General features: G+C 70.7%; 54 protein-coding genes (2 of these 54 cut by a window edge). 3 read left to right on the plus strand and 51 right to left on the minus strand.

Annotation, left to right across the window (positions count from 1 at the left end):
* The 46 genes from gltB to AC3ANN_RS08360 form a co-directional block, all read right to left on the minus strand.
* Positions 1-1,637, minus strand: the start of a protein-coding gene (gene gltB, locus AC3ANN_RS08135) for a glutamate synthase large subunit (RefSeq protein WP_488340476.1). The gene continues 2,971 nt to the left of window position 1, outside the view; 1,637 of the gene's 4,608 nt are visible here — the first part of the coding sequence; the start codon lies at positions 1,635-1,637; its stop codon lies beyond the left edge, outside the window.
* 74 nt (positions 1,638-1,711) lie between these two features.
* Positions 1,712-2,683, minus strand: coding sequence for a prolipoprotein diacylglyceryl transferase (gene lgt / locus AC3ANN_RS08140; protein WP_488340477.1), 972 nt, complete (start codon positions 2,681-2,683; stop codon positions 1,712-1,714).
* Between the two features lie 53 nt (positions 2,684-2,736).
* On the minus strand, positions 2,737-3,531 hold the full coding sequence (gene trpA / locus AC3ANN_RS08145; RefSeq protein WP_488340478.1) for a tryptophan synthase subunit alpha: 795 nt from the start codon (positions 3,529-3,531) through the stop codon (positions 2,737-2,739).
* On the minus strand, positions 3,528-4,784 hold the full coding sequence (trpB, locus tag AC3ANN_RS08150; protein ID WP_488340479.1) for a tryptophan synthase subunit beta: 1,257 nt from the start codon (positions 4,782-4,784) through the stop codon (positions 3,528-3,530). The genes trpA and trpB overlap by 4 nt, the downstream gene beginning before the upstream one ends.
* Entirely contained in the window at positions 4,781-5,557 is a 777-nt protein-coding gene (trpC, locus tag AC3ANN_RS08155) for an indole-3-glycerol phosphate synthase TrpC (protein WP_488340480.1), read from the minus strand. Before trpC ends, trpB begins: the two co-directional genes overlap by 4 nt.
* A gap of 1 nt (position 5,558) precedes the next feature.
* Complete coding sequence (locus AC3ANN_RS08160; RefSeq protein WP_488340481.1) at positions 5,559-5,789, minus strand: DUF6704 family protein; 231 nt, start codon at positions 5,787-5,789, stop codon at positions 5,559-5,561.
* Positions 5,790-5,853: 64 nt separating this feature from the next.
* Positions 5,854-6,447: a Trp biosynthesis-associated membrane protein gene (locus AC3ANN_RS08165; protein WP_488340803.1), complete on the minus strand. Its 594-nt coding sequence runs from the start codon at positions 6,445-6,447 to the stop codon at positions 5,854-5,856.
* Positions 6,447-6,812, minus strand: a complete 366-nt coding sequence (gene hisI, locus AC3ANN_RS08170) for a phosphoribosyl-AMP cyclohydrolase (protein ID WP_488340482.1) — start codon at positions 6,810-6,812, stop codon at positions 6,447-6,449. The genes AC3ANN_RS08165 and hisI overlap by 1 nt, the downstream gene beginning before the upstream one ends.
* The gene (gene hisF, locus AC3ANN_RS08175; RefSeq protein WP_488340483.1) at positions 6,809-7,585 is read right to left on the minus strand and encodes an imidazole glycerol phosphate synthase subunit HisF; all 777 of its coding nucleotides are present in this window, start codon (positions 7,583-7,585) and stop codon (positions 6,809-6,811) included. The genes hisI and hisF overlap by 4 nt, the downstream gene beginning before the upstream one ends.
* A gap of 16 nt (positions 7,586-7,601) precedes the next feature.
* Positions 7,602-8,444 (minus strand): ATP phosphoribosyltransferase, encoded by an 843-nt coding sequence (gene hisG / locus AC3ANN_RS08180; RefSeq protein ID WP_488340484.1) that lies wholly within the window; start codon positions 8,442-8,444, stop codon positions 7,602-7,604.
* Positions 8,445-8,487: 43 nt separating this feature from the next.
* Entirely contained in the window at positions 8,488-8,751 is a 264-nt protein-coding gene (locus AC3ANN_RS08185) for a phosphoribosyl-ATP diphosphatase (RefSeq protein ID WP_127819928.1), read from the minus strand.
* A gap of 46 nt (positions 8,752-8,797) precedes the next feature.
* A complete protein-coding gene (locus AC3ANN_RS08190) occupies positions 8,798-9,307 on the minus strand; it encodes a hypothetical protein (RefSeq protein WP_488340485.1) in 510 nt (169 codons plus the stop codon).
* A complete protein-coding gene (rpe, locus tag AC3ANN_RS08195) occupies positions 9,304-9,996 on the minus strand; it encodes a ribulose-phosphate 3-epimerase (RefSeq protein WP_488340486.1) in 693 nt (230 codons plus the stop codon). Before rpe ends, AC3ANN_RS08190 begins: the two co-directional genes overlap by 4 nt.
* Before the next feature lie 49 nt (positions 9,997-10,045).
* Positions 10,046-11,413, minus strand: a complete 1,368-nt coding sequence (locus tag AC3ANN_RS08200; protein ID WP_488340487.1) for an RsmB/NOP family class I SAM-dependent RNA methyltransferase — start codon at positions 11,411-11,413, stop codon at positions 10,046-10,048.
* Positions 11,410-12,333: a methionyl-tRNA formyltransferase gene (gene fmt, locus AC3ANN_RS08205; RefSeq protein WP_488340488.1), complete on the minus strand. Its 924-nt coding sequence runs from the start codon at positions 12,331-12,333 to the stop codon at positions 11,410-11,412. The genes AC3ANN_RS08200 and fmt overlap by 4 nt, the downstream gene beginning before the upstream one ends.
* A gap of 23 nt (positions 12,334-12,356) precedes the next feature.
* Complete coding sequence (locus AC3ANN_RS08210; protein ID WP_488340489.1) at positions 12,357-14,333, minus strand: primosomal protein N' family DNA-binding protein; 1,977 nt, start codon at positions 14,331-14,333, stop codon at positions 12,357-12,359.
* A gap of 54 nt (positions 14,334-14,387) precedes the next feature.
* Positions 14,388-15,581 (minus strand): methionine adenosyltransferase, encoded by a 1,194-nt coding sequence (gene metK / locus AC3ANN_RS08215; protein WP_488340490.1) that lies wholly within the window; start codon positions 15,579-15,581, stop codon positions 14,388-14,390.
* A gap of 86 nt (positions 15,582-15,667) precedes the next feature.
* Positions 15,668-15,922 carry a DNA-directed RNA polymerase subunit omega gene (rpoZ, locus tag AC3ANN_RS08220; protein ID WP_127820216.1) on the minus strand — a complete coding sequence of 85 codons (255 nt, stop codon included), beginning with the start codon at positions 15,920-15,922 and terminating at the stop codon, positions 15,668-15,670.
* A 102-nt stretch (positions 15,923-16,024) separates the two neighbouring features.
* Entirely contained in the window at positions 16,025-16,933 is a 909-nt protein-coding gene (gene gmk, locus AC3ANN_RS08225) for a guanylate kinase (protein ID WP_488340491.1), read from the minus strand.
* A complete protein-coding gene (pyrF, locus tag AC3ANN_RS08230; RefSeq protein WP_488340492.1) occupies positions 16,926-17,789 on the minus strand; it encodes an orotidine-5'-phosphate decarboxylase in 864 nt (287 codons plus the stop codon). The genes gmk and pyrF overlap by 8 nt, the downstream gene beginning before the upstream one ends.
* Entirely contained in the window at positions 17,786-21,073 is a 3,288-nt protein-coding gene (gene carB / locus AC3ANN_RS08235) for a carbamoyl-phosphate synthase large subunit (RefSeq protein ID WP_488340493.1), read from the minus strand. Before carB ends, pyrF begins: the two co-directional genes overlap by 4 nt.
* A complete protein-coding gene (gene carA / locus AC3ANN_RS08240) occupies positions 21,073-22,230 on the minus strand; it encodes a glutamine-hydrolyzing carbamoyl-phosphate synthase small subunit (RefSeq protein ID WP_488340494.1) in 1,158 nt (385 codons plus the stop codon). Before carA ends, carB begins: the two co-directional genes overlap by 1 nt.
* Positions 22,227-22,736 carry a PH-like domain-containing protein gene (locus AC3ANN_RS08245; protein WP_488340495.1) on the minus strand — a complete coding sequence of 170 codons (510 nt, stop codon included), beginning with the start codon at positions 22,734-22,736 and terminating at the stop codon, positions 22,227-22,229. The genes carA and AC3ANN_RS08245 overlap by 4 nt, the downstream gene beginning before the upstream one ends.
* The gene (locus tag AC3ANN_RS08250) at positions 22,733-24,046 is read right to left on the minus strand and encodes a dihydroorotase (protein ID WP_488340496.1); all 1,314 of its coding nucleotides are present in this window, start codon (positions 24,044-24,046) and stop codon (positions 22,733-22,735) included. The genes AC3ANN_RS08245 and AC3ANN_RS08250 overlap by 4 nt, the downstream gene beginning before the upstream one ends.
* Positions 24,043-25,026 (minus strand): aspartate carbamoyltransferase catalytic subunit, encoded by a 984-nt coding sequence (locus AC3ANN_RS08255; protein WP_488340497.1) that lies wholly within the window; start codon positions 25,024-25,026, stop codon positions 24,043-24,045. Before AC3ANN_RS08255 ends, AC3ANN_RS08250 begins: the two co-directional genes overlap by 4 nt.
* On the minus strand, positions 25,023-25,553 hold the full coding sequence (gene pyrR / locus AC3ANN_RS08260) for a bifunctional pyr operon transcriptional regulator/uracil phosphoribosyltransferase PyrR (protein WP_488340498.1): 531 nt from the start codon (positions 25,551-25,553) through the stop codon (positions 25,023-25,025). Before pyrR ends, AC3ANN_RS08255 begins: the two co-directional genes overlap by 4 nt.
* Positions 25,554-25,672: 119 nt before the next feature.
* The gene (locus AC3ANN_RS08265; protein ID WP_488340499.1) at positions 25,673-26,209 is read right to left on the minus strand and encodes a DoxX family membrane protein; all 537 of its coding nucleotides are present in this window, start codon (positions 26,207-26,209) and stop codon (positions 25,673-25,675) included.
* A gap of 177 nt (positions 26,210-26,386) precedes the next feature.
* On the minus strand, positions 26,387-27,961 hold the full coding sequence (locus AC3ANN_RS08270) for a Rieske 2Fe-2S domain-containing protein (protein WP_488340500.1): 1,575 nt from the start codon (positions 27,959-27,961) through the stop codon (positions 26,387-26,389).
* Between the two features lie 69 nt (positions 27,962-28,030).
* Entirely contained in the window at positions 28,031-31,285 is a 3,255-nt protein-coding gene (locus AC3ANN_RS08275; protein WP_488340501.1) for a DEAD/DEAH box helicase, read from the minus strand.
* 43 nt (positions 31,286-31,328) lie between these two features.
* Complete coding sequence (nusB, locus tag AC3ANN_RS08280) at positions 31,329-31,739, minus strand: transcription antitermination factor NusB (RefSeq protein WP_488340502.1); 411 nt, start codon at positions 31,737-31,739, stop codon at positions 31,329-31,331.
* Positions 31,740-31,757: 18 nt separating this feature from the next.
* The gene (efp, locus tag AC3ANN_RS08285; RefSeq protein ID WP_488340503.1) at positions 31,758-32,318 is read right to left on the minus strand and encodes an elongation factor P; all 561 of its coding nucleotides are present in this window, start codon (positions 32,316-32,318) and stop codon (positions 31,758-31,760) included.
* A 128-nt stretch (positions 32,319-32,446) separates the two neighbouring features.
* Positions 32,447-32,905 (minus strand): type II 3-dehydroquinate dehydratase, encoded by a 459-nt coding sequence (locus AC3ANN_RS08290; RefSeq protein ID WP_488340504.1) that lies wholly within the window; start codon positions 32,903-32,905, stop codon positions 32,447-32,449.
* 46 nt (positions 32,906-32,951) lie between these two features.
* Positions 32,952-34,550 carry an MFS transporter gene (locus AC3ANN_RS08295; RefSeq protein WP_488340505.1) on the minus strand — a complete coding sequence of 533 codons (1,599 nt, stop codon included), beginning with the start codon at positions 34,548-34,550 and terminating at the stop codon, positions 32,952-32,954.
* A 108-nt stretch (positions 34,551-34,658) separates the two neighbouring features.
* Positions 34,659-35,735 carry a 3-dehydroquinate synthase gene (gene aroB / locus AC3ANN_RS08300; RefSeq protein ID WP_488340506.1) on the minus strand — a complete coding sequence of 359 codons (1,077 nt, stop codon included), beginning with the start codon at positions 35,733-35,735 and terminating at the stop codon, positions 34,659-34,661.
* The gene (locus AC3ANN_RS08305; RefSeq protein WP_488340507.1) at positions 35,732-36,274 is read right to left on the minus strand and encodes a shikimate kinase; all 543 of its coding nucleotides are present in this window, start codon (positions 36,272-36,274) and stop codon (positions 35,732-35,734) included. The genes aroB and AC3ANN_RS08305 overlap by 4 nt, the downstream gene beginning before the upstream one ends.
* On the minus strand, positions 36,258-37,487 hold the full coding sequence (gene aroC / locus AC3ANN_RS08310) for a chorismate synthase (protein WP_488340508.1): 1,230 nt from the start codon (positions 37,485-37,487) through the stop codon (positions 36,258-36,260). Before aroC ends, AC3ANN_RS08305 begins: the two co-directional genes overlap by 17 nt.
* A 30-nt stretch (positions 37,488-37,517) precedes the next feature.
* A complete protein-coding gene (locus AC3ANN_RS08315) occupies positions 37,518-38,393 on the minus strand; it encodes a shikimate dehydrogenase (RefSeq protein ID WP_488340509.1) in 876 nt (291 codons plus the stop codon).
* A complete protein-coding gene (gene mltG / locus AC3ANN_RS08320) occupies positions 38,360-40,054 on the minus strand; it encodes an endolytic transglycosylase MltG (protein ID WP_488340510.1) in 1,695 nt (564 codons plus the stop codon). Before mltG ends, AC3ANN_RS08315 begins: the two co-directional genes overlap by 34 nt.
* A gap of 1 nt (position 40,055) precedes the next feature.
* The gene (ruvX, locus tag AC3ANN_RS08325) at positions 40,056-40,523 is read right to left on the minus strand and encodes a Holliday junction resolvase RuvX (protein WP_488340511.1); all 468 of its coding nucleotides are present in this window, start codon (positions 40,521-40,523) and stop codon (positions 40,056-40,058) included.
* A gap of 13 nt (positions 40,524-40,536) precedes the next feature.
* Positions 40,537-43,194 carry an alanine--tRNA ligase gene (alaS, locus tag AC3ANN_RS08330; protein WP_488340512.1) on the minus strand — a complete coding sequence of 886 codons (2,658 nt, stop codon included), beginning with the start codon at positions 43,192-43,194 and terminating at the stop codon, positions 40,537-40,539.
* Between the two features lie 63 nt (positions 43,195-43,257).
* Positions 43,258-43,542, minus strand: coding sequence for an ATPase (locus AC3ANN_RS08335; protein ID WP_488340513.1), 285 nt, complete (start codon positions 43,540-43,542; stop codon positions 43,258-43,260).
* Positions 43,543-43,752: 210 nt separating this feature from the next.
* Positions 43,753-44,382: a 30S ribosomal protein S4 gene (rpsD, locus tag AC3ANN_RS08340; protein ID WP_488340514.1), complete on the minus strand. Its 630-nt coding sequence runs from the start codon at positions 44,380-44,382 to the stop codon at positions 43,753-43,755.
* 179 nt (positions 44,383-44,561) lie between these two features.
* Positions 44,562-44,948, minus strand: a complete 387-nt coding sequence (locus AC3ANN_RS08345; RefSeq protein ID WP_488340515.1) for a hypothetical protein — start codon at positions 44,946-44,948, stop codon at positions 44,562-44,564.
* On the minus strand, positions 44,945-45,484 hold the full coding sequence (locus AC3ANN_RS08350; RefSeq protein WP_488340516.1) for a PadR family transcriptional regulator: 540 nt from the start codon (positions 45,482-45,484) through the stop codon (positions 44,945-44,947). The genes AC3ANN_RS08345 and AC3ANN_RS08350 overlap by 4 nt, the downstream gene beginning before the upstream one ends.
* Positions 45,485-45,533: 49 nt before the next feature.
* Positions 45,534-46,406, minus strand: coding sequence for a 2-dehydropantoate 2-reductase (locus AC3ANN_RS08355; protein ID WP_488340517.1), 873 nt, complete (start codon positions 46,404-46,406; stop codon positions 45,534-45,536).
* Between the two features lie 12 nt (positions 46,407-46,418).
* Positions 46,419-47,717, minus strand: coding sequence for a replication-associated recombination protein A (locus AC3ANN_RS08360; RefSeq protein ID WP_488340804.1), 1,299 nt, complete (start codon positions 47,715-47,717; stop codon positions 46,419-46,421).
* Positions 47,718-47,879: 162 nt separating this feature from the next.
* On the opposite strand from AC3ANN_RS08360, the gene AC3ANN_RS08365 reads away from it, so the two are divergent.
* The 3 genes from AC3ANN_RS08365 (at position 47,880) to AC3ANN_RS08375 (ending at position 50,678) form a co-directional block, all read left to right on the plus strand.
* A complete protein-coding gene (locus tag AC3ANN_RS08365; protein WP_488340518.1) occupies positions 47,880-48,194 on the plus strand; it encodes a dioxygenase in 315 nt (104 codons plus the stop codon).
* A gap of 99 nt (positions 48,195-48,293) precedes the next feature.
* A complete protein-coding gene (locus tag AC3ANN_RS08370; RefSeq protein ID WP_488340519.1) occupies positions 48,294-50,009 on the plus strand; it encodes a DUF349 domain-containing protein in 1,716 nt (571 codons plus the stop codon).
* 99 nt (positions 50,010-50,108) lie between these two features.
* Positions 50,109-50,678 (plus strand): hypothetical protein, encoded by a 570-nt coding sequence (locus tag AC3ANN_RS08375; RefSeq protein ID WP_488340520.1) that lies wholly within the window; start codon positions 50,109-50,111, stop codon positions 50,676-50,678.
* Here AC3ANN_RS08375 and AC3ANN_RS08380 read toward each other — a convergent pair.
* The 5 genes from AC3ANN_RS08380 to ruvB form a co-directional block, all read right to left on the minus strand.
* The gene (locus AC3ANN_RS08380) at positions 50,648-52,897 is read right to left on the minus strand and encodes a RelA/SpoT family protein (protein WP_488340521.1); all 2,250 of its coding nucleotides are present in this window, start codon (positions 52,895-52,897) and stop codon (positions 50,648-50,650) included. The two genes, AC3ANN_RS08375 and AC3ANN_RS08380, sit on opposite strands and share 31 nt — an antisense overlap.
* A gap of 70 nt (positions 52,898-52,967) precedes the next feature.
* Positions 52,968-53,957, minus strand: a complete 990-nt coding sequence (secF, locus tag AC3ANN_RS08385; protein WP_488340522.1) for a protein translocase subunit SecF — start codon at positions 53,955-53,957, stop codon at positions 52,968-52,970.
* Positions 53,957-55,714: a protein translocase subunit SecD gene (gene secD / locus AC3ANN_RS08390; protein ID WP_488340523.1), complete on the minus strand. Its 1,758-nt coding sequence runs from the start codon at positions 55,712-55,714 to the stop codon at positions 53,957-53,959. The genes secF and secD overlap by 1 nt, the downstream gene beginning before the upstream one ends.
* A gap of 45 nt (positions 55,715-55,759) precedes the next feature.
* On the minus strand, positions 55,760-56,218 hold the full coding sequence (locus tag AC3ANN_RS08395) for a preprotein translocase subunit YajC (protein WP_488340524.1): 459 nt from the start codon (positions 56,216-56,218) through the stop codon (positions 55,760-55,762).
* Positions 56,219-56,301: 83 nt separating this feature from the next.
* On the minus strand, positions 56,302-57,070 hold the 3' portion of the coding sequence (gene ruvB / locus AC3ANN_RS08400; protein WP_488340525.1) for a Holliday junction branch migration DNA helicase RuvB. The gene runs 260 nt beyond the window's last position; the window shows 769 of its 1,029 coding nt (coding positions 261-1,029); the start codon falls outside the window, past its right edge — the gene reads right to left on this strand; its stop codon occupies positions 56,302-56,304.

Below are 57,070 nucleotides of genomic sequence, written 5' to 3' on the forward strand. Positions count from 1 at the left end.
TCGCGGATCGAGTCGAGCGGCGGGTTCGTGACCTGGGCGAACTGCTGCGTGAAGTAGTCGAACAGCAGGCGCGGACGTTCGCTGAGGACGGCGACCGGCGTATCGGAGCCCATCGCACCGAGGGGCTCGGCTCCGGTCTGCCCCATCGGGGTGAGGAGGATCCGCACCTCCTCCTCGGTGTAGCCGAAAGTCCGCTGGCGACGGGTGATCGACGCGATCGGGTGGACGATGTGCTCGCGCTCGGGCAGCTCGGCCAGTCGCACGCGACCCGCGTCGAGCCACTCCTGCCACGGCGCGAGGTCGGCCAGCTGCGCCTTGATCTCGTCGTCCTCGACGATGCGCCGCTGCGCGGTGTCGACGAGGAACATGCGGCCGGGACGCAGTCGTCCCCTGCGCTTGATGCGCTCCGGCTCGAAGTCCAGCACGCCGGTCTCGCTGCCGATGACGATGAGGCCGTCGGTCGTCTCGGTCCAGCGGCCGGGCCGCAGCCCATTCCGGTCGAGCGTGGCGCCGACGAGGGTCCCGTCGGTGAAGATGAGGGCTGCCGGACCGTCCCAGGGCTCCATCTGCATGGAGTGGAACTCGTAGAACGCCCGCAGCTTGGGGTCGATGTCGGCCTGCTTCTCGTAGGCCTCCGGGACCATCATCATGATCGCGTGCGGAAGGCTGCGCCCCGTGAGCGTGAGCAGCTCGAGCACTTCGTCGAAGGACGCCGAGTCGCTCGCGCCGGGGGTGCAGATCGGAAGCAGCGGATCGATGTCGCCGAGAAGATCCGACTCGAGCTGCGACTGGCGCGCGCGCATCCAGTTGCGGTTGCCGTTGACGGTGTTGATCTCGCCGTTGTGCGCGAGCATGCGCAGGGGCTGCGCGAGCGGCCAGGACGGGAACGTGTTGGTCGAGTAGCGCGAGTGCACCACCGCGAGCTCGGACGCGAAGCGCTCGTCCTGCAGATCGGGGTAGAACGGCTCGAGCTGGAGCGTCGTCACCATGCCCTTGTAGCCGAGCGTGCGTGCCGACAGCGACACGAAGTAGGCGTCGAGCTCGGTGCGGGCGCGCTTGCGCAGGCGGAAGGTGCGCCGGTCGAGGGCGATGCCCGACAGTGCCGGCTCGTCGCCCACGGACGGGCGTGAGACGAAGAGCTGCTCGAACGCCGGCCGGGCCTCGAACGCGAGCTTGCCGAGGTGCTCCTCGGCGACGGGAACCTCCCGCCATCCGAGGACCGTGAGGTTCTCGGACGCCGCGATGCGCTCGATGCCGGCCTTCTGAGCCGCACGCGCCTCGTCGTCACGAGGCAGGAACACCATCCCCGCCGCATACTCCCCCACCGGAGGCAGGTCGAAGTCCACGACGGCGCGCAGGAATGCGTCCGGCATCTGCGTCAGGATGCCGGCGCCGTCGCCCGTGCCCGCGTCGGAGCCGATGGCTCCGCGGTGCTCGAGATTGCGCAGCGCGGTGAGCGCCAGGTCGATGATGTCGTGGCCTGCCTCGCCGCGCAGGGTCGCGACCATCGCCAGGCCGCACGCGTCCTTCTCGAACGCGGGGTTGTACATGCCCTGCTTCGCGGGCAGTCCTGCAAGACCGGACGCTGCCGGGGCGACCGCCTCCGCAGAGGCGACGTGACGGGGGCTCGAAGCCATACCTACCGTCCTCACGTTGATGCTCAAGTTGGGACGACGTCGGCCCTGATGCCGCTGTTCCGGGGGGAAGAGCGCTAGTTCGTGGCGGAAGTGCTTGTGGCGCTGGCCTCGTCGACTTCGGACGCCGGGGGTTCGCTGACGTCGACGAAGTCGTCGGTGTCCTGCGATTGTACAGCCCCTTCGGGCGTCCACTCGCGCCCGGGGACATACGGCGACGGCTCGAAGCCCGGGTGCCGGCGCCTCTGCACGAAGAAGATCACGAGGCCGATCACGACGCCGATGATCGCGGCCCACACGTTGGTGCGGATGCCGAGGATGATCTCGCTGGGATCGATGCGGATCGACTCCCACACGATGCGGCCCGCGCTGTACCAGACCAGGTACAGCCCGAACAGGCGTCCCCACTGCAGCCGGAAGCGACGGCCCGCCCACACCAGCACGATGACGCCGAGGACGTTCCAGATCACCTCGTACAGGAAGGTGGGGTGGAAGAGCGTCCCCTCGGGCAGCCCGATCGGCCACGCCGGGTTCGGGTAGTCGATCTCGAGGCCCCACGGCACATCGGTCGGCAGGCCGTACAGCTCCTGGTTGAACCAGTTGCCGAAGCGGCCGATCGCCTGGGCGAGCAGCAGGCCCGGTGCCAGCGCGTCCGCGAAGGTCCAGAACCGGATGCCGGTCCACCGGCATCCGAGCCATGCGCCGACCGCGCCGCCGATGAGGGCGCCGTAGATCGCGATGCCGCCCTCCCAGATGTACAGCGCGGTCAGGGGGTTCGCGCCCTCGCCGAAGTAGAAGTCCCAATGGGTCAGCACGTGGTAGATGCGCGCGCAGATGATCGCGAGCGGAACGGCGAGCAGGGCGATGTCGATGACGACCCACGGCTCGGCGCCACGCTTGGTGAGGCGGCGGTTCGTCCAGAGGACGGCGACGATGATGCCCGTGATGATGCAGAGCGCGTAGATGTGGATGCGCAGGGGGCCGATGTCGAAGTAGCTGATCGACGGGCTCGGGATGCTGGCGACGACGCTCGCGGCGGCGTTGATCATGGGAGAACCGTGTCCTTGGCTGTTGGGAGGCCGGATGGGCCGACCTGAGAAGTCTAGTTCGCGACCCGCGCGGTGCCCGCGGCGAGGGCCCTGGCGGTCTCGGCGAGCCCGTCGAGGCCGCCGTCGCGGAGTGCTCGCACCAGCGCCGTGCCGACGATCGCGCCGTCGGCGTAGTCGAGGACGCCGGAGACCTGCTCGGCGTTGGAGATGCCGATGCCGACGCACGCGTGATCGGCCCCTCGCGCGCGAAGCCTCGCGACCAGCGTGCGGGCTGCAGCATCCAGCTGCGCCCGCTCCCCGGTGATGCCCATGGTCGACACCGTGTACACGAAGCCGGTCGAGTTCTGCACGATGAGGTCGAGGCGCTCGTCGGTGGAGGTCGGCGCGGCGAGGAACACCCGGTCGAGGCCGGTCCGCTCGCTGGCGGCGATCCACTCGGATGCCGCCTCCGGCGTGATGTCGGGCGTGATGAGGCCCGCGCCGCCCGCGGCGAGCAGATCGTCGGCATAGCGGTCGACGCCGTACTGCAGCACGGGGTTCCAGTACGTCATGACGAGCACCGGCGTCTCGACGCGACGCGTGATCTCGCGGACGGCCGTGAACGTGTCGCGCATGCGGAATCCGCCGGCGAGTGCGGCCTGCGTGGCCTCCTGGATGACCGTGCCGTCCATGACCGGGTCGGAGTAGGGCGGACCCAGCTCAAGGACGTCCGCACCGCTCTCGGCGAGGACGACTGCGGCGTCGATGCTGGTCTGCAGGTCGGGGAAGCCGAGCGGAAGGTACCCCACGAACGCCCCGCGCCCGTCGGCGTGGGCGGCGTCGATCGCGGCGGCGACGCGGGACGTCATAGCTTGGTGCCCTCTCCCTTGGCCGCTTCGGCGGGAGCGGACGCGGCGACGACCGCGCCGCCGTCGTAGAGCCCGAAGTAGCGCGCGGCGGTGTCCATGTCCTTGTCGCCGCGGCCCGAGAGACAGACGGCGAGGATCGCGTCCGGACCCAGGTCGCGGCCGATGCGGAGCGCTCCCGCCAGTGCGTGGGCCGACTCGATCGCCGGGATGATCCCCTCGGTCTCGGACAGCAGCCGGAAGGCCTGCATCGCCTCGTCATCGGTCGCCGGGATGTACTCGGCCCGGCCGATCGATGCGAGCCACGAATGCTCGGGGCCGACGCCGGGATAGTCCAGGCCCGCGGAGATCGAGTGGGACTCGATCGTCTGGCCGTCCTCGTCCTGCAGCACGAAGGTCTTCGCTCCGTGCAGGACGCCGGGCCGGCCGCGCTCGATCGACGCCGCGTGGCGCTCGGTGTCGACGCCGTCGCCGGCCGCCTCGACGCCGTAGAGGGCGACGCCCTCGTCGTCGAGGAATGCGTCGAACATGCCGATCGCGTTCGAGCCGCCGCCGACGCAGGCGATGACGGCATCCGGCAGCCGCCCCGCCTCGTCGAGCAGCTGCGCGCGCGCCTCCTCGGAGATGACCTTCTGGAAGTCGCGCACCATCGCCGGGAACGGGTGCGGCCCGGCCGCGGTGCCGAAGATGTAGTTCGTCGTCTCGACGCTGGCCACCCAGTCCCGGTACGCGTCGTTGATGGCGTCCTTGAGCGTGCGCGAACCGGTCTTGACCGGTACGACCTCGGCGCCGAGCAGCCGCATGCGCGCGACGTTGAGGGCCTGTCGCTCGGTGTCGACCTCGCCCATGTAGATCGTGCAGTCGAAGCCGAACAGCGCTGCGGCGGTCGCGGTGGCCACCCCGTGCTGGCCGGCGCCGGTCTCGGCGATGACGCGGGTCTTGCCCAGGCGCTGGGTGAGCAGCGCCTGTCCGAGGACGTTGTTGATCTTGTGCGAGCCGGTGTGGTTGAGGTCCTCGCGCTTGAGGAACACCCGTGCTCCCCCGGCGTGCTCGGCGAAGCGCGGCACCTCGGTGATCGGCGACGGGCGGCCTGCGTACGAGTGGAGCAGCCGCACGAACTCGGCCTGGAACGCCGGATCGGCCTTCGCCGCCTCGTACTCGGCCGTGAGCTCGTCGATCGCCGCGATGAGCGACTCGGGCATGAACCGGCCGCCGAAGTCGCCGAAGAAGGGACCGGGTGCCTCGCGAAGACTCATGCTCCGGCCTCCAGGAAAGCGCGCAGGGTGGACACCGGATCGTTCGTCACGAGCGCCTCGCCGACGAGGACGACGTCGGCGCCTGCCGACCGGTAGTGGGCGACGTCTGCCGGCTCGAGCACCGCCGACTCGGCGATCTTGATCGCACCGGCCGGGATGCGATCGGCGAGACGCCCGAACAGGTCCCGGTCGAGCTCGAACGTCGACAGGTCGCGGGCGTTGATGCCGATGAGGCTCGCCCCGAGGTCGGCGGCGCGATCGACCTCCGCGGCCGAGTGCGCCTCGACGAGAGGGGTCATGCCCAGTTCGAGCGACAGCGCGTGCAGGCGCGCGAGCGCGTCCTGCTCGAGCGCCGCCACGATCAGCAGGATCAGATCCGCTCCGGCGGCGCGTGCCTCGAGCACCTGGTACTCGGTCGCGATGAAGTCCTTGCGCAGCACCGGAAGCCGCACGGCGTCCTTCACGGCCTCGAGGTCGGCGAGGCTGCCCTTGAAGCGCCGTCCCTCCGTGAGGACCGAGATCGCGGACGCCCCGCCCTCCTCATAGCGGCGGGCCTGGAGCGCGGGGTCGGGGATGGCGGCGAGATCACCGCGCGACGGGCTCGCACGCTTCACCTCCGCGATGATCTTCACGCGGTCGGCGGGGGCGAGAGCCGAGAGGACGTCGAGCGCCGGCGACTGCGCCGCGGCTGCGGCCTCGACATCCGCAAGGGGCTTCGCCGCGGCTCGCGCTTCGGCATCCTCAACCGCGCCGGCCGTGAGGTCGGCGAGCATCTCAGTGCTCTTTCGCGGCGTACTTCGAGCCGTTCGCGCCGTAGCCGGCCCGCGCGAGCGCCCAGCCGACGATCAGACCGACGACGAGGAGCGCCGCGGACGCCCAGACCAGGATGGGCATGTCGAGGAAGAAGAACAGCGTGCCGAGCGACACAGCCACGAGCATGATCACGACGGCCGTCCAGGCTGCGGGCGAGTGTCCGTGGCCGGGGTCGCCGATGTTGTTGCTCATGGTGTCTCCTCGTAGCCTCAGGTCTCGTAGGCGTAGAACGCGCGGGATGTCGCCAGTCTAGCGGTCAGGTGGTGGGGTCCTCGCCACGCGACAGGTCGTCCCAGTCGTCGATCGCGTCGTGCGGGCGCGACCCCGCAGCGGCGGCGGAGTGCGCGGTATCGCCGGTGCGGTACCGTCGACCGCTGCCTGCCCACGTGCGGGCTGTGGCGAGGGTGAACGCTCCCGTGACGACCAGCACCACCCACGCGACGAGGGCCACGATCGGCCACGCGCTCGGCGAGATGGATGCGACGAGGTCCGCCACCGACGACTCGCCGGCGATGCCGGTGGCCTCCGTCACGACGGACGCGACCGCGCCGACCGGGTGCTCGAACGCCACGCGCGCCGTCTGCCACGCGAGCACCGCACCGATCAGCACGGACAGCGCGCCGAACACGTATCGCAGCACGGGACCGACGATCGACAGCGCCGCGCCGAGCGCCATCACCGCCAGGCTCAGCGGCGTGAGCACCGGGACGGCCGATGCCCCCGGCACCTCGAGCACGCTGCCGGCGCCGTCGTCGAGGGTGACGGTGAGCCATATCTGGGTCGACGAGATGACCCCGATCGCGCCGCACGCGACCGTGACGACGACGGCGAGGAGCCGGGCGCGTCGCATCACTCCGGCCGCTCCGGGCCGGCGACGGCCTCGAGATCGTCGGCGTCGAAGCAGGTCCGCGTACCGGTGTGGCACGCGGGCCCGACCTGCTCCACCGTGACGAGGACGGCGTCGCCGTCGCAGTCGAGGCGGGCCCCCCGCACGAGCTGGATGTGTCCCGACGTGTCGCCCTTCCGCCAGTACTCCTGGCGCGAGCGCGACCAGAAGGTGACGCGCCCCTCGGTGAGGGTGCGGCGCAGCGCCTCGGCATCCATCCATCCGAGCATCAGCACCTCGCGCGTGTCCCACTGCTGGATGATCGCGGCGACGAGCCCGTCGTCGTTGAAGGCGACCCGGGCGATGCGCTCCTCCACCGTCTCGGTCATGCGGTCACGACCTCCCGCACGGCGATCCCCGCCGCAGTCAGCGCGGACTTGACGTCGCCGACTGTGAGCTGGCCGGTGTGGAAGACGGATGCCGCGAGCACCGCGTCGGCGCCTGCGGCGATCGCCGGGGCGAAGTCGGCCGCCGTGCCGGCCCCGCCCGACGCGATCACGGGCACGCTGGCCACCTCGCGCATGAGCGACACCAGCTCCAGATCGAAGCCCTGCTTCGTGCCGTCCGCATCGATCGAGTTGACCAGCAGCTCTCCCGCGCCACGGTCGATCGCCTCGCGCGCCCACTCCAGGGCGTCGAGGTCGGTCTCGGTGCGCCCGCCGTGCGTCGTGACGACGAAGCCGGAGTCGGTGCGCGGCGACCGCTTGACATCGAGCGAGAGGACGAGCACCTGCGCCCCGAAGCGGTCCGCGATCTCGTCGAGCAGCGGCGGCCGGGCGATCGCCGCGGAGTTGACGCCGATCTTGTCGGCGCCCACGGACAGCAGTCGGGCGACATCGTCGGCGGAGCGCACGCCGCCGCCCACCGTGAGCGGGATGAAGACCTCTTCGGCGGTGCGGCGCACGACGTCGTACGTCGTGGCGCGCTCGTCGACGGTGGCGGTGACGTCGAGGAACGTGATCTCGTCGGCCCCCTGGCGGAAGTACTCGCGGGCGAGCTCGACGGGATCGCCCATGTCGCGCAGGTTCTCGAAGTTCACGCCCTTCACGACGCGGCCGGCGGCGACGTCGAGGCACGGGATCACGCGGCACACGAGACTCATGGCATGACCTCGCACATCAGAGCCTCGCGTTGTGGATCGCGGTCACGAGGATCGCCCGCGCACCGATCGCGTACAGCGCGTCCATGACCTGGTTGACGCCCTTGCGCGGCACCATGACCCGTACGGCCACCCACTCCGGGTCGCGCAGCGGCGAGATCGTCGGCGACTCGATGCCCGGGGCGATCTTGACGGCGTCGTCCACGAGGGTCGCCGGCAGGTCGTAGTCGACCATCACATAGCGGCGGGCCACCATGACCCCCCGCAGCCGGCGCAGCAGCGTGGCGGTCCCGTCGGCCTCGGTCGGGGACGTGATCAGCACGGCCTCGGACTGGAGCAGCACCGGGCCGAAGATCTCGAGCCCTGCCTGGCGCAGCGTGGTGCCGGTCGAGACGACGTCGGCGACGGCATCCGCCACTCCCAGCCGCACCGCCGACTCGACCGCGCCGTCGAGCGGCACCAGGTCGACGGCGACACCGTGCTCGTCGAGGAACGCGTCGACGAGACCGGGGTACGCGGTCGCGACGCGCGCGCCCTCGAGGTCCTGGACCGTGTCGAATCGTCCCGGCGGGCCGGCGAAGCGGAACGTCGAGTCGCCGAAGCCGAGCGCCTCGATCTCGCGGGCGCCGGGCATGCGGGCGTCGAGCAGCAGGTCGCGACCGGTGATGCCGACGTCGAGCGCGCCCGAGCCGACGTATGTGGCGATGTCCTTCGGGCGAAGGTAGAAGAACTCGACCTCGTTCTGGGGGTCGATGACGTGCAGGTCCTTGGGGTCGCGGCGGCCGATGTATCCCGCCTCGTGGAGCATCTCGGAGGCGGTCTCGGCGAGCGAGCCCTTGTTCGGCACGGCGATTCGCAGCATGGCAGCGGGCTTTCGGGTTCGAGGACGGACGGGCGACGCGGGCTCAGAGATGTCGGTAGACGTCTTCGAGGCTCAGCCCCTTCGCGAGCATGAGCACCTGCAGGTGGTACAGCAGCTGCGAGATCTCTTCGGCTGCGGCATCCGTCGATTCGTACTCGGCGGCCATCCACACCTCTGCGGCCTCTTCGACGATCTTCTTGCCGATCGCGTGCACGCCCGCGTCCAGCTGTGCGACGGTGCCCGATCCCTCGGGGCGCTCGGCCGCTTTCGCGGCGAGCTCGGCGAACAGCGTGTCGAACGTCTTCACCATGCCAGGGTAGCGTCCGCGAGAGGCCGGACGGACCCGCGTGACATCAGTGGACGAGGATGCTGAGCCCGACCACCAGCAGTCCGAGTGCCGTCGTGGAGACCGCGCCCAGGATGCGCCAGCCCAGTGGGCTGCCGTTGCGCGCGGCGTTCGCGTACCCGATGATCGCGAGGAGCACGACGCCGCTGCCGAGGGCCAGGAAGTAGGCGGTGTACTCCTCGACGACGCCGACCGCTCCCAGCAGGAGCAGCACGGCAGGCACGAGCATCGCCACGACCATTCCTGATGAGTGGCGCACGCCGTCGACGATCGCGGTGCCGAGCGGCTTCGCGGGCCGGGAGGCACGGCTCGCGACGACTGCGGCGTAGATGTGGGCGAGCCAGAACACCACGACGGTCCCCACCACGAACAGCAGCACATCGAGGTCGGTCTCGTCCTGCCAGCCGACCGCGATGAGCGCGGTGACCAGCACGAGGCCGTACACGGCGTGCTCGCCGCTGTAGGCGTCGAGGACGCGCCGGACGCCTCGGCGCGGGGCTGCCGGCTCGTCGCTCATGGCCGATGCTGCTGTGCGGCCGCTCGCAGCCCCGCGATCGCGTTCGCGGGGTCGTCGGCGCCGAACACCGCGGATCCGGCGACGAAGGTGTCGGCGCCGGCCTCGGCCGCCTGTGCGATGGTGCTCTCGCCGATGCCGCCGTCGACCTGCAGCCAGACCGACGAGCCGCGGCGCCGGGCCTCGTCGGCGAGCCGGCGGAGCTTGGGCATGGTCTCGGGCATGAACGATTGGCCGCCGAACCCCGGTTCGACCGTCATCACGAGGATCTGGTCGAAGTCGTCGAGCAGGTCGAAGAGCCCGTCGACGGGGGTCGCGGGCTTGACGGCGACCCCGGCTCGCGCGCCGATGTCGCGCAGTCGGCGCGCCAGCGCGACCGGCTCCTTCGCCGCCTCGAGGTGGAAGGTCACAGACGCCGCCCCGAGCTCCGCGTAGCCGGGTGCCCAGCGGTCGGGGTTCGTGATCATGAGGTGCACGTCCAGCGGCACCGGACTCGTCGCCTGGACGCGCTCGACCATTTGGAGACCGAACGTCAGGTTCGGCACGAAGTGGTTGTCCATCACGTCGACGTGCACGAAGTCCGCGGTCGCGATGCGTGCGAGCTCCGCCTGCATGTTCACGAAGTCGGCGGCGAGGATGCTGGGATTGATGCGGATGCCGGTGCGGCGGTCGTACTCGTCGATCGGGGGCACGCGTCCATTATGGTCGAGCCCGGCCGCTCCCCCGTCCGGGGCGTTCGCGTCAGACTCGCCGCAGCAGTGACACCGACATGGCGTCGGTGTTGTGGCGATGCGGCCACAGCTGTGCCCGCCCGCTGCCGTCGGCCTGCGGCGGGAGGCCGGGATCGGCATCCGCGAGCGACGCGATGACGTCGCGGGCCGACAGCTCCTCCAGGGCGCTCCCCCAGGCCCGCCGTACGTCCGCGACGACGCCGGCCGTCTCGGCGAGATGCGGCGAGCAGGTGACGTACGCGACGACGCCGCCGGGCTTGAGCGCCGAGACCGCCGCGTCGAGGAGATCGCGCTGCAGTTCGGTGAGCGCCGGGACATCGCTGGGTGCCTTGCGCCACCGCGCCTCGGGACGCCTGCGCAGAGCGCCGAGACCGGTGCACGGGGCGTCGACCAGGATGCGGTCGTACGTTCGCGGCGCGTTCGCGGCGAGTGAGCGGCCGTCCTCCTCCGAGACCGGGACCTCGAGCGGCACGCCCGCGAGGGCCTGCCGCACGAGCCCTGCGCGCGCCGGAGAGATCTCGTTCGCCTCGAGCGCCGCGCCGTGCGCGAGCGCTTCGGCGGCGAGCACGGCGGTCTTGCCGCCCGGGCCGGCGCACAGATCGAGCCACCGCTCCCCCGCCGCGACGGGGAACGCCCGCGTCAGCGCGAGCGCCGCGAGCTGCGACCCCTCGTCCTGGACGCGGACGCGCCCGCCGGAACCTCGCACGACCGACTCCGGGTCGCCGCCGCCGAGACGGAATCCGATCGGCGAGAACGGCGTGCGCCGCGCGTCTTCCGGTGCGTCGGCGAGGCCCGGCAGTGCGGCCATCGTCACGCGTGGCGACGCGTTGTCGGCGGTGAGGAGGGCCTCGAGCTCGTCGGCGCGGCCCTCGGCCGCGAGCGCCCGGCGGAACGCCCGCACGACCCACACCGGGTGCGAGAAGAGCAGTCCGAGCTGCTCGTCGTCGGAGCGTGCGCTCTCGGCGACGCGTGTCATCCAGTCGCCGGGGGTGTCTCGCGACACGCGCCGGAGCACGGCGTTCGTGAAGCCTGCAGCGCCGCGCCCGGCGGCCGCGCGAGCCAGCTCGACCGACTCGTTCACCGCGGCATGCGAGGCGACGCGCGTCGAGAGCAGCTGGTGCACGCCGAGGCGCAGCGCGTCGAGTACGGCGGGGTCGATCTCGTGCGTCGGGCGGTCCGCCGCCAGCTCGATGACGGCGTCGTAGGTGCCCTGGCGTCGCAGCGTCCCGTATGTGAGCTCGGTCGCGAGTCCCGCGTCGGCGGTGCTGAGGTCGGCACGGGCGATCGCGGTCGGCAGCAGCAGATTCGCGTACGCGTCCGACTCGTTGACCGCGCGGATGGTCTCGAAGGCGACGCGGCGCGCGGCGACGGCGCTCATGAGCCGACCACCGGCGTCGCGTCGCGCAGCCCTCGCCACCAGTCCGCAGCGCGCATCGCGCCCTTGCCCGCGGGCTGCACCGTATCGATCACGACCGGCGCGGTCGCTGTGCCGGCCAGCACGTCGCGACCGTGCAGCGCCAGGGCACCGGGCGCGAGGGCGGGGGCGCCGCCGGGCGCACGGCGTGCGGCGAGGATCTTCAGGCGGGCGCCGTCGAGCGTGGTGTGGGCTCCTGGCTCCGGAGTGACGCCGCGGATGCGGCCGAGCACCGACTCCGCGGGCTCCCCCCACCGCACGCGCCCGTCCTCGTCGCCGAGCTTCGACGCGTAGGTCGGCTCGCCCTCCTGCGGGTGCGCGGACGCGGACCCCGATGCGATCGCGTCCACCACCTCGGCGAGTAGCTCCGCGCCGTCGTGTGCGAGCAGGGCGAGGAGATCGCCCGCCGTCGCGTCGGCGGGGATGTCGACGGCCAGCTCCGCGAACACGTCACCGGCGTCGAGCTCGGGGACGAGCTGGAACACGCTGGCCCCCGTACGGACGTCGCCGGCGATGAGCGCGTGCTGGACGGGCGCCGCTCCGCGCCAGCGCGGGAGCAGGGAGAAATGCAGGTTGATCCACCCATGAGCGGGCGTCGCGAGCAGCGGCTCGCGCACCAGCCCGCCGTACGCCACGATGACTCCGAGGTCCGGCTCCGCCTCAGCGATCTGCTCCGTCACAGCGGCATCCAGGCGGTCCGCGCGGATGACGGGGAGCCCGAGGTCCTCCGCCGCCGAAGCGACGGATGACGGGGTCAGCACCCGCTTGCGCCCGAGAGGGGCGTCGCGTCGTGTGACGACGGCGACGATGTCGTGATCGGATGCCGCGAGCCGCTGCAGCGACGGCACCGCCGCCGCCGGCGTGCCGGCGAAGACCAGGCGCATGGGGTTCCTCAGCGTTCGATCGATCAGAGCTCGGGATCGGGCACATCGACCCGAACTCTCAGTGTATGGGCGGCCCCTGGCGGACGACCCTTCGCCGAGCGCCGCGCCTTCATGGCCTGTGCGACGACCGACGCACGCAGGCTCGCGGTCACCCGCGCACCCAGGGCGTATTCGAAGCGCACGAGTGCGCGCACGCCCTCGCCCCGCGGGAGCGGCCCGAGGACGGCTTCGGCATCCAGTTCGGGAACGGCCCGACGCAGGTCGTCGAGTGCGGCGTCGACGACGCGGTGCGCGCCGTCGACCGCCGCGACGCGGACGGTCGGGGGCATGCGCAGCGGCGCGCGATCGGCGAGCTCGGCGCGGGCGTAGGCGGGCTGCGTCCAGGTGGCGAGGGCTGTCGCGATCGACCCGGTGACCCCGACCAGATGCACCGGCGCACCTGGCGCCGCGAGGGCAGCGGCGTTCGACCACCACCGCAGACACGACTCCCCGATCCGCAGGTCCTCGGCCATCAGCATCCGGTCGCCGTCGAGGAGGATCACGGCGCGATAGCCGCCCGCGGCGATCGGCTCGGCCCCGCGCGTGGCGACGACGAGAGCCGGCCGGTCGTCGACGGCGGTCACCGGATGCTCGCCGTCCGCCACGATGACGCGGACGCCGGGGAACGCGCGGCCGAGCTCGTCGGCGGTCCGCTCACTGCCGGACGAGGCCATCCGCACCAGCTTCGACGAACATTCCGGGCACGTCCACGCGGTCGCCGCGCGCCCGCACCACGCACAGGTCGGCGTCGCGCCGTGGCGGGCGGCGTGCAGAGGCCCGCCGCAGTGCGCGCAGCGCGCCGGCTGACGGCACTGGGCGCACACGAGCACCGGGGCGTACCCCGGACGCGCCACCTGAACGAGCACGGGGCCGGAGGCGAGCGCGTCACGCGCCGCGGCGAACGCGGACGACGGCATCCGCGACGACCGCGATTCGCCCTCGCGCGTTGCGCTCAGCACCACGCGGGGACTCGCGCGCCGCGCCGCGGGCAGTTCGCGGACCCATCCGACGGCGACGAGGCGCTCGACGTCGGTCGTGCGCGTGTGACCCGCGAAGACGAGCGCGCCGCCGTCCAGCTCCTGTCGCAGCAGGGCGGCATCCCGGGCATGGACGCCGGGGCTCAGCGGTTCGGACAGCAGCGGATCGCCGTCGTCCCACAGCGCGACCATGCCCAGGTCGCTCACGGGGGCGTACACCGCCGAGCGGTTGCCGATCACGATGCACGGCGCATCGGCGAGGGTTCGCAGGAACGCGCCGTAGCGGGCCGGGCCGCTCTGCTTCGCGTCGTCCCGCACGAGCGCGTCGGCGGGCACGCGCGGCGCAAGGACCGCCTCGAGCTGCGCGCGATCGCGGTGGTCGGGCACCGCGATGATCGCGCTGCGACCCGCCGCCAGGACGTCCATCGCGGCCGCCGCCAGCAGCACGGCCCACGAGCCCACCGACACGCCGTCGTCGAGCAGGGACGGCGTGGGGGGAGCATCCAGCGCGAGACGCGCGCCGCTCGCGAGGTCGCCCGCCAGGCCCGGGTACGCCTCGAGCACCCCTGTGGCCCACTCGGACGCGTCGGCCTCGAGCTCGGGGACCGGCGGCGGCTGGGCCGCGAGCCATGCCTTCTCGGCGCGCACCATCCGCTTGGGGATCGCGAGACGCAGGATGTCGCCGGCCGACCCCGCCGCACGGTCCGCGGCGCGGCGGGCCAGCGCGTAGAGCCGGGCCGGGAGCACCGGCACCGGTGAGACGACATCCTCGAGCTCCGAGAGCGGGCGGTCCGAGGCATCCGGCTCCCCCACCTCGACGAGGTAGCCGTCCACGACCCGGCCGGCGCTGCGCAGCGGCACGCGCACCCGCACGCCCGGGACGGCAGCCTCGACCAGGGCGTCAGGGATCGCGTAGTCGAACAGACGGTCCAGCTGCGGCAGCGGCGAGTCGACGAGCACGCGCGCGACACGGCGGACGCTCACGCGCGTCTCCGCCCCGCCTCGCGCACCGGGCCCACCCCGATCACGCGACCGTCGTCAGAGTCCGGCCGCAGCGCGCAGCGCATCGGCGCGGTCGGTGCGCTCCCACGTGAAGTCGGGCAGCTCGCGACCGAAGTGGCCGTACGCGGCGGTCTGGGCGTAGATGGGGCGCAGCAGGTCGAGCTGATCGATGATCGCCTTGGGTCGCAGATCGAACACCTCGAGGATCGCCCGCGTGATCGCCTCGTCCGACACATGACCGGTGCCGAACGTCTCGACGTAGAGGCCCACGGGCTTCGCCTTGCCGATCGCGTATGCGACCTGGACCTCGAGGCGGTCGGCGAGACCCGCGGCGACGGCGTTCTTGGCCACCCACCGCATCGCGTAGGCCGCCGAGCGGTCGACCTTCGACGGGTCCTTGCCGCTGAACGCGCCCCCGCCGTGGCGGGACGCGCCGCCATACGTGTCGATGATGATCTTGCGGCCGGTGAGACCGGCGTCGCCCTTGGGGCCGCCGATGACGAACGGCCCGGCGGGATTGATGTAGAACTGCACGTCGGGCAGCTCGAGCCCCGTCGCCTCGAGCACGGGGTCGATCACCTCGGCGCGGACGGCGGCGCGCAGCGCCTTCTGCGAGATGTCGGGGTGATGCTGGGTCGAGAGGACGACGGACTCGACGGTCCTCGGGGTCTGGCCGTCGTAGCCGAGCGTGACCTGGGTCTTGCCGTCCGGCCGCAGGAACGGCAGCTCGCCCGACCGGCGCACCTCGCTCAGCCGCTCCGCCATGCGGTGCGCCGTCCAGGCGGCCATCGGCATGAGCTGCGGCGTCTCGGTCGTGGCGTAGCCGAACATGATGCCCTGATCACCCGCGCCCTGCAGGTCGTGAGGGTCCTCCGAGCCGTCCTCGCGGCGCTCGAACGCCTTGTCGACACCGGCGGCGATGTCGGACGACTGGGCGCCGATCGACACGCTCACTCCGCACGAGTCGCCGTCGAAGCCGGTCTCGCTCGAGGTGTACCCGATGCGGTTGACGACGTCGCGCACGATCGCGGGGATCTCGACGTAGGCAGACGTCGACACCTCGCCCGCGACGTGCACGAGGCCCGTCGTCACGAGCGTCTCGACCGCGACGCGTCCGTCAGGGTCGTCGGTGAGGATGGCGTCGAGGATGGAGTCCGAGATCTGATCGCAGATCTTGTCGGGATGCCCCTCGGTGACGGACTCGGATGTGAACAGACGAAGGTCGGTCATCGATTCTCCAGGTGAAAGGGGCGGACACCAGTATGCCCCCGAGGATCGACATCGCCGACCTCGGGGGCATTCAGGACGTAATGGGACTACTCCGCGCGGCGCAGCCGCAGCTTGTCTTCGTGGATCTCGTGGAGCGCGATCGTCAGCGGCTTGTCCTCGACGGTCGAGTCGACCAGCGGGCCGACGTTGTCGAAGAGGTTCCCCTCGTGCAGGTCCGAGTAGTAGTCGTTGATCTGGCGGGCGCGCTTGGACGCGTAGATCACGAGCTGGTACTTCGAGTCGACCTTCTCGAGAAGCGTGTCGATGGGGGGCTCGATGATGCCCTGGTTCGTTCCGGCCATGGCGAAACCTCCTGGATCGGATGACGGAATGGAGTCTGCGGGGCCCCGACGCGTCGAGGCATCCCACCATTCTACGCGAGCGGGCGGTGTCCGCCGCGCAGGTCAGTGCGCGAGCCGTGCGACCTCGTCGGCGGCGCGGGCCACATCGTCGTTGACGACGCGGTAGTCGAACTCGCCCTGCGAGGCCAGCTCGGTCTTCGCGGTGCGCAGCCTCCGCGCGCGCTCGGCGGCGTCCTCGGTGCCGCGGCCCACGAGGCGCTGGACGAGCTCGTCCCAGCTCGGCGGCAGCAGGAACACCAGCGTCGCGGACGGGTCGGCCTCGCGCACCTGCCGCGCGCCCTGGAGGTCGATCTCGAGCAGGACGGTCCGTCCGGCTGCGAGCGCCTCCTCGATGGGCCTGCGCGGCGTGCCGTAGCGATGGGCGTTGTGCACCGTGGCGTACTCGAGGAGCTCGCCGGCGGCGACCATGCGATCGAACTCGGCCTCGTCCACGAAGAAGTAGTGCTCGCCGTCGACCTCGCCCGGACGGGGCTTGCGCGTCGTCGCCGAGACCGACAGGTGGATCTCGGGATGATGCTCCTTGATGTGCGCCGCCACGGTCCCCTTGCCGACGGCGGTGGGTCCCGCGAGCACGACGAGGCGGCTCCGGCCGCCGCGCGGCTCGAGCTCGGGCCAGCGTGCGTCCAGGAAGCGGCGGAGGTCCTCGCGCTGGCGCGAGCCGAGGCCGCCGAGTCGCTTGACGGGCGAGATCCCGAGGTCACGCAGGATGCGATCGCGCTTGCCCTCGCCGATCGCGGGGATCGCGGTGAGGAACTCCGGCACGCGCATCGCGCCCGCAGGAGACGCCGGCTCGGCCAGTGCACGCCGCAGCAACTCCTGCGGCGTGATCACGCGAGTGGCGACGTCCTTCTTGAGCGCGGCGCGCTCGCGGCGCGCGGCGACGGCACGGCGAGAGGCGGCGGCACGGTCGACCTCGGGAGGCCGCGTGGAGGAGGCGGCGGGTTCAGGCATGTCGATCACCACGGTAGAGAAGGGCGCGCTCGGTGATGCGCGCGGCGAGCCGGTCGGGTCCGGCAGCCAGGATGCTGCGGCTCTCCGACGCTATCACCGCGGGCGCCATCTCCCCGAAGCGGGACAGGACGTGCTCCGGCTCGGCGCCCTGATGCCCGAAGCCGGGGCCGAGGATGGGCGCGACGGGTGCGAACGGCCGGAGTCCGGCATCCGTCCACTCCACCGTCCCGCCGACGACGAAGCCGAGGCTCGCCCACTCCCCCTCCGGCGTGATGCGGGCGTTGCGCTCGGAGACGTCCCGCACGATCGCGCCGGACACCGTCTCGCCGGTGCCGAGGCGCGCGCGCTGCGCGGTGAACGCGTCGGGGTTGCTCGTCGCAGCGAGGACGAACACGCCCTTGCCCGATCGTTCCGCCAGATCGAACGTGCCCTCGAGCGTGCCGATGCCGAGGAACGGGTTCGCGGTGAGCGCGTCGGCCTCGAGCGGCGAGCCGGGCGTGAGCCACGCCTCGCCGTACGCGTCCATCGTCGAGCCGATGTCACCCCGCTTGGCGTCTGCGATTACCAGGAGGCCCGCGGCACGGGCCTCGGCGGTCACGGCCTCGAGTGCCGTGAATCCCGCGGAGCCATAGCGCTCGAAGAACGACACCTGGGGCTTGACGATCGCGACCCGGCCGGCGGCGGCCTCGACGACGCGCAGCCCGAACTCTCGTGCGCCGGCGGCTGAGGCATCGAGCCCCCACTCCTGCAGCAGCGGCACGTGCGGGTCGATGCCGACGCACAGGCGCCCGTGCGTCGCGATGCCGGAGCGGACGCGCTCGCCGAACGATGCGCCCCCCTGGCCGGGCGAGGTCACGCGCGCGCCTGCCGATCCAGCGCGTACTCCTGAAGACTGCGGACCTGGAAGCCCTCGCGCAGCACCGGCAGCGCGCTCACGGCCGCGCCGAGCACGGCCATCGTGGTGAAGAGCGCCTTGTCGCCGGCGACGGCCGCCGCCCGGATCTCATACCCGTCCGCGCGCGCCGCGCCGCCCGACGGCGTGTTCACGACCATGTCGATCTCGCCCGCGTTGATGAGGTCGACGATGTTCGTGCCGCCCGATTCCTGGGTCTCGGAGTACTTGCTCACGACGCGCACCTCGATGCCGTTGCGGGCGAGGATCTCGGCAGTCCCCTCGGTCGCGACCAGGTCGAACCCGAGCTCCTGCAGGCGGTGCGCCGGGAGGATGACGGCGCGCTTGTCGCTGTCGGCGACCGAGATGAACACGGTGCCCTCGAGCGGCATGCCGCCGTACGCGGCCTCCTGGGACTTCGCGAACGCCGTCGGGAAGTCGCGGTCGATGCCCATGACCTCGCCCGTCGATCGCATCTCGGGTCCGAGCACGGAGTCGACGGTCTGTCCGTCGGCCGTGCGGAACCGCTTGAACGGCAGCACAGCCTCCTTGACGGCGACCGGGGCGTCCAGGGGCACGCGAGAGCCGTCCTGCGGGGGCAGCAGCCCCTCGGCCTTGAGCTGCGCGACCGTGGCGCCCGCCATGATGCGGGACGCCGCCTTCGCGAGCGGGATGCCGAGCGCCTTCGACACGAACGGCACGGTGCGGCTCGCGCGCGGGTTCGCCTCGATGACGTAGAGCACTCCGGCCGAGATCGCGAACTGCACGTTGAGCAGTCCCCGCACGCCGACGCCCTCGGCGATCGCTCGCGTCGCCTCGCGGACGCGGTCGATGTCGGTGCGACCGAGGCTCACCGGCGGCAGCGTGCACGACGAGTCGCCCGAGTGGATGCCGGCCTCCTCGAGGTGCTCCATCACGCCGCCGATGTACAGCTCGTCGCCGTCGAACAGCGCGTCGACGTCGATCTCGATCGCGTCGTCCAGGAAGCGGTCCACCAGAAGCGGGAGACCGGGGCCGATGATGGCCTGGTCGGCGATCCGCACGAAGTAGTCGCGCAGCGCTTCGGTCGAGTACACGATCTCCATGCCGCGGCCTCCGAGAACGAAGCTCGGGCGGACGAGCACGGGGTAGCCGATCTCCTCGGCCACCGCGACGGCGCCGTCGACGTCGATCGCGGTGCCGTTGCGTGGCGCGATGAGGCCGGCGCCGTCGAGCAGACGCGAGAACAGCTCGCGCTCCTCGGCGAGGTCGATCGCCGCCGGCTTCGTCCCCAGGATGTTGTAGCCGGCGTCCTCGATGCCCTTCGCGAGGCCGAGCGGCGTCTGGCCGCCCAGCTGGCAGATCACGCCGAGGATCTCGCCGGACTGCGCCTCGGCGTGCAGCACCTCGAGGACGTCCTCGAGCGTGAGCGGCTCGAAGTACAGGCGGTCCGAGGTGTCGTAGTCGGTCGACACCGTCTCGGGGTTGCAATTGACCATGACGGTCTCGTATCCAGCCGCCGAGAGCGCGAATGAGGCGTGCACGCACGAGTAGTCGAACTCGACGCCCTGGCCGATGCGGTTGGGGCCCGAGCCGATGATGACGACCTTGGTGCGATCCGAGGGAGTGACCTCGGTCTCGAAGTCGTAGCTGGAGTAGTGGTACGGCGTGAGGGCCGGGAACTCCCCCGCGCACGTGTCGACGGTCTTGTAGACCGGACGGAGGCCGAGAGCGTGACGGATGCTGCGGATCTGGGCCTCGCCGTCGCCCCGGAGCTGCGCGATCTGCGCGTCGCTGAAACCGTGCTCCTTCGCGATGCGGAGGGTCGGGGCATCCAGTTCCGTCGCCTTCGCGACGTGCTCGGCGACCTCGTTGATGAGGACGATCTGGTCGAGGAACCACGGGTCGATCTTGGTCGCCTCGAACGCCTGCTCGACGGTCGCGCCCTTGCGGAGGGCCTGCTGCAGCACCACGATCCGCCCGTCGGTCGGCGTCTTCGCGATCTCGAGCAGCTCGTCGACCGAGCGGGGCTCGTCGCCCCAGTGGAAGCTGGACCCGCGCTTCTCGAGCGAGCGCAGCGCCTTCTGCAGCGCCGTGGCGTAGTTGCGGCCGATCGCCATCGCCTCCCCCACCGACTTCATGGTCGTGGTGAGCGTCGTGTCGGCGGCCGGGAACTTCTCGAAGTTGAACCGCGGCACCTTCACGACGACGTAGTCGAGCGTCGGCTCGAAGCTCGCGGGCGTGACCTTGGTGATGTCGTTGGGGATCTCATCGAGGCGGTAGCCGATGGCGAGCTTCGCGGCGATCTTGGCGATCGGGAAGCCGGTCGCCTTCGACGCGAGGGCCGACGAGCGCGACACGCGGGGGTTCATCTCGATCACGATGATGCGTCCGGTCGCGGGATCGACCGCGAACTGGATGTTGCATCCGCCCGTGTCGACGCCGACGGCGCGGATGATGTCGATGCCGATGTCGCGGAGCTTCTGATACTCGCGGTCGGTCAGGGTCAGCGCGGGTGCCACCGTGATGGAGTCGCCGGTGTGGACGCCGACGGGGTCGACGTTCTCGATCGAGCACACGACCACCGTGTTGTCGGCGGTGTCGCGCATGAGCTCCAGCTCGTACTCCTTCCACCCGAGGATGGACTCCTCGAGCAGCACCTCGTTCGTGGGCGAGTCGTGCAGGCCCGCGCCTGCGATGCGGCGGAGGTCCGACTCGTCGTACGCGAAGCCCGAGCCGAGGCCGCCCATCGTGAACGAGGGGCGCACGACCAGCGGATAGCCGAGCTCGTCGGCGGCGGCGAGGACCTCGTCCATCGTGTGCGCGATACGGGATGCCGCGACATCCGCCCCCGCGTCGAGGACGAGCTGCTTGAAGATCTGGCGGTCCTCGCCCTTCTCGATCGCGTCGACCTTCGCGCCGATGAGCTCGACTCCGTACTTGTCGAGGATGCCCTGCTTGTGGAGGGCCATCGCGGCGTTGAGCGCCGTCTGGCCGCCGAGGGTCGGCAGGATCGCGTCGGGCTTCTCCTTCGCGATGATCGTCTCGATGACGGCGGGCGTGATCGGCTCGATGTAGGTCGCGTCGGCGAAGTCCGGATCGGTCATGATCGTCGCGGGATTGGAGTTGACCAGGATGACGCGCACCCCCTCTTCGCGCAGCACGCGGCACGCCTGGGTCCCGGAGTAGTCGAACTCGCACGCCTGGCCGATGACGATCGGGCCGGAGCCGATGACGAGGACGCTGTTGATGTCCTGACGCTTGGGCATTACTCGGAGTCCTTCTTGGCGAGGTGCGCGACGACCAGGTCGCGGAAGCGATCGAAGAGGTAGTTGGCGTCGTGGGGTCCGGCGGCCGCCTCCGGGTGGTACTGCACCGAGAAGGCGGGGATGTCGAGTGCCCGCAGACCCTCGACGACCTGGTCGTTGAGGCCCACGTGGCTCACCTCGATGCGGCCGTACCCGTTCGGGCTGTCGAACTCGCCGTCGATCGGCGCGTCGACCGCGAAGCCGTGGTTGTGAGCCGTGATCTCGACACGGCCGGTCGACTTGTCGAGCACCGGCTGATTGATGCCGCGGTGGCCGAACGGGAGCTTGTAGGTGCCCAGGCCCAATGCGCGACCGAGGAGCTGATTGCCGAAGCAGATGCCGAAGAACGGCAGGCCGTCGTCGAGCACGCCGCGGAGGAGGTCGACGTGGTCTCCCGATGCAGCAGGGTCGCCGGGACCGTTCGAGTAGAAGACCGCGACCGGGTCGATCGCGCGGATCTGGTCGATCGTGACGTCCTGCGGCAGCACGTGCACGTCGAAGCCGCGCGCGGCGAGGTTGTCGACGGTCGCCTGCTTGACGCCGAGGTCGAGCACCGCGAGATTGCCGATGCGCTCGCCGGTCGCGGGGGTCACCTCCGCCGCGGCCACCGAAACGGCCGCAGACAGGTTCAGCCCGGCCATCTCCGGCGCCTCGCGCACCAGGCGCAGCTGCTCCTCCGGGTCGACGGCCGCGGCCGCGCCGGAGAAGACGCCGCCGCGCATGCTTCCGGCGGAGCGGATGTGCCGGGTCACCGCCCGTGTGTCGATGCCGCTGATGCCCACGACCCCGTCCGCGACGAGCGCGTCGTCGAGGGATTCGTCGGCGCGCCAGTTCGACACGACGCGCGAGGGGTCGCGCACGATGTACCCCGACACCCAGATGCGTCGGGACTCGGGATCCTCGTCGTTCATGCCGGTGTTGCCGATATGAGGAGCGGTCTGCAGCACGATCTGCCCCGCGTAGGAAGGGTCGGTCAGGGTCTCCTGATACCCGGTCATGCCGGTGGCGAAGACGACTTCGCCGAGCGTCGTGCCGAGCGCGCCGTAAGCACGTCCGACGTGGCGCGTGCCGTCCTCGAGCACGAGCACGGCGGGGTCGGTCTGGAAAAGAGAGGTCATGCGTGGGTTCCCGTCTGGGTCGGGGGAAGGATGCCGGCCACGGCGTCGGCGAGGGCGCGGGCCGAGGCATCCTGGGGGCGGAGATACGAGTCGACGACGGAGACGTCGTCGGGGCGCCAGGAGAGGCGCACGAGGCCGTCGGGCTCGACGACGCGGTCGATCGCGACGGTCGCCTGGGCGACGCCCGCGATGCGGTGGGCCGGCAGGAACACGCGCGGCTGGCCGGTGAGGTCGAGCGCGACGCCGGCGTCGGTCACCGCGACGTCGGCCTTGGAGCGGAACCCGAGGCCCTTGATGGCGAGACGCTCGAGCGGCTCGCCGTGCCGGGTCGTCGCGACGTAGAGCGCGGCGAACGTCGCGCGGACCTCGGCGTCGACGGGGATGTCGCCCACGGGGGCGACGATGCCCGCGTCACGCCGGGAGCGGCGCCACCACGCCCACGCGAGCGCGCCCAGGAGGGCGAGCGCGACGACCACGATGATCGCAAGCGCTCCTTCGCGGGTCACGCGCGTGCTCCGGGCGCATCGAGCACCGCGCCGTCGGCGACGGTGACGGTGCCTTGGTGCAGAGTCCAGCGCACGTCGCCGGGCAGTTCGCGACCGAGGTACGGCGAGTTCACGCTCCGCCCGCGCAGGTCGTCCGCGGTGAACGCGCGCACCGGCGACGGGTCGTAGAAGGTCAGCGACGCGGGATGGCCTTCGGTCAGCGGCGTGCCGTGGCCTTCGAGCCGGCCGATGCGGGCGGGCTCGCGCGACATGATGCGCGCGACATCGCCCCAGGTGATGAGGCCGGTGTCGATCATGGCCTGCTGCACGACCCGCAGCGCGCTCTCGAGCCCCACCATGCCATTCGCCGCGGCATGCCACTCGCATGCCTTCGCCTCGGCGGGGTGCGGGGCGTGGTCGGTCGCGACGATGTCGATGGTGCCGTCGGCAAGACCCTCCCGCACGGCGAGCACGTCCTCTTCCCGCCGCAGCGGCGGGTTGACCTTGTACCGTGCGTCGTAGCCGCGCACGAGCTCGTCGGTGAGCAGCAGGTGGTGCGGCGTCACCTCGGCCGTGACGTCGACGCCGCGCTTCTTGGCCCACCGGATGATCTCCACCGAGCCGGCGGTCGACAGGTGGCACACGTGCAGACGCGAGCCGACGTGCTCGGCGAGCAGCACGTCGCGCGCGATGATCGACTCCTCGGCGACGGCGGGCCAGCCGGCGAGGCCGAGCTCGGCGGAGACTGCGCCCTCGTTCATCTGCGCGCCCTCGGTGAGCCGCGGGTCCTGCGCATGCTGGGCGATGACGCCGTCGAACGCCTTCACGTACTCGAGCGCGCGCCGCATGATGAGCGGGTCCCACACGCAGAAGCCGTCGTCGCTGAAGACGCGCACACGCGCTCGCGAGTCGGCCATCGCTCCGAGCTCGGCGAGGCGCTCGCCCTTCTGCCCGACCGTGACGGCGCCGATCGGCTGCACGGTGACGAATCCGGCCGCCTGGCCGAGTGCGAGCTCCTGCTCGACGACGCCGGCGGTGTCGGCGACGGGCGACGTGTTGGGCATCGCGAACACCGCGGTGTAGCCGCCGGCTGCGGCGGCGCGGGATCCGGTGAGGATCGTCTCGGATGCCTCGTACCCGGGCTCGCGAAGGTGCGTGTGCAGGTCGACGAGCCCCGGCAGCAGCACCAGTCCGTCGACGTCCACGACGGTGGCGCCGGCACGACTCAGGCCGGGGCCGATCTCGGCGATGAGCCCGTTCTCGACGATCACGTCGGCCGGTGCCGATCCCTCGACGAGAGCCCCGCGGAAGAGGAACACCTCCGAAGTCATGCGCTCCCCTTCCCTGTGGCATCCGTCGTATCGGTATCGCGCTCCGCGCCCGCGAGCAGCAGGTAGAGCGCGGCCATGCGCACCGAGACGCCGTTCGTCACCTGCTCGAGCACCGTCGAGCGGGGTGAGTCCGCGGCCTCTGCGGAGATCTCCAGGCCCCGGTTCATGGGTCCCGGGTGCATGACAATGCTATCGGCCCGAAGAGCGCGCAGACGCGCTGCGTCGAGGCCCCACCGACGGGAATACTCCCGTTCAGTGGGGAAATACGCGGCATTCATGCGTTCGAGCTGGATGCGGAGCATCATGAGCGCGTCCGGCTCTGCCGCGATCGCGGCGTCGAGGTCGTACTCGACGCGGGCGGGCCACAGCGAGACGTCCTGCGGGATCAGCGTGGGCGGTGCCACGAGCGTCACGTTCGCGCCGAGCGCGCTCAGCAGCCAGACGTTGGACCGTGCGACGCGCGAGTGCAGGATGTCGCCCACGATCGTCACCTGGACACCGGAGAGGTCGCGGCCGCGGCTGTCGGCGCCGAAGCGGCGCTTGCGGATCGTGTACGCGTCCAGCAGGGCCTGCGTGGGGTGCTCGTGCGTGCCGTCTCCGGCATTGACGACCCCCGCCGTGATCCAGCCGCTCGTCGCAAGGGTGCGAGGCGCTCCCGAGGCACCGTGGCGGATGACGACGGCATCCGCACCCATCGCCTGAAGCGTCTGGGCGGTGTCCTGCAGCGACTCGCCCTTCGAGACGCTCGAGCCCTTGGCCGAGAAGTTGATGACGTCGGCCGACAGGCGCTTGGCCGCCGCCTCGAACGAGATGCGGGTGCGCGTGGAGTCTTCGAAGAACAAGTTGACCACGGTGCGCCCGCGCAGCGTCGGGAGCTTCTTGACCTCGCGCTGCTGCGTGTCGGCCATGTCCTCGGCGACGTCGAGGATGCGCAGCGCGTCCTCTCGTGCGAGGGACTTCGTGTCGAGCAGGTGCCTCATGATCCGATCGTCACCTCGTCGCGGCCGTCGATCTCCGCGAGGCGGACGTTGACGCGCTCGTCGCGGGCGCTGGGCAGGTTCTTGCCGACGAAGTCGGGGCGGATCGGAAGTTCGCGATGGCCGCGGTCGACGAGCGTCGCGAGGCGCACGACGGCGGGTCGGCCGATGTCCTGGAGGGCGTCGAGAGCAGCACGGATGCTGCGCCCCGAGAAGAGCACGTCATCCACGAGCACGACGACCTTGCCGTCGATCCCGCCGGGCGGGATCTGCGTCGGCTGCGGCGCGCGTGTGGGGTTGCGGTGCAGGTCGTCGCGGTACATCGTCACGTCGAGGGAGCCGACCGCGATGGGCGCCTGGCCGAACTCCTCGATGAGGGGCGCGATGCGATGGGCGAGGGTGACGCCGCGGGTGGGGATGCCGAGGAGAACCAGTCCGTCGGGCCCCTTGTTGGACTCGAGGATCTCGTGGGAGATCCGAGTCAGGGCCCGCGCGATGTCGGCCTCGTGCAGCACGGTGCGCGTGCTCATCCGCCGCTCCCTTCTCCGCCTCACAGGACGGGATTAAAGGTTGCTGTGATCGTGGGCCAGTCTAGGGCACGGGAAGGGCCGGCTCCGAATCGGAGCCGGCCCTCGCCGGGCGCGGGATGTCAGCGCCGGGGTGCCGGGCCGCGCAGCACGCGCGACGCGACCACGAGGGCTGCGGCGATGAGCACGACGTTCTTGAAGATGTACTGGCCCGTGAGCGTCGGCCCGGCGGGACCGAACACCTCGCCCGGCAGCAGCACGATGGGCGACAGGATGCCGACGTACGCGACGGCGAGCACGACGAGGCCGATGCGGGCGAAGCCTCCGCCGGCGATGAGCAGCACACCGGCGGCGACCTCGATCGCGGCCGTGGCGACGAGGGCGATCTGACCGCTCACGAGGCCGAATGTCAGCTTCTCCCACGTGCTGCTCACGAGCGCCTCCACCGGGCTGACGCCGGGGAAGAGCTTCAGCGCGCCGAAGACGGCGAAGACGGCGCCGAGCGCGATGCGCAGCGCGGGGATGCTCCAGCGCTGCAGTGACGCCTTCACGGCGGCCTCGGCGCGCGCCTCCCAGGCGACGACGGTGCGCAGCGTGCCGGCGGGACGAGCGGGTGCGGTGACGACGCCGGCGGCGCCGTGGACGGGAACGGTGGTCATGGCGTGACTCCTTCGGGTTCTGATCGCCCGTGATGACGGGCACGGTGATCAGGACCCGGAGGCACCGCGCGGTGATACCGCGTGATCCAGATTCACGCCTGGGCTACACAACATCCGGCATGGAACCGCCGTCTCGTTGTAGAGGTGCCACAACGAGACGGCGGTTCCGCGGTCGGATCAGGCGGCGGGACTCGTCGCGGCTCGGTACAGGTCGTCCTCGACCTGGGACGCCCGGATCGGGTGCCCCTGGCTCGTCAGGCACTTGCCGCTCGCGAGCTCCCACTTCCAGTCGTGGAGCGAGCACGTGAGCACCCCGTCTTCGATCTTGCCTGTCTTGGTGAGGTCCGCCCGCAGGTGCGGGCACCGGCGCTGCACCAGCCAGTCGCCGAGCTGCGCGTCCTCGGTCTGGTCCGTCTGCTCCGCGTACCAGTTCTCGACGTACTCGATGCGGTCGCGCGACAGGCACTTGAGGAAGGTCGTCAGGAACTCGTTGAACTTGCCGCTGCGGCCGACCTCGAACTGCATCGAGAGGAAGATCGAGTTCGACCAGTCGATCTCATGGTCGGCGATGTTGGCCGAGACGAGGTCCGCGGGGATCGTGTACCAGTAGATGCACTCCTCCCCTGCGTACTCGCGGACCTTCGCCTTCGGGAAGTCCACGACCATGTCGAGGTCGCCGATGCGGAAGCGCACGTTGCCGCCCACGCCGTTGCGGATGGTGCGTCCGCGACGCAGCAGCGGCTCCCACCATTCCTTGATGGCGGCGAGCATCTCATCGGGCGGCAGCACAGGAGGACGAGAGGCCTCCTCTGCGGCGATCTCGTCCTGCCGCGTGTCGCGCTGTTCAGCCAGGTAGGTCCACTTGTCGTCGAAGATGCGGTCGATCTCGGCCTGCGTGTACAGCGTCTGCGTGACCGTGAGCTCGCCGTCGTTCAGCTCGACGACCGTGCCGGGCAGGAACTCGTAGCCCTTCTGCTCCGGCCGGACCGCCTTCATGTGCTGCAGGAACTGCCGCTGGTCGGTGAAGATCGCGTCGTCGTCGAGGCCCCACCCGTTGTACCTGAACAGCTCCTCGCGCAGGAACATCGGCGGGCCCGCCATCGGGAAGACATGCTCGGCGTCGACCTTCTCGATGTAGTACATCGCGCGCTTGTTCTGCGCGTCGCGCTTGAGCCCGGCGAAGTTCTGCTTCGCATCCTGCGGCAGGTCGTAGACCATGGGCCACCAGATGGCGCCCGACACCTGCGTGAAGTACGCCTCGGGCTTCGAGAACGACATGAGCTTCTCGAGGTCGAGCGGGTGCGAGTCGTTCTGGTTCAGGATGCTCGCGGTGCCGTCGTCGACGCTGAGCGACGAGTCGCCGATCGGGCCGTCGCTCGGGGCGCGAAGCGGCGTGATCATGAGCTTGAGCGGGCCGAACTCGAGCGGCACGCCCGCCTCGGTGTAGATGATGTTGTCGTAGCCGAGCTTGCGCAGGTCCTGCTCGAGATCGTCGGTGGGGTACTCGGGCAGCAGGACCTTGATGTCCTTGGGGATGTGACGCTGCATCAGGGCCGGGTCGAAGTGGTCGCGGTGCCGGTGCGAGATGTAGAGGAAGTCGGCGTTGCCGAATCGCGCCCAGTCCAGACCCCGATTGTCGGGGAACGGGAACCAGGACCCGAAGAAGGTCGGGCCGATCACCGGGTCGCAGAGGATGCTTCCGCCTGCCGTCTCGATGAACATTCCGGCGTGGCCGAGGCCCGTGATGCGCATGGGGGTTCCTCCTAGGTCGAACCAGACGATTCTAGGCGAGGCCGTCTGCGGCCCCGATGGGACGAGCCGTCAGCCCTCGAACAGCGCGCGGATGTCGTCGGCGCCGAGGGTCTTGCCGAACAGCGCGTCGTCGTCCATGACGGCGTGGAACAGCCGGGCCTTGCGCTGCTGCAGCGCCATGACCTTCTCCTCGATCGTGCCGTTCGCGATCAGGCGGTACACCATGACGCTGTTGCGCTGGCCGATGCGGTGCGCGCGGTCGATCGCCTGCGCCTCCGCCGCCGGATTCCACCACGGATCGAGGAGGAACACGTAGTCGGCCTCGGTGAGGGTGAGCCCGAACCCGCCGGCCTTGAGGCTGATCAGGAACACCGGTGCCTCTCCGCCGCGGAACGATGCCACCGCGGCCTCGCGGTCGCGCGTCGAGCCGTCGAGGTACGCATACGGGACGCCACGCTCCGCGAGGCGCGCCGAGACCAGCCCTAGGAACGACGTGAACTGGCTGAACACGAGCGCGCGGTGCCCCTCGGCCAGCGCCTCGTCGAGCTGTTCGAACAGTGCCGTCAGCTTGCTCGGCGGGATGTGGGCGTGCGCGGGATCGACGAGCTCGGGAGCGAGGCTGAGCATGCGCAGCAGCGTCAGCGACCGGAACACGATGAAGCGGTTCCGATCCAGATCGTCGAGGAGCCCGAGCACCTTCTGCCGCTCGCGCTGCAGCACCGTGTCGTACAGCGCGCGGTGCGCGGCGCCGAGCTCGACCCGCACCTCCTGCTCCTGCTTCTCGGGAAGGTCTGCCGCGACGAGCTCCTTCGTGCGGCGCAGCACGAGCGGGCGGATCCGTCGTCTCAGCCGCGCCAGCCTCCCCGCACGGTAGGCGCCGCCCTCCTGGTTCTCGGGCACCTTGCCCTTCTCGATGGGGCCGACGTACTCCTCGCGGAAGCGGCGGGCCGACGCGAACAACCCGGGCGCGGTGAGCGAGAGCAGGGCCCACAGCTCGGTGAGGCTGTTCTCCAGCGGCGTTCCGGTGATCGCGAAGACGACGTCGGCGCGGAGCGCCTTCGCCGCCCGGTACACCTTCGTCTGGCTGTTCTTGACGAACTGGGCCTCGTCGAGCACGAGGCCCGACCACTCCACGCGCGCATACTCGGGTTCGTCGAGGCGGAGCAGCGCGTACGACGTCACGACGATGTCTGCCGCGGACGCGGCATCCGTCACGGTCACGTCACGTCGCGCCGAGGTCGCGTCGACGACCTCGACCCGGAGCCCCGGCGTGAACCGTGCCGCCTCCGAGCGCCACGTCGCCAGCACCGACGTGGGGGCGACGACGAGGAACGGGCGCGTCTCGCCCGCGTCCCGGGTGCGGGCGATGAGCGCCAGCATCTGCAGCGTCTTGCCCAGCCCCATGTCGTCGGCCAGGATGCCGCCGAGGCGGTGCGCCCACAGGAAGGCCAGCCAGTCGTAGCCCGCGCGCTGGTACGGGCGCAGCTCCGCGCGCAGACCGGTCGGGACCGGGGCCGCAGGCACGCCCTCGGCATGCTGCAGCGCCGCCACGGTCGCGCGCCACGAGACTGCTGGCTGGGCCTCGTCGGCGACGTCCTCGAAGTCGGCCCACAGCGCGGTCTGGTAACGGCTGAGCCGCGGGCCGGTCTCCCACTCGTCCAGATCGCCGGCCTCGTCGATGAGGTCGCGCAGGCGCTGCAGCGACGGATGAGACAGCGAGAAGTAGGCGCCGTCGCTCAGCAGGAGCTTCTTGCGGCCGCGCGAGAGCGCCTCGAACAGCGACGCGAACGGAATCCTGCGGCCGTCGACGCTCACGACGACCCCCAGGTCGAACCAGTCGGGATCGGTCGACTCCGCCGTGGTGACCTGGATGCGCGGGTCGCCCGAGAGCTCGCGGTAGCGGGGCCGCTCCCCCGAGATCACGACGTCGACGTCGGGCTGCGCCTCCAGGACCGGGAGGAGGCGCGAGGCGAACTCCGCGGCCTCCAGACCCGACAGGCTGCCCGATCCCGCGTAGTCGGTCGCGGACGCGTCGCGCCATGCGGCCCCGACCCGGGCGCGGATCTCGTCCTCGACGCGGACGTCGCGTTCGTCGGACGCGGGCGCATCGATCGGGATGAGGTCGCCGTCGCCGTAGCGCCAGGACAGCGTGAAGTCGAGCCGGTGGGAGGGTGCGAACCGCACGCGCACGTCGAGGGTCGGCCGTGGCAGCGCCGGCACCTCGAACCCGGCCGCCTCGACCGCGACGCGACGAGCGATGCGCGGAAGATGGACGCGCACGAACTCGTCGACCTCGTCCGCCGGGACGTCCACCGGCGCGCGAGCGGCGAGGAGGGCCGCAGCGGGATCGGGCAGCGACAGCTCGGCGAGCACGATGTCGAGGCGCTCCCCCTGCGTCGTGAACCGGTAGACGCCCGAACGGCCCACCGGACGCAGGTCCGCGGCATCCGTCGGCTCGCCGTCGATCGTGACGACCGGTGCGACCTCCAACCCCGCGGTGGTGCGCACGGCTCGCAGTGCGAGCGTCGCGGTCTCGGCGACGGTCACCGTCATCGTGCGCTTGGTCGGGACGAGCGGGATGCCGTGCGCCACCGCCGTGGCCAGGTGCGGCCACAGCAGGCTCGACTCGATGTCGTCGAGCGTGAGCCATTCCGAGACGTCGGAGAACGCGCCGAACGTGCGGACGTCGCGCCCGATGCTGTGCAGCTCGGCGAACCATCGCGCCTGCGCCGGATCGTACGTCGTCGTGGGACGGCGGAGCGCGTCCCACGACACCGCTCCCTTGATCCATGTCCCGGAGCGCGCGCTGCGCTCCAGCGGACGCAGACCCACCAGGACATCGGCGCCGTGCTGGTGCAGTCCGCGCGCCGACGCGCTCTCGACGCGCGCCGGCGACCACGTCGACACGCCGCGCCGGACGCGCTGGCGCAGCTCCACTCCCAGTGCGAGCGCCGTCGTCGGGTGCTGCGGCGCGGCATCCGCCGGCGCCAGCACGCTCCGCCACGACTCCGCGCGCGCCGGCGCGCGCTCGGCCAGGCGATTGCCCGCGAGCAGCGTCGCGACGGCGTGCTTGCAGTCGAACTGCATCGGACACGTGCACGACGTCGCCGCGATGACGCGCTCGGGCCGGTGAGGGTCGAGCCGGATACGGCAGCGGTAGTTGCGGTCGCCGCTGCCTGCGACGACCGACTCGATCACCGATGACGCCGGGTCCCACGTGACCTGCAGGACCGCGCCGTCGGCGAAGTACGCCTCCCCGCGCTGGTAGGCGCCGTCGTCGACGAGCCGGCGGATGTGCGCGGCGTCGACGAACGGAGGGGTCACGGCATCCATCCTCGCAAGGTGCGCCGACAGCCGGCGCCTCGTGTCAGGACGAGCGGGCGATGCGCGCCAGCACGCCGTGCACGAACGACGGCGAGTCGTCGGTCGAGAACTCCTTCGCGAGCTCGACCGCCTCGTCGATGGCCACCGCGGTGGGCACCGCGTCGTTGTAGAGGATCTCCCACGCCGCCAGGCGCAGCACGGCTCGATCGACCGCCGGCATGCGCGCGAGCGACCAGTCCTTCGAGAACGTGGTGATCTGCTCGTCGATGGCCTCGCGGTTGTCGATCACCCCGTCGACGATCTCGCGGGCGTAGAGCCACGACGCCTCGCGGGCCGGCTCGCTCGCGGCGCGCGTCGCTTCGGCGGCGAGGATCGTCGCGACGTCATCGCCGCGGACGTCGGCTTGGAACAGGATGTCGAGGGCGCGCTTGCGCGCCTTGGTGCGAGCACTCATCGGTGTGACGACCCCGCGTCAGCTGACGCGGCCGAGGTAGTCGCCGGTGCGCGTGTCGACCTTGACCTTCGTGCCGGTCTCGAGGAACAGCGGCACCTGGATCTCGTAGCCCGTCTCGACGGTCGCCGGCTTCGTGCCCGCCGACGAGCGGTCGCCCTGCAGGCCCGGCTCGGTGTAGGTGATCTCGAGCACGACGGAGGCGGGCAGGTCGATGTACAGCGGGTTGCCGTTGTTGAGGGCGATCGTGACCTGCTGGTTCTCGAGCAGGAAGTTCTTCGCGTCGCCGACCGTCGCGGCGGGGACGGTGATCTGGTCGTAGTCGCTCGTGTCCATGAACACGAATCCCTCGCCGTCGTTGTAGAGGTACGTGAAGTCGCGACGGTCGACGTTCTCGATGTCGATCTTGGCGCCGGCGTTGTAGGTCTTGTCGACGACCTTGCCCGTCACGACGTTCTTCAGCTTGGTGCGCACGAACGCACCGCCCTTGCCCGGCTTGACGTGCTGGAACTCCACGACGCTCCAGAGCTGGCCGTCGATGCTGAGGACGACGCCGTTCTTGATGTCTGCGGTGGATGCCATGAGGAGTGAAGTCCGTTCTGCCCAGCAGGTCGCTGAGCTCGTCGAGTGCGGTCGTGCGCCGGTGCGACGAAGACGCCCCGGGATGCCGACGTTCGATTCTACGGGATGCCCGGTCCGCGGCCGCGTCGTCAGCCGTCCGTGGTTCCGGTGAGGACGGCGATGAGCCGCTCGACGGCCGTCGCGTAGCCGCGGACGCCCTCTCCCACGACGTGGACCACGGCGACATCGGCGACGTACGAGTGGTGGCGGAACGGCTCCCGTCCGAGGATGTTCGAGATGTGCACCTCGGCCACCGGAAGCCCGACGCCCGACAGCGCGTCCCGTAGCACGATCGAGGTGTGCGTGAGCCCGCCCGGGTTGATGACGATGCCCGCGCAGTCGGCGCGCGCGTCGTGGATCGCGTCGATCAGCACGCCTTCGTGATTGCTCTGCACCGCCCGGAGGTCGAAGCCGCGCGAGGCCGCGGCATCCGTTGCGACGCGCTCGACGTCGGCGAGCGTCTCGGTTCCGTACACCGCCGGCTCGCGCGTGCCCAGCAGGTTGAGGTTCGGACCGTTGACGAGGAGGAGGCGGCGCGGCGTGGTCACGCGCCCACCCTAGCGCTGCGCGTGCACCGGGATGAGCGCCGGCGCATCACGCGGTCGTCTGCGCGCCGGCCTGGGGCTCCCCGGCCTCGTCCTCCGCGGCGTACTCGGCCAGCAGCTCGCGTTCGCGCTTCGCATTCGGGAACTTCCACGCCACGAGCGCCGCGCCCAGCAGCACCGCCACGATCCCCGCCAGGTAGGCCCAGTTCTGGCCCTGCTCGAACGACTCCTTGGCCGCCTGGACGATCGCGTCGGAGTACTGCGGGTACTGTTCGGCGATGTTCGAGGCGCTCGCGAAGGACTTCGTGAGCTGACTCTGCACCGACGACGTGATCTCGTCGGCGTTGGGCGCATCGGCGATCTGGGCGTTGACGGCCGCCGCGTACCCGGCCGTGAGGAGCGCACCGAGGACGGACTGCATGATCGCGCCGCCGAGGTCCCGCTGCAGATCGGCGGTGCCGGAGGCCATGCCGGCGCGGCGCACGGGCACCGCACCCGTGAGCGAGTGCGACGCGGGCGTGCCCGCGAGCCCCACCCCCGCGCCGACGAACGCGTAGCCGAGCCCGACCACCCAGTACGGGGCGTTCTCGCGCCACAGCAGCAGCATCGTGACGAAGCCGAGCAGCACGGCCGCGTATCCGAGCAGCAGGGTGAACCGGGCACCGCGCGTCTCGACGAGCTTGGCCGAGCGAGGGGCGAGCAGGATCATGAAGACCGCCGCGGGCAGGATCGCGAAGCCCGCCTGGATCGTCGAGTATCCGAGCACGTTCTGCAGGTACTGCTGCCCGATGAACATCGCACCCATGAGCGAGCCGAAGACGATGATGCCGGCGCACGCCGCCACCCAGAAGATGGGCCGCGCCGCGATGCCGAGGTCGTACAGCGGGTTGCGGGCGCGCCGCTGGCGGATGACGAACGCGATGAGCGCGGCGACTCCGATCGCCGTGAGGCCCAGCACCAGGGTCCCTGCGTCGGGGACGGCCGCGAAGTTGATCGCGAGGATCAGAGCGGCGACCAGCACGAGCGACAGGATGCCGCCGAGGTTGTCCACGGGGTCGGACGACTCGTTCACGTGGCTCGGCACGAACTTCAGCACCATGAAGAAGGCGACGACGATGAGCGGAACCGTGACGAGGAACACCGAGCCCCACGGGAGCGTGGTCAGCATGAAGCCCGAGATGAGCGGCCCGAGCGCCGAGATCGCCCCGCCGATCGCCGACCACAGCGCGATCGACCGCGTGCGCCGCGGTCCCGACCAGAGCGCGGTGATGAGGGCCAGCGTCGTCGGGTACGCCATGCCTGCGGCGACGCCGCCCAGGATGCGCGCGATGATCAGCACCGTCACCGTCGGGGCGAAGGCCGCGAGCAGGGCGGCGGGCAGCGAGAGCACGACGCCGATGACCAGCATCATCTTGCGTCCATAGCGGTCGCCGACGGCGCCGAGCCACAGCACCGAGGCCGCGAGCCCCAGCGAGTAGCCGACTGCCACCAGGTCGAGCTCGGTCTGAGACGCGTTGAACGCCTTGCCGATATCCGGCAGCGCCACGTTCGCCACGGACATCGGGAGATTCGCCACGGCCGCGACGAGGATGAGCGACGCCAGGATGATGCCGCTGCGGGCGGGGGCGGCGGTGGTGCTGCTGCTCATGGGTTCTCCGTCCGACGGGCGCACGGGCGCGTGCGCGACGTCAGTATCGCAGTGGCGCCCCACCCTCGCCATCATGCGGTCTGCATGGAATGGCGGGCGAGAGAGACGTCAGCCCGCGACCTCCTGATACGCGGCGAAGAGCAGCGACTCGTCGGGCGCCTGGAGCACCGTGGGCTTGGCGATGTCGTCGAGCACGATGAAGCGGAGCATCCCGCCGCGGCTCTTCTTGTCGCGCTGCATCGTCGCCAGCAGCTGCGGCCAGGCTCCCGGACGGTAGCTCGTCGGCAGACCGAGCGACTCGAGGATGTCGCGGTGGCGCTGGGCCGCGGCATCCGGAAGGCGGCCCGCGAGCCGTGAGAGCTCGGCCGCGAACACCATGCCCACCGAGATCGCCGCGCCGTGCCGCCAGCGATAGCGCTCGGCGTGCTCGATCGCGTGCCCGAGGGTGTGCCCGTAGTTGAGGATCTCGCGGAGCCCCGCTTCGCGGAGGTCCTCCCCCACGACGCGCGCCTTCATGCCGATCGCGAGCTCGATGGACCGCCGGAACGCGTCGCTGTGCGGATCGACGGCCGCGTCGGGGTCGGCCTCGACCAGATCGAGGATCTCGGGCGCCCAGATGAACCCCGCCTTGACGACCTCGGCGTAGCCGGCGACGCGCTCGTTGCGCGAGAGCGAGTCGAGCAGGTCGAGGTCGCAGACGACCGCGCGCGGCGCCCAGAACGCGCCGACGAGGTTCTTGCCCTCGGCCGTGTTGAGGCCGGTCTTGCCGCCGACCGCCGCATCGACCATGCCGAGCACGGTCGTGGGCACCTGGACGACCTCGACACCGCGCAGCCACGTGGCCGCCACGAACCCGGCGAGGTCGGTGACGGCCCCGCCGCCGAATCCGACGACGGCGTCGGTGCGCGTGAAATCGGCCTTGCCCATCACCTGCCAGCAGAATGCCGCGACTTCGATGCGCTTCCCCGCCTCGGCATCCGGGATCTCGGCGAGCAGGACCTCGCGATCGCCGACGAGCTGAGCCCGCAGTCGCTCGGCCTGCTCGGCGAGCGTCGGCGGATGGATCACGAGAACCTTGCGCGCCGCGGGCGGCAGGGCGTCGCCCAGCGAGCCCAGGATTCCGCGCCCGACGGTGACGTCGTAACTCGCGTCCCCGCTCACCGTGATGGTCGTGACGTCGGTCATCGTGCCTCCTCCGAGTCGGTACGGCGCGGCCGTTCGTCGCGGATCCACTCCACGATCGCGTCCACGATGTGCTGCAGTGGGCCGCTCGAGGTGTCGAACGTCGCGTCGGCGAGGGACCGGTACACCGGCATCCGCTCCTCGAGGATCGCGCTCCAGCGCGCCATGGCGTCCGAGCCCTGCAGCAAGGGCCGGGCCGAGTCCCGCACGCGGCCAGCGACCACGTTCGGCGCCACGGTGAGCAGGATCACCCGATGTTCGGCCAGGTCTGCGCGCGTGTCGGGGTGCAGCACCGCTCCCCCGCCGAGCGAGACGATGCCGCCGCGCGCGAGCCCCTCCCTCACGGCCTCGCGTTCCAGGGTGCGGAAGCGCGCCTCGCCGTGCTCGACGAACAGCTTCTCGATGGGCCCGTGGGCGCGGACGATCGCGATGTCGGTGTCGAAGAAGGGCACTCCGAGTGCGCGCGCCGCCTTCTTTCCGATGCTCGTCTTGCCGGCCCCCATCGGGCCGATCAGGACGACGGCGTCAGAGGGAGAGGTCATGCTCGGCGAGGTCGGCGTCGCTCTCGGGCGCAGTGCGGAGCGCCTCCGGGATCGCGGCGAGGTAGCCGTCGAGGTTGCGGCGCGTCTCGGCGACACTGTCGCCCCCGAACTTCTCGAGCACGACCTCGGCGAGCACGATCGCGACCATGGCTTCGGCGACGACGCCTGCGGCGGGAACCGCGCAGACATCCGAGCGCTGGTGGTGCGCGGACGCTTCCTCCCCGCTCGCGACGTCGACCGTCCGCAGGGCGCGCGGCACGGTCGCGATCGGCTTCATGCCGGCGCGCACGCGCAGCACGGTGCCCGTGGACATGCCACCCTCGGTCCCGCCCGCCTTGTCACTGGATCGCGTGATGCCGTCGGACGCGGTGAACAGCTCATCGTGGGCCTGCGAGCCGCGGCGGCGGGTCGTCTCGAACCCGTCGCCCACCTCGACGCCCTTGATGGCCTGGATGCTCATGAGCGCCTGCGCGAGCTTGCCGTCCAGACGCCGGTCCCAGTGCACGTGCGAGCCCAGCCCCGGAGGCAGTCCGTACGCCAGTACCTCGACGATTCCGCCCAGAGTGTCGCCGTCCTTGCGCGCCGCGTCGACCTCGGCGACCATCGCCTGGCTCGTGGCGGGGTCGAAGCAGCGCAGCGGGTCGGCGTCGAGCGCGTCGACGTCGTCGGGTGCCGGCAGCGCCGACCCTGGGGGAACGTGAACCGGTCCGATCGACAGCGTGTGGCTCACCAGACGGATGCCGAGCTCGGCCAGGAACGAGCGCGCGAGCGCGCCGAGCGCGACGCGGGCTGCGGTCTCGCGCGCGCTCGCCCGCTCGAGGATCGGCCGCGCCTCGTCGAAGCCGTACTTCTGCATGCCGACCAGGTCGGCGTGACCCGGGCGGGGGCGCGTGAGCGCGGCGCCGCGGCCGCGGGACTTCTCGGTGAGCTCGACCGGCTCGGCGCTCATCACCTCGACCCACTTGGGCCATTCGGTGTTGCCGATGCGCAGCGCGATCGGGCTGCCGAGCGTCAGCCCATGGCGGACGCCTGCCGAGATCGTCAGCTCGTCCTCTTCGAACTTCATGCGCGAGCCGCGCCCGTAGCCGAGCTTGCGGCGTTCCAGATCGACCTGGATCGCGGCGCGGGACACGGGCACGCCCGCAGGCAGGCCCTCCATGACGGCGACGAGTTCGGGGCCGTGCGATTCGCCGGCCGTGAGCACGCGGAGCATTGGTCCAGTCTCCCACGTGCCCGGCGGGGGTTACGCCGCCTCAGCCTCCACGGCGGCCCGCATGGCGGCGATAACGGCTGCCTCGTCCTCGAGCGGCGCGTCGGGATCGCCGTTCACGAAGATGCGGACCTGGAGCACCGCCTGATGCAGCAGCATCCCGAGCCCCGACAGTGCCGGGCCGCCCGCGCGCTCCCACGCCTCCGACAGTCCCGTCGGCCAGTGGCCGTAGACCACATCGAGGAGCAGCCCGCCGGAGTTGGCCAATGCGTCGGCCGCGGCATCCTCGATCCGGGCATCGCCAGGCAGCGTCGCGATCGTGAGCGGGACGCCGGCATGAGCGGATGCCGCGAACGACGCGGCCGCCACGTCGAGACCCAGCCGATCCCCCAGCTCCCGCAGGGGTTCGACGGCCTCAGGCCGGCGTGCGACCACTTCCACGAGGTTGGCGCCGAGCTCCGCCAGGGCGACGAGTGCCGACGTCGCCGTGGCGCCGGCCCCGACGATCCGGGCCGTCGGAACCGTGGTCACGCCCACGTCGGCCAGTGCGCGGACGACACCGCCGACGTCGGTGTTGAAGCCGCGATGTCCGTTCGCATCGAGCAGGAGCGTGTTCGCGGCGCCGGTCAGCTCGGCGCGACGATCGAGCACGGTGGCTGCCGCGAAGGCGGCGCCCTTCAGCGGCATCGTGAGCGACAGTCCGCGCCACGCGCCGTTCAGACCCGCCAGCTCGACGTCGAACGACGCCTCGGGCACCTGACGGCGCCCGTACTCCCACGGAAGGCCCAGCGCCACGTACGCCGCCGCGTGCAGCTGCGGAGAGCGGCTGTGGGCGATGGGGTCGCCCCACACCTCGAGCCGCGTGGCGCCCGCGTTCAGCACCCCGAGCCCGGGTTGTCGGAGCACCACTGCTGCATCTGCTCGACGTACCGCAGGTGGTCCGAGTACGTCTCGGTGAAGATCGTCTCGCCGGTCTGCATGTTCACGGTGACGAAGTACAGCCACGGGCCGTCGGCGGGGTTCATCGCGGCGTCGATCGCTGCGAACCCGGGGTTGGAGATCGGCCCGATCGGCAGGCCGGGGTGCACGTACGTGTTCCATGGGTTCGGATCGTGCTGCGCGTCCTCGGACGTGCTCGCCGAGAGCCCGACCTCCCCCGCTCCGTACTGCGCGGTGGAGTCCATCTGCAGGAGTCCGAATGTCTCCTGGTTGTTCGGGTCGAGGCGATTCTGGATGACGCGCGCGACCTTCCTCATCTCGTCCTCGACGCGCACCTCGCGCTGGATGATCGAGGCGATCGTCAGCACGCGGTGCTCTTCGCCAGCCGGCACGCCTGCTCGCGCGAGCTGGGAGCGCGTCTGCTCGACGAGGGCCGCGATCACATCCTGCGCGGTGACACCGGGTTCGAACGGGTAGGTGGCGGGGAAGAGCCAGCCCTCCAGGCTGTCGGCCTGGACGCCGTAGACCGACGGGTCGGCGACAGCGGCTTCGAAGTCGGCGAGCGGAATCCCGAGCCCGTCGGCGAGGATCGGCAGGGACTGCTCGACCGTGAGGCCTTCTCGTAGGAGGACGGTGTTCTCCATCCTGTTGGCCGGGTCCAGAAGTGCTGCCAATGCCGCCTCGGAGGTCATGTGCTTCTGGAGTTTGAAGACTCCCGGGACGAAGGGCGGGTTCTGGCCGGTCTCGATGAGGTAGTCGTAGAACGCCTCGGGCGTCTTCGTGACCTCCGCGTCGAACAGCGACTGCGAGATCGGCAGCCCGGTGTCGCCCGAGGCGATCGTGACGAGCGCCTCGCCGTTCGCCATGCCCTCCTCGTAGTCCTTGGGCTCCTCCCACCCCATGACCTCGCGGATGTTGTCCTCGTAGTTCGCCCACACGTACCAGGCGCCACCCGCGATGCCGCCGAGGATGACAAGGATCACGCCGAGCGCGATCCACCCGCCGATCCGACGTCGGCGCTTGTTGCGCGCGGGCGGAACGTCGCCGAGATCATCCGTCGAGGAAGCCCCGGTGAACAGATCGTCGAGGGTGGCGGGCGCCGGCCTCGGCGACTCCGATTCGGCCCGGCGGGCACCGGCGTCCGCCGCCATGCCGGCTGGCGCCTGCGACGCCGTGCCGGGGGCGACCGTGGCGGTCGCCCCGGTCCGGCTGTACGGCATCGCGGGCGTCACGCCGGTGAAGATCCACGGCTCCTTCTCCGAGCTGTCGGTTTCGACGATGTCGACAGGCTGCGTGGGCCGCGGGGTGCGCAGCGGCACGGGCTGGAATCCGTTGCCGGGCTCGCCCTCGTGCGATACGACGGGGTCCGCTGACGACGGCGCCGCCGCGGGCGTGCCGCCCGACGGGGTCGCAGGTGCCGTCGGGGTCTCGCCCGTCGAGGCCTGCCGTGCGGCCTCGCGCGCCGCGCGGCGCGACACGGGCGCGCCCTCCGGGCTCATCGGTGGCTGCTGACCCGGGGGCGGCGGAGTCGTGCCCGACGAGCCCGCCGCGTCCGCCCCGGTGCGTGCGCGTGAGTCGGCGAGCTTGCCGAACAGGTCCGCGAAGGGATCGTCGGGCGTTGAATCGGGCATGTCAGGCGGGCTCCTGGGGGACGGGGATTCCGGGCGGCCGTCCGGTGCTCTTCTCGACGTCGAGTGCTTGCTGCAGCAGGACGACAGCGGCGACCTGGTCAATGATGCTACGCGAGGATCGCTGGGTTCTGCCCGAACCGCGCAGCGCCGCGTGTGCCGACACCGTCGACAGCCGTTCGTCCACGAGTCGGACGGGCATCCCCGATGCCCCCGCAACCGCCGCGGCGAAGTCCCGGGCGTCCTGCGTCGAGCGGGTGTCCTCGCCGCGCAGGTTCAGTGGGAGGCCGACCAGGATCTCGACGGCGGACACCTCGTCCGCCAGCGCGACGATGCGCGCCACGGCCGCGTCGTCCCGCGGCACCGTCTCGACCGGGGTCGCGAGCAGCCCGTCCGGGTCGCAGCGCGCCACACCGACGCGCGCGGCGCCCACATCGACGCCGAGTCGCACGCCTCGCCGGAATCCGCTCATGGGATCAGCCTGATCACGCGCCGAGTGCGTCCTTCACCGAGGTGAGCGCGGCGGGCAGGGCCGTGGCATCCGTCCCGCCACCCTGCGCGACATCGTCGCGACCGCCGCCACCGCCGCCGAGCACCGACGCTGCACCCTTCGCGAGGACGCCGGCCTTCACGCCGGCCGCACGCGCGGCCTCGTTCGTCGCGACGACCACCACAGGTCGCCCGTTCACCGCGGCGCCGAGCGCGACGACCGCCGCATCGGAGCCCAGGCGTTCGCGGACCTGGAGAGCGAGCGAGCGGACGTCGTCGGCCGACGATGCGGTGCCGAGCGACTCCGCCACGACCCGCGTGTCGCCCACGCGCCCGGCAGCCGCCACGAGCGTCGGCAGACGGTCGCCGAGGGCCTTCGCCTCGAGAGCGGCGATCTTCTTCTCGGCGGCCTTGAGACTCGCCTGCAGCTCGGCGATTCGCGCCGGGAGCTGATCGCGGGGTGCCTTCAGCGTGGACGTGAGCTGCGAGACCAGTGCGCGCTCGGCCGCGAGCGACCGGAACGCATCGAGCCCGACCAGGGCCTCGACACGGCGGTTCGACGCACCGACCGAGGACTCGCCCACGAGGCTGATGACGCCGATCTCGGCGCTCGTCGACACGTGCGTGCCCGCGCACAGCTCGCGCGACCACGGCCCTCCGATGTCCACCATGCGCACCGTGTCGCCGTACTTCTCGCCGAACAGGGCCATCGCGCCGAGGGACTTCGCCTCGTCGAGCGCGAGAACGCGGGTCGTCACCTCGAGGTTGTCACGCACCGCGTTGTTGGCGATCTCCTCGATCTCGGTCTTCGTCGCGTCGGAGAGCGCCTGACCCCACGTGAAGTCGAACCGCATGTAGCCGGCGCGGTTGAGCGACCCCGCCTGGGTCGCGGTCTTGCCGAGCGTGTCGCGCAGCGCCGCGTGCACGAGGTGGGTCGCGGAGTGAGCCTGCCGCGCGGCGCGGCGGTTCGCGGCATCCACGATCGACGTCGCCGGCTGATCGACGCCCACCTCACCGGTCGTCACCTCGACCGTGTGGCTGACGAGCCCTGCCACCGGCTTCTGTACGTCGAGCACTTCGAGCTCGTAGCCGGGACCCACGATCACGCCCTTGTCGGCGACCTGGCCGCCGGACTCCGCGTACAGGGCGGTCTCTGCGAGGATCACCTCCGCGATCTGGCCAGAGCTCGCGCGGTCGACGGGAGCGCCGTCGACCAGGATGCCCAGCACCCGCGACTCGGTCTCGAGATCGGTGTAGCCGGTGAAGACCGTCTCGCCCTTGGCCCGCAGGTCACGGTAGACGCTCGTGTCGGCGAGCTGGCGCTTGCGCGCGCGGGCGTCGGCCTTGGCACGCGCGCGCTGCTCCTGCATGAGCGTGTCGAACGCGGCGCGGTCGACGGTGAGCCCCGCCTCCTCGGCGACCTCGAGCGTGAGATCGATCGGGAACCCGTACGTGTCGTGCAGAAGGAACGCCTCGGCACCGGCGATCGTCGTCCCGCCGGCCTTCTTCGTCGCGGCCAGCGAGTCGTCGAGGATCGTCTCGCCCGCGGCGAGGGTCCGCAGGAAGGTCGCCTCCTCGGCGAGGGCGTACTGCGAGATGCGCGGCCAATCGGCTTCCACGACCGGGTACGCGTCCTTCATGGCGTCGCGGGATGCCGCGAACAGCTCGCCGAACGTCGGCCCGTCGACGCCGAGCAGCCGCATCGAGCGGATCGCGCGGCGCATGAGACGCCGCAGGATGTAGCCGCGGCCGTCGTTGGACGGCGTGACGCCGTCCGCCATGAGCATGAGTGAGGACCGCACGTGGTCGGCCACGACACGGAAGCGCACGTCGTCGTCGTGGTTCGCACCGTAGGTGCGCTCCGACAGCGCCACCGCCCTGTCGAGCACCGGCCGCACCTGGTCGGTCTCGTACATGTTGTCGACGCCCTGCTTGATGAACGCGATGCGCTCCAGACCCATGCCGGTGTCGATGTTCTTCGCGGGCAGCTCCCCCACGATGTCGAAGTCGTACTTCGAGCGCACGTTCGTGATCTCGTACTGCATGAACACGAGGTTCCAGATCTCGACGTACCGGTCGTCGTCGGTCGCGGGCCCCCCGTCGATGCCGTACGCGGGACCGCGGTCGAAGAAGATCTCCGAGCACGGTCCGGCCGGGCCGGGAAGACCGGTGCTCCAGTAGTTCGTGTCCTTGCCGAGGCGCTGGATGCGCTCCGCGGGAAGGTCGGTGAGGCGCAGCCACAGGTCGTGCGCCTCGTCGTCCTCCTCGTACACCGTGACCCACAGGTCCTTCGAGTCGAAGCCGAGACCACCGTTCGCCTCGGGCGTGGTGAGGAGGTCCCACGCGTAGCGGATCGCGCCTTCCTTGAAGTAGTCGCCGAACGACCAGTTGCCGAGCATCTGGAAGAACGTGCCATGGCGCGGCGTCTTGCCGACCTCTTCGATGTCGTTCGTGCGGATGCACTTCTGGTTGTCGGCCGCGCGGGGGTACGGCGCGGGCACGTCGCCGGAGAGATACGGGATGAACGGCACCATGCCGGCCACCGTGAACAGCAGCGCGGGGTCGTCGGTCACCAGGGAGGCCGACGGCACGATGGTGTGGCCGTTCTTCTCGAAATAGTCGAGGAAGCGCTGGGCGATCTCGGCGGTCTTCATTCGGGTCCTTGCCATGGCGCGGTCATCCGCCCCGGGCGGTCCGGGGTCGGCGTGATCGCTGGATCAGTCGGTGGGCTTGCGTGCGGTGTCGGACGCCGAATCGGCGGCGTCGGATGCCGCGGCCTTCACGTTCTCGACCGTATCGGCCGCGGCGCCCCGCGCATCCTCGACCAGTCCCGCGAACCGGGCCTCCTGCTCGCGGTACGCGTCCGCGATGCGGTCGGTGAACTCGGTGATGCGGGCGTCGACGTCGGCGAGGAGCTCGTGCCCCCGCGGATCCTTGTTCATGAAGTGGGCCACGACGAATCCGCCGGCAACTCCGAACAGGAACCACACCAGGGTCTTCATGTCAGCACTCCTCGCGGCCGCCGGGCGCGGCATCCCTCCATCGTAGAGCGAAACGACGAAGGGCGCCGGGTTTCCCCGACGCCCTTCGTGCGAACGCACCTATCGAGCTGTGCCCGATACGGACGCGATGCTTTGCACCGCGTCCGCCCGCGGCGCTAGCGCGCTGTGCCTATACGGACGCGATGCTTCGCACCGCGTCCGCCCGCGGCGCTAGCGCGCCGCGTAGTACTCGACGACGAGCTGGACGTCGCAGACCACGGGGACCTCGGCGCGCTTGGGGCGACGCACGAGACGGGCCTGGAGCTTGTCGAGCTCGACCTCGAGGTAGCCCGGAACCGGGGGCAGGACGTCGGCGTGACCGCCGGCAGCCGCCACCTGGAAGGGCTCGAGGCCCTCGCTCTTGGGCTTGACGTGGATGAGCTGACCCGGCTTCACGCGGAACGACGGGCGGTCGACGAGCTGACCGTCGACGAGGATGTGACGGTGCACGACGAGCTGGCGCGCCTGTGCGGTGGTGCGGGCGAAGCCGGCACGGACGACGAGGGCGTCCAGACGCATCTCGAGCTGCTCGACCAGGTTCTCACCGGTCAGGCCCTGGGTGCGGCGGGCTTCCTCGAACTGGATGCGCAGCTGCTTCTCGCGGATGCCGTACTGCTCGCGCAGACGCTGCTTCTCGCGGAGGCGGACGGCGTAGTCGCTGTCGGCCTTGCGCTTGGTGCGGCCGTGCTCGCCCGGAGCGTAAGGACGCTTCTCGAGGTAGCGGGCGGCCTTGGGGGTGAGTGCGACGCCGAGGGCGCGCGACAGACGCACCTTGCGGCGGTCCTGGGACTTCGTAGCCACGAAGTGTTCCTTTCTTGACGCTGCCGTGTCTTTCACGGCTCGCGGGCGTATCGCCTGTCTTCGCCCTTCCGGACTGCACGCCGGGGCATGCCGGAAGGTGGTGGAGAAGAGAGGGGATGCCCGAAAACTCGGTTTCGAGCCGCTCTAGCTTACCAGACCCGCCGCCGGCGCTCGTCGGCTCAGCCGAGCGCGACGATGAGCGTGGCAGCGGCGAGCACCACGCACACCGGCGTCATCGTGAGGCGTTCTGCGCGACTGCGTGAGATCGCGTTCATCCCGATCCCGACGACGAAGTACGCGAACGCCACCCACGTCAGGATCCGGACGGCGACGGTGTCGCCGCCGGGCAGGACTCCGGCGCGGCTGAGGAGCACCCACGCGAGTCCCCCGTAGACGACCACCGACAGTGCGCTGCCGATCCGCAGGCGCCGCGGCAGCACACGGTGCATGCCACCCCACACCAGACGGCCCCACGGTGCACCGGCGGCGACGCAGATCTGCAGCACGGCGAGCCCGCCGAGCACGGCGCACGCCACGAGGCTTGCGACGACGGCTGTCGTGCTCATGCGTGCAGCTCCCCCACCTCGTCGATCCACTCCGCGAGCAGCGCGTGCACGCGGAGTCCGTAGTCCAGGGTGGCTCGCTGGTAGGCGAACAGCGCGCGCTCGTCCGTGCTCAGGCCCGTCGCACGCGCATCGACATCGGTCGCGAGTGACACGAGGGTCTCTCGCGCGCCTTCGACGTGGCGACGGATGCCGTCCACCACGGCGGCGCGGTCGGCCGCCGCCTCGAGCCGCCCGAGCAGGAACACCTTCGCGAGGACGGTGGTCTCGGCATCCGTCCCGGCGGGGATGGCGGCGAGCATCCACTCGCGCCACCGCGCGCGGCCGGAGTCCGCGATGCGATAGACCTTGCGGCCACGGCGGCCGCTGTCGGCGTCATCGACGGTCACGGCGCCGTCCGCCACCAGCTGCCGGAGCGCCCGCTGGATGCTGCCCGAGCTCGCGCTGTAGAACAGCGAGATGGTCGTGGTGAACCGCTTCTGGAGGTCGTAGAGCGACAGCGGCCCGCCGAGGAGCAGCCCGAGGATCACATGTTGCACGACTCGACTATATCCCTATGAGGGATATAGTCGGTAACAGGATCTGCCGTCACTCCTGACCGACGCTCCGGAGAAGGTCGACGATGACGCGGTTGACGGGCGTCGGAACGCCGTGTCGCTCGCCGATGCGCACCACCGCGCCGTTTCGTGCATCGATCTCCATCCGCCCGCCGATCCTCCTGTCTTCAGTCAGCGAGTTGGTGCCGAGCGGGGCACTCAGGATGCTGCTGATGATCCGTTCCTCTGCGGACGCGTCGATGCTCGCGCCGTCGGCCCGTGCGACCGCGGCCGTCTCGCCGACCAGAGCGCGGACCAGTCGCTCGGTCGCAGGGTTCTCAGGATGCAGCGAAGGTGCGAGCGTCGTGGCGGTGAGCGCGCCGACGGAATTGACGCACAGCTTCTCCCACACGGCCGTGAGGAAGTCGCCGGTTGCGACGACGTCTAGACCGGACCGCGCGAACAGCTCGGCGAACGCCGTTCCGCTCGCCGAACGCGGCACTGTAAGGCGCCCTCGACGGCGCTGGACCACCCGCCCCGGGGCTTCGCGTGTCGCAGGCAGGTCGACGACCACGGGTACCAGACGTGCCGCATCGACGAACGCCTCGAACCGCGCCACGTGCTCGACGCCGTTCTGGAGCACGGCGACTTTCGTCTGGTCGCCGACGATCGCCGGGAACCAGGCCGCCGCGGATGCGGCGTCGTAGGCCTTCGTGGCCACGAGCACCCAGTCCGACGGCCGCGCTTCGGCGGGGTCGAGAATGATCGTCGGGACCGCCTCGAAGCGTCTGTCGTCGGAGCGGACGTCCACGCCCGCGATGGGCGTGCGCACCGCCAGCGCGACGTCGTTGCGAGGATCGAGGCAGAGCCGCGCCGCGACCACCGTTCCCACGGCGCCGGCGCCGATCACTGTGATCCTCGTCATGGCCGCACGTCGTCAGTCGCCATCGAGGATCCGGCGGATCTTCTCGAGCCTCGCCTGCATGTCGCGCTCGGCGCCGAGCGGCTTGGGCTCGTAGTACCGGCGGCCGCGCAGCTCGTCGGGAAGGTACTGCTGCGGCGCGATCCCGATCTCGGAATCGTGCGGGTAGACGTACCCCTTGCCGTGGCCCAGTCGCTTCGCGCCGGGATAGTGGGCGTCGCGAAGGTGCACCGGAACGCGGCCGAATCCGCCGGCCCGCACGTCGGCGATGGCGGCGTCGATCGCGAGGTAGGCGGCGTTCGACTTGGCGGTCGTCGCGAGATACGCCGTCGCCTCGGCGAGCGGGATGCGCCCCTCGGGCATGCCGATGAACTGCACGGCATCGGCCGCCGCGACGGCGATCGGGAGCGCGTGCGGGTCGGCGAGGCCGATGTCTTCCGCGGCCGAGATGATGAGGCGGCGCGCGATGAACCGCGGGTCCTCCCCCGCCTCCACCATGCGCGCCAGGTAGTGCATCGCGGCATCCACGTCGGATCCCCTGATCGACTTGATGAACGCGCTGATGACGTCGTAGTGCTCATCGCCCTGCCGGTCGTAGCGGAGAAGGGCGCGGTCCACCGCCTGCGCGACGTGCTCGGCAGTGATCGCGGGCGGAGGTTCGGCATCCGTCCCCTCCTCGCCGTCATCGTGCGGGACGGCGAGGGATGCCGCGGCCTCGAGTGCCGTCAGCGCCCGGCGTGCGTCGCCCGAAGCCAGTCGGACGAGCGCGTCCTTGGCGTCGTCACCGAGCGACACCGCTCCGGCGAGACCGCGGGGGTCCGACACCGCGCGGTCTACGAGCATGCGCAGGTCGTCGTCGGTGAGCGGCTTGAGGGTCAGCAGGAGCGATCGCGACAGCAGCGGCGAGATCACCGAGAACGACGGGTTCTCGGTCGTCGCGGCGATGAGCACGACCCAGCCGTTCTCGACTCCCGGCAGCAGGGCGTCCTGCTGCGCCTTGGTGAAGCGGTGGATCTCGTCGAGGAACAGGATCGTGGACTGCCCGTACAGATCGCGCTGGGTCAGTGCCTCCTGCATCACCTCGCGGACGTCGCGAACGCCCGCCGTGACCGCCGAGAGCTCGACGAACCTCCGCCCGGAGGAGCGGGCGATCGCCTGCGCGAGGGTCGTCTTGCCGGTTCCCGGAGGGCCCCACAGGATCACGGAGGTCGCGGCGCGGGTCGGCGCATCGGGGTTGGCGAGCGCCACCAGCGGGGAGCCCGGGCGCAGCAGATGGGACTGCCCCGCCACCTCGTCGAGGGAGGTGGGTCGCATGCGGACCGCGAGCGGGGTCTGCCCCTGGAACAGCGCGGCACTCGTCACCGTTCCAGGCTATCCCGCACGTGCGACGCCGGACCGGCGCAGGTTTGGCCGGTGCGCCGGCCGCGCCGTAGGATCGACCCGGCCCGGGCGAGGGTCCGGAGCGAAGGAGGCCCCGTGGCGGTCGGATCGAAGGATCGGAAGGATCGCGAAGCGCGCGCTGCGCGCGAGCGGACGCGTGTGTACCAGGCACGTCGTCAGTTCCACGAGGGTCAAGCCCGGCGCCGCACGCGCGACAACCTGATCGCCGGCATCGCCGGCGGCCTGCTGATCGTCGGCATCGCCGCCGCGCAGACCGCGTACTTCGTCGCGGGACCGGGGGCACCCGAGCCCGCGCCGACCTCGACTCCGACGCCCACCGACATCGCGCCGACGCCCACTGAGACGACACCCGTGCCGGATCCGAGTGCCACGCCGACCCCGACGCCCTGACACGGAAGCCCAAGTCACCGGGAACGAGGCATCCGCCGTACTAGGCTTGTGAGCCGTCCTACTCCCGCAGACGGCGCAAGCCGTGATGAGGTGCATCCCGTGACTGCCGCAGCAGAGCCCAAGCCCGACACCGACGCTCCTGAGAGCCCTGAGACCACCGGATCCGAGGCGAACACCGCCGACGATGTCGCGGCGACGGAGAACGACGCCGTCACCACCGCCGACGACACCGTCGCGGAAGACTCCCCCGAGGCCGCGATCGAGCCCGAGGCAACGGCCGAGGCCGAGCCAGAAGCAACGGCTGAGGCCGAAGCCGAGCCCGAAGCCGAGGCCGAGCCCGAAGCAACGGCCGAAGCCGAGCCCGGAGTACCGGCTGAACCTGAGGCCACCGCCGTTGCCGAGTCTGGAGCCACGGCTGAGGCGGAGGCCGAAGGCACTCCCGAGGCGGAGCTCGAAGCCACGGCCGTTGCCGACACGACCACCGAGCCGGCGGCATCGACGTCCGATTCCGGCGCCGGAGCGGTGTCTCCTGCCGACGTCCTGGCCGCGATGGGTGCCCGACCCGCTAATCGTCCCGCTCCGGGCGCGAGCGACGAACCCTGGGGCCGCGTCGACGACGACGGCACCGTGTCGGTGCGCGAGGCCGGCGGCTGGCGCGTCGTGGGCCAGTACCCCGACGGCTCCGCCGAGGAGGCGCTCGCGTACTTCGAGCGCAAGTATGCCGATCTGGCGAGCGAGGTGACGCTGCTCGAGGTGCGTCACCGTCGGGGCGGGGCATCGGCGTCCGACCTGCGCGCGACGGCCCGCACGCTCCACGCGAAGCTCGACGGCGCCGCTGCCGTCGGCGACCTCGCGAGCCTCGAAGCGCGCCTCTCGGCTCTGACCGAGATGCTCGCCGGCGAGTCGGCGGCCGAGGCCGCCGCCGCGCGTGAGGCGGTGGACGACGCCGTCAAGGCGCGGACCGAGCTCGTCGAGAAGGCCGAAGCCCTCGCCGCGCGCGACCCGCGCTCGGTGCAGTGGAAGCAGGCGACCGCCGAGCTCAACGCGCTCTTCGACCAGTGGCAGTCCCAGCAGCAGCACGGTCCTCGCCTGCCGAAGTCGACCGCGCAGCAGCTCTGGAAGCGGTTCCGCGATGCACGCGCCACCGTCGACAAGCACCGCCGCGCCTTCTACGCCGAGCTCGACGAGGCCCACAAGGGTGTCCGCGAACGCAAGACCCGCCTCGTCGAGAAGGCCGAGGCGCTCGCACCCAAGGGTGAAGACGGGATCCCGGCGTACCGCGAGCTGCTCGACCAGTGGAAGACCGCGGGCCGCGCCGGGAAGAAGGTCGACGACGCACTGTGGGCTCGCTTCAAGGCGGCGGGTGACGCGCTGTACGGCGCTCGCATCGAGCGAGAGGCGGCGGACGCCGAGGCCTCCCGCGAGAAGATCGAGGCCAAGCGCGCCCTGATCGAGGAGGCGAAGGCTGTCGCCGACGAGCGCGACCTCGCCAAGGCCCGCACGCTGCTGACCAGCGTGCAGCGTCAGTGGGACGACATCGGCCGGATCTTCCCGCGCGACGCCGAGCGGTCGCTCGACGACGAGCTGCGCAAGATCGAGCAGGCACTGCGCTCCCGCGAGGAGACGGACTGGAAGCGGAACAACCCCGAGACCAAGGCTCGTGCGAACGACATGACCCGTCAGCTCACGGACGCCATCCAGAAGCTCGAGGACGAGCTGGAAGCGGCGAAGAAGTCGGGTGACAAGAGGGCGATCGCAGCCGCGTCGGAGGCGCTCGAGGCGCGCCGGTCGTGGCTCAAGGCCCTGGGCGGCTGACGCGACGGGTCTCACACCGGGGTACGCGGCAGGCCGGGTTGTCCACAGGGCACGCGGCCGCGGGATCCATGACGGTGTCGCGTGGGGCACACTTCCCCCATGGGCTCCCCGTTCCTGTACTTCGCCGACGATCGTCTCTCGCGCGCCGAGCTGACGGCGGCGTGCCTGGACGGGGATCTCGTCGGACTCGGTGAGGCCTACATCCCGGCGGACGCCGTCGAGACGTCCGCGTTGCGCGCGGGATCGCTGCTGCCGGTGCTCGGCGAGACGCTGGCGGCGACGCACCTGACCGCCGCCTGGATCCATGGGGCGCTGCCGCAGCCGCCGTCGCGGCATACGGTGCAGCGGGCGGTCGCGAGGCGGCTGCACATCGTGCCCGATCGTCAGGTGGTGTATCGCGATCGCGCGGTGCCCGTCCAGGATCTGCAGCTGATCGGCAGGGTGCGGGTGACCACGGTGCCCAAGACCCTCGCCGACCTCGCACGCGCCGGCGACCACGAGCACACGCGCGCAACTCACCTGCTGGCAGCGGTGGATCCGGATGCCGTCACCGCCGCGATCGACGGGCTCGAGGCGGGTGCGCTCCCCCATAAGCGCACCGCTCTGGCGTTCCTGCGCGGCCTCGCTGCCGCGGCCGCTCAGGACGAGGTCACGCGATACACGTCGTAGACGGCGTCGATGCGACGCACCGCGTTGAGGACGCGATCGAGGTGCACGATGTCGCCCATCTCGAACACGAACCGGCTGAGGGCGAGGCGATCGTTGGTGGTCGAGACGGTCGCCGACAGGATGTTGACGTGGTGCTCACTGAGGACGCGGGTGACGTCGCTCAGCAGGCCCGAGCGGTCGAGCGCCTCGACCTGGATCTGCACGAGGAAGATGCTCTTGGTCGTCGGCGCCCATTCGACCTCGATGAGCCGGTCGGCATCCGCCATGAGCGATTTCACGTTCGTGCAGTCGGTGCGATGGACCGACACCCCGCTCCCGCGCGTCACGAAGCCGACGATCTCGTCGCCGGGCACCGGCGTGCAGCACTTCGCGAGCTTGACGAGGATGTCGGGGGCGCCGCGGACCAGGATCCCGGAGTCGCCGCCGCGTGGGGCGCGGGCACGGCCGAGCGCCGGCAGATCGATGGGACCTGTCGTCGTGTCGTTGGCCGCGACGAGCGCCGTCACCTTCTCGATGACGGACTGCGTCGAGACGTGACCCTCGCCGACGGCGGCGTAGAGCGCCGACACGTCCTCGTACCGCAGCTGATGCGCGACCTCCGAGAACGAGTCCTGGCTCATGAGCCGCTGCAGCGGCAGGTTCTGGCGGCGCATCGCGCGGGCGATGGACTCCTTGCCCTGCTCGATCGCCTCCTCGCGACGCTCCTTGGTGAACCAGCCCCGGATCTTGTTGCGGGCGCGGGTGCTCTTGACGAACCCGAGCCAGTCCTGGCTCGGACCCGCGTCGGGGTTCTTCGACGTGAACACCTCGACGACGTCGCCGCTCTTCAGCTCCGACTCGAGCGGCACGAGGCGTCCGTTGACCTTCGCACCCATCGTGCGGTGACCGACCTCGGTGTGGACGGCGTACGCGAAGTCCACGGGCGTCGCACCGGCGGGAAGCCCGATCACCCGGCCCTTGGGGGTGAAGACGTAGACCTCCTTCGCGCCGATCTCGAAGCGCAGCGAGTCGAGGAACTCCCCGGGGTCGGCTGTCTCGGCCTGCCAGTCCGAGATGTGGGCGAGCCACGCCATGTCGGTGTCGACCGACTTGGCGTCCGCCTTGCCGCCGTTCATCTGCTCTTTGTACTTCCAGTGCGCCGCGACGCCGTACTCCGCCTGCTGGTGCATCTCGTGCGTGCGGATCTGGATCTCGACGGTGCGCCCGCCGGGGCCGATGACGGTGGTGTGGAGCGACTGGTACAGGTTGAACTTCGGGGTCGCGATGTAGTCCTTGAATCGCCCCGGCAGCGGCGTCCACCGAGCGTGGATGGCGCCGAGGACCGCGTAGCAGTCGCGCACGCTCCCGACGAGGATGCGGATTCCGATGAGGTCGTAGATGTCGTCGAACTCGCGGCCGCGCACAACCATCTTCTGGTACACCGAGTACAGCTGCTTCGGGCGGCCCATGACCCGCCCGCGGATGCGCAGTTCGCGCAGGTCGCTGTCGACGGCTTCGATGACACTGTGCACGTACTGCTCGCGCTGGGGTGTGCGCTGCTTGACCAGGCTGTCGATCTCGGCGTACAGCTTTGGGTGGAGCACCGCGAACGAGAGGTCCTCGAGTTCGGATTTGATCGCCTGGATGCCGAGCCGGTGCGCCAGCGGCGCGTAGATCTCGAGAGTCTCGGTGGCCTTCTTGCGCGCCTTCTCCGGCGGCACGAAGCCCCACGTGCGGGCGTTGTGCAGGCGATCGGCGAGCTTGATGAGGAGGACGCGGATGTCGCGCGACATCGCGACGATCATCTTGCGGACGGTCTCGGCCTGGGCGCTCTCGCCGTACTTGACCTTGTCGAGCTTGGTGACGCCGTCGACCAGCATCGCCACCTCGTCGCCGAACTCGGCGGTCAGGGTGTCGAGTGAGTACTCGGTGTCTTCGACGGTGTCGTGCAGCAGCGCCGCGGCGATCGCACGCGGACCGAGGCCCAGATCGGCGAGGATCTGCGCGACCGCCAGCGGGTGCGTGATGTACGGCTCGCCGCTCTGGCGCGCCTGACCGGCATGTGCCCGCTCGGCGACCGAGTACGCCCGCTCGATGATCGACAGGTCGCCTTTGGGGTGATGCGTGCGCACCGTGCGCAACAGCTGCTCGACGTCGTCACGGCGCGCCGACCGCGAGAAGATCCGCGGCACCAGGCGGCGCAGCGAAGAGCTCTGGGCGGGCGGGACGGTCTCGGTCACACGCACCCCTCCCCTCCGCTGGACCTCACAATCCTACGCCCGCACGCGGAGCGCCTCGTCCGGGCGGCGGTCAGGCGGGAACGCCTGCCAGCTCGCGCGCCGCGAGCACGCGCTGATCGCGGACCCGGATCGCCGGCTCGTTCTCGCGCAGCAGCGAGTACAGCGGCGCGGCGACGAAGATCGTCGAGTAGGCGGCCACGATCGTGCCGACGAAGATCGAGAGCGAGAGGTCGGTGAGCGTCTGGGCTCCCACCCAGATCAGGCCGATGAACAGGATCGCGCCGGTCGGCAGGACCGCCACCACCGTGGTGTTGATCGAACGCACGAGAGTCTGGTTCACGGCCAGGTTCACCGATTCGCCGAACGTACGACCCGATACCTCGCCGTCCTCGCTCGTATTCTCGCGGATCTTGTCGAAGACGACCGTCGTGTCGTACAGCGCGTACGAGAGGATCGTGAGGAAGCCGATGACGGCTGCCGGCGAGATCTCGAACCCGAACAGCGCGTACACGCCGATCGTGATCACGAGCACGTCGACGAGGCCGATGATCGCCGAGACCGACATCTTCCACGTTCGGAAGTACAGCGCGAGGATCAGGAAGGTCAGCGCGAGGAAGATCGCCAGCCCCCACAGCGACGTGCGCGTCACGTCGGCGCCCCAGCTGGGGCCGATGAAGGAGTAGCTGATCTCGCTCTCGGGAACGTCGTAGGCCTCGGCGAGGGCCGCCGAGACCTCACGGCTCTCGGCATCCGTCATCTGGTCGGTCTGGACGCGCACCGCGTCGTCGCCGATCGTGACGACCTTGGTGGTGGCATCGGGGACCACCGACTGCACGGCCTCGGTCGCGAGCAGCTGGTCGGGACTGGTGACGCCGTTGACCGTGAACTGGGAGCCGCCGGTGAACTCGATCGAGAACTGGATGGGGCGGAACAGCGGCACGAGCGCCGAGCCGACCACCAGGATGGCGGCGATGAGGAACCACAGCCGACGGCGCCCGATGAAGGGGAACGAGGTCTTGCCGGTGTAGAGGTCGTTGCCGAGCTGGCTCATGGAGCGCATCAGTCGTCTCCCTCCTTGACGGTGGTCGCCTGTTTCGCCGAGGTGTGCTTCGGCGCATCGCCGGTGGCGGCGGCGGCGGCGAGCTCGGCCTGCTTGCGCTCCGCGATCGTCTGGCGTCGTGCCGCCTCTCCGCGCGACTTCGCGGCGCGGCGCCCTGCGGCACCGGTCGTGGTCGCCGCCACGGGAGCGCGGAACTGCGCGCGGCCGCGGTAGACGGCGCCCAGCGCCGTCGGGTCGAGGCCGGACAGCGGATGACCGGAGCCGAAGAACCGGGTGCGAGCCAGCAGCTGCAGCACGGGATGCGTGAAGAGGATGAAGATCAGGACGTCGATCGCGGTGGTGAGGCCCAGCGTGAACGCGAAGCCTTTCACCGTCGAGTCCGCGAGGATGTACAGCACCACGGCGGCCAGGATGTTGATCGACTTCGAGATGTAGATGGTGCGCTTGGCACGGCCCCAGCCGTCCTCGACCGCGCTCGTGATCGTCTTGCCGTCGCGCAGCTCATCGCGGATGCGCTCGAAGTACACGATGAACGAGTCGGCCGTGAAGCCGATCGTGACGATCAGGCCCGCGACACCCGCGAGCGACAGGCGGAAGCCCATGCGCCACGCGAGGATGCACAGCGTGATGTACGTGAGCACCGCCATGACGACGAGGGACGCGATGATGATGAAGCCCAGCGCGCGGTAGACGATCAACGAGTACAGGGCCACGAGTGCGAGACCGATCAGGCCCGCGATGAGGCCGATCTGCAGCTGCTGCGAGCCCAGGGTGGCCGAGATCGAGTTGGAGCTCTCGACCGTGAAGCTCAGCGGGAGCGCCCCGTACTTGAGCTGGTCGGCGAGCACCTTCGCCGTCTCCTGCGTGAAGCTGCCCGTGATGCTGGGCTTTCCGTCGACGATGAGCCCGTTCATCGACGGTGCCGACAGCACGTAGCCGTCGAGCACGAACGCGAACTGGTTCAGCGGGGGCTCGGCCCCGAGGAGGCGCTGGCTGATCTCGCCGAAGACCTCGGTGCCCTCGTCGTCGAAGTCGAGGTTGACCGCCCACTGGTTGTTGGTGGTCTGGAGTCCGAAGGTGGCGTCGTCGATCGACGAGCCGTCGAGTTCGACCGGGCCGAGGATGTACTTGACCGTGCCGTCGGCGTCGCACGTGATGAGCGGCTCGTCGGCCGGTGCGTTCGCCGGGTCGTTGTCGGGGTTCGCGCAGTCGTACGCCAGGTACTCCGCCTGCAGCTTCTCGGTGACCCATGCGAGGTCGCTGGCGTTCGTCGGGGCGACGGTCGGAGTCGCGTTGAGCGTGGGATCGGGCGTCGGGTACGGCGTCGCCGTGCCGTCCTCGCCGACGAACGTGTTCGCCGGGGCGCCGGCCACGAGCACGGCGCGCAGCTGCAGCTGCGCCGAAGCCTCGATCCGGTTGCGGGTCTCTTCGTCGGCCTGGCCGGGGATCTGCACGACGATCTGGTTGCCGGACTGGGTCGTGACGTCCGCCTCGCCGACGCCTGATGCGTCGACGCGCTGGCGGATGATCGTGACCGCCTGCTCCATCTGCTCGGTCGACGGATCGGCTCCGTCCTCGGTCTGCGCCTCGAGCACGATCTGCGTGCCGCCCTGAAGGTCGAGGGCCAGTTCGGGGACCCACGAGCTCTCGTTGAACACGTAGACGCCGACCGCGTTGATGCCGAAGAGGACGGCGGTGATGGCGAGGAGGCCGGTGAGCGCGCGCCACGCATGCCGGACGGGAGTGGATGTCGCCACGTCTTCGCTTTCTGGAGTTGCCCCGGAGGGCAGTCGGTCAGACGGTCAGTCTCGCGGCTTGGTGCCGGGATCGGCGTCGGGCTCGGCCTCGTCGGCCTTGCTCGCGTGCTGGTCGTCGCTGATCGACGAGATGTCGCCGCTGGCGACGCCCTCCGCGTACTCGGCGTGGCTCTCCTCCGCGGCGAGGTACTCGTCCTCGCTGACGGCGCCGACAGTGGGGCTCACGACGCGCAGGATGGCCTGGCTGTGCACCTTGATCTCGACGCCGGGAGCGAGCTCGACGATCGCGGGCTGGTCGAGGTTGTCGGGGTCGTACGACACGATGGTGCCGTACAGGCCGCCTTGCAGGAGCACCTCGGCGCCGGGGACGGTCTGACGGGCCTTCTCCTCCTGCTCGAGCTTCTGCTTCTGCATCCTGCGGCGCGAGCTCCAGAACATGAAGGCGAGGAGCACGACCAGCAGGATGATGAGGCCGTAATTGCTCAGAAACGAGGCGAAGTCCATGGAGGTGGGAGCACCTTTCGGGTCAGGCACACGCCAGGGCGGCGCTGCCTTGCAGGAGGAGGGTGGGCGAAAGCCTCCAGTGATTATAGGTCATCGAACCCCAGCACCGAGTCGACCGCGGCCACGCCCAGGTGCGCGTACGCATCGTGCGTGGCCACACGACCTCTCGGCGTGCGCCCCATGAAGCCTATGCGCACGAGGTACGGCTCGACGACCGACTCGATGGTGTCGGGCTCCTCGCCGACCGCCACCGCGAGCGTGCTGAGCCCGACTGGTCCGCCCCGGAACCGCCGTACCAGCGCGTCGAGCACGGCGCGGTCGAGCCTGTCCAGTCCGATCGCGTCGACGTCGTAGAGGTCCAGCGCCGCGTGGACGATGTCCGCGTCGGCTGCCCGTCCGTTGCCGTGCACGATGCTGTAGTCCCGCACCCGGCGCAGCAGCCGGTTCGCGATGCGGGGCGTGCCGCGCGACCGGCGGGCGATCTCGGCACGCGGGCCGGGCGGGAGCGTCACGCCCAGCATCGCGGCCGAGCGCTCGATGACGCGCTCCAGCTCGTGCGGCTCGTAGTACTCCAGGTGCGCCGTGAACCCGAAGCGGTCGCGCAGCGGGTTGGGCAGGAGTCCCGAGCGAGTGGTCGCGCCGACGAGGGTGAACGGCGCGAGATCGAGCGGGATGCTGGTGGCGCCCGCACCCTTGCCGACCATGATGTCGATGCGGAAGTCCTCCATCGCCAGGTACAGCATCTCTTCGGCCGACCGTGCCATGCGGTGCACCTCGTCGATGAAGAGCACCTCGCCCGGCGTGAGGCTCGACAGCAGCGCTGCCAGATCGCCCGCGTGCTGGATCGCCGGG

This window comes from Microbacterium sp. STRO-2N (genome assembly GCF_057747775.1).

Coding starts and splice junctions, on each gene's coding strand:
- lgt (WP_488340477.1), bottom strand. CDS start 2,683: ATGATCAACGCCGCCGCGAGCGTCGTCGCCAGCATCCCGAGCCCGTCG.
- trpA (WP_488340478.1), bottom strand. CDS start 3,531: ATGACGTCCCGCGTCGCCGCCGCGATCGACGCCGCCCACGCCGACGGG.
- trpB (WP_488340479.1), bottom strand. CDS start 4,784: ATGAGTCTTCGCGAGGCACCCGGTCCCTTCTTCGGCGACTTCGGCGGC.
- trpC (WP_488340480.1), bottom strand. CDS start 5,557: ATGCTCGCCGACCTCACGGCCGGCGCGGTTGAGGATGCCGAAGCGCGA.
- AC3ANN_RS08160 (WP_488340481.1), bottom strand. CDS start 5,789: ATGAGCAACAACATCGGCGACCCCGGCCACGGACACTCGCCCGCAGCC.
- AC3ANN_RS08165 (WP_488340803.1), bottom strand. CDS start 6,447: ATGCGACGCGCCCGGCTCCTCGCCGTCGTCGTCACGGTCGCGTGCGGC.
- hisI (WP_488340482.1), bottom strand. CDS start 6,812: ATGACCGAGACGGTGGAGGAGCGCATCGCCCGGGTCGCCTTCAACGAC.
- hisF (WP_488340483.1), bottom strand. CDS start 7,585: ATGAGTCTCGTGTGCCGCGTGATCCCGTGCCTCGACGTCGCCGCCGGC.
- hisG (WP_488340484.1), bottom strand. CDS start 8,444: ATGCTGCGAATCGCCGTGCCGAACAAGGGCTCGCTCGCCGAGACCGCC.
- AC3ANN_RS08190 (WP_488340485.1), bottom strand. CDS start 9,307: ATGAGCGACGAGCCGGCAGCCCCGCGCCGAGGCGTCCGGCGCGTCCTC.
- AC3ANN_RS08200 (WP_488340487.1), bottom strand. CDS start 11,413: ATGAGCGCCGTCGCCGCGCGCCGCGTCGCCTTCGAGACCATCCGCGCG.
- fmt (WP_488340488.1), bottom strand. CDS start 12,333: ATGCGCCTGGTCTTCGCCGGCACGCCGGCGGCGGCGGTGCCGTCGCTG.
- metK (WP_488340490.1), bottom strand. CDS start 15,581: ATGACCGACCTTCGTCTGTTCACATCCGAGTCCGTCACCGAGGGGCAT.
- rpoZ (WP_127820216.1), bottom strand. CDS start 15,922: ATGGCCGGAACGAACCAGGGCATCATCGAGCCCCCCATCGACACGCTT.
- gmk (WP_488340491.1), bottom strand. CDS start 16,933: ATGCCTGAACCCGCCGCCTCCTCCACGCGGCCTCCCGAGGTCGACCGT.
- carB (WP_488340493.1), bottom strand. CDS start 21,073: ATGCCCAAGCGTCAGGACATCAACAGCGTCCTCGTCATCGGCTCCGGC.
- carA (WP_488340494.1), bottom strand. CDS start 22,230: ATGACCTCTCTTTTCCAGACCGACCCCGCCGTGCTCGTGCTCGAGGAC.
- AC3ANN_RS08250 (WP_488340496.1), bottom strand. CDS start 24,046: ATGACTTCGGAGGTGTTCCTCTTCCGCGGGGCTCTCGTCGAGGGATCG.
- AC3ANN_RS08255 (WP_488340497.1), bottom strand. CDS start 25,026: ATGAGGCACCTGCTCGACACGAAGTCCCTCGCACGAGAGGACGCGCTG.
- pyrR (WP_488340498.1), bottom strand. CDS start 25,553: ATGAGCACGCGCACCGTGCTGCACGAGGCCGACATCGCGCGGGCCCTG.
- AC3ANN_RS08265 (WP_488340499.1), bottom strand. CDS start 26,209: ATGACCACCGTTCCCGTCCACGGCGCCGCCGGCGTCGTCACCGCACCC.
- AC3ANN_RS08270 (WP_488340500.1), bottom strand. CDS start 27,961: ATGCGCATCACGGGCCTCGGCCACGCCGGAATGTTCATCGAGACGGCA.
- nusB (WP_488340502.1), bottom strand. CDS start 31,739: ATGAGTGCTCGCACCAAGGCGCGCAAGCGCGCCCTCGACATCCTGTTC.
- efp (WP_488340503.1), bottom strand. CDS start 32,318: ATGGCATCCACCGCAGACATCAAGAACGGCGTCGTCCTCAGCATCGAC.
- AC3ANN_RS08295 (WP_488340505.1), bottom strand. CDS start 34,550: ATGAGCAGCAGCACCACCGCCGCCCCCGCCCGCAGCGGCATCATCCTG.
- aroB (WP_488340506.1), bottom strand. CDS start 35,735: ATGACCGACGTCACGACCATCACGGTGAGCGGGGACGCGAGTTACGAC.
- AC3ANN_RS08305 (WP_488340507.1), bottom strand. CDS start 36,274: ATGACCTCTCCCTCTGACGCCGTCGTCCTGATCGGCCCGATGGGGGCC.
- aroC (WP_488340508.1), bottom strand. CDS start 37,487: ATGCTCCGCGTGCTCACGGCCGGCGAATCGCACGGCCCCGAACTCGTC.
- mltG (WP_488340510.1), bottom strand. CDS start 40,054: ATGCCCGATTCAACGCCCGACGATCCCTTCGCGGACCTGTTCGGCAAG.
- ruvX (WP_488340511.1), bottom strand. CDS start 40,523: ATGAGCGGATTCCGGCGAGGCGTGCGACTCGGCGTCGATGTGGGCGCC.
- alaS (WP_488340512.1), bottom strand. CDS start 43,194: ATGAAGACCGCCGAGATCGCCCAGCGCTTCCTCGACTATTTCGAGAAG.
- AC3ANN_RS08335 (WP_488340513.1), bottom strand. CDS start 43,542: ATGAAGACCCTGGTGTGGTTCCTGTTCGGAGTTGCCGGCGGATTCGTC.
- AC3ANN_RS08345 (WP_488340515.1), bottom strand. CDS start 44,948: ATGAGCACGACAGCCGTCGTCGCAAGCCTCGTGGCGTGCGCCGTGCTC.
- AC3ANN_RS08355 (WP_488340517.1), bottom strand. CDS start 46,406: ATGACGAGGATCACAGTGATCGGCGCCGGCGCCGTGGGAACGGTGGTC.
- AC3ANN_RS08360 (WP_488340804.1), bottom strand. CDS start 47,717: ATGCGACCCACCTCCCTCGACGAGGTGGCGGGGCAGTCCCATCTGCTG.
- AC3ANN_RS08375 (WP_488340520.1), top strand. CDS start 50,109: ATGGGCTCCCCGTTCCTGTACTTCGCCGACGATCGTCTCTCGCGCGCC.
- secF (WP_488340522.1), bottom strand. CDS start 53,957: ATGCGCTCCATGAGCCAGCTCGGCAACGACCTCTACACCGGCAAGACC.
- AC3ANN_RS08395 (WP_488340524.1), bottom strand. CDS start 56,218: ATGGACTTCGCCTCGTTTCTGAGCAATTACGGCCTCATCATCCTGCTG.